Source organism: Lacticaseibacillus suihuaensis, assembly GCF_054785075.1.
Genome location: NZ_BAAGBJ010000012.1, coordinates 1 through 57384 on the forward strand (window position 1 = coordinate 1; position 57384 = coordinate 57384).

Annotated in this window: 51 protein-coding genes and 2 tRNA genes (1 of these 53 only partly in view); 20 read left to right on the forward strand and 33 right to left on the reverse strand. The window is 57.7% G+C overall.

What is annotated here, in order from left to right; all coding sequences use genetic code 11:
- Positions 1-221 precede the first annotated feature (221 nt).
- From rfbD to ACYVRZ_RS10325, 13 genes are all read right to left on the reverse strand, one after another.
- Positions 222-1073, reverse strand: a complete 852-nt coding sequence (rfbD, locus tag ACYVRZ_RS10265) for a dTDP-4-dehydrorhamnose reductase (RefSeq protein ID WP_461226621.1) — start codon at positions 1071-1073, stop codon at positions 222-224.
- A gap of 57 nt (positions 1074-1130) precedes the next feature.
- Positions 1131-2156, reverse strand: a complete 1026-nt coding sequence (gene rfbB, locus ACYVRZ_RS10270; RefSeq protein ID WP_461226622.1) for a dTDP-glucose 4,6-dehydratase — start codon at positions 2154-2156, stop codon at positions 1131-1133.
- Positions 2157-2159: 3 nt separating this feature from the next.
- A complete protein-coding gene (gene rfbC, locus ACYVRZ_RS10275; RefSeq protein WP_461226624.1) occupies positions 2160-2732 on the reverse strand; it encodes a dTDP-4-dehydrorhamnose 3,5-epimerase in 573 nt (190 codons plus the stop codon).
- Positions 2729-3607: a glucose-1-phosphate thymidylyltransferase RfbA gene (rfbA, locus tag ACYVRZ_RS10280; protein ID WP_461226626.1), complete on the reverse strand. Its 879-nt coding sequence runs from the start codon at positions 3605-3607 to the stop codon at positions 2729-2731. The genes rfbC and rfbA overlap by 4 nt, the downstream gene beginning before the upstream one ends.
- 45 nt (positions 3608-3652) lie before the next feature.
- Positions 3653-4567 (reverse strand): beta-1,6-N-acetylglucosaminyltransferase, encoded by a 915-nt coding sequence (locus tag ACYVRZ_RS10285; protein ID WP_461226628.1) that lies wholly within the window; start codon positions 4565-4567, stop codon positions 3653-3655.
- A 68-nt stretch (positions 4568-4635) separates the two neighbouring features.
- Complete coding sequence (locus tag ACYVRZ_RS10290; protein ID WP_461226630.1) at positions 4636-5961, reverse strand: MATE family efflux transporter; 1326 nt, start codon at positions 5959-5961, stop codon at positions 4636-4638.
- A 70-nt stretch (positions 5962-6031) separates the two neighbouring features.
- A complete protein-coding gene (locus ACYVRZ_RS10295; RefSeq protein ID WP_461226631.1) occupies positions 6032-7357 on the reverse strand; it encodes an O-antigen polymerase in 1326 nt (441 codons plus the stop codon).
- Positions 7354-8283: a glycosyltransferase gene (locus ACYVRZ_RS10300; protein WP_461226633.1), complete on the reverse strand. Its 930-nt coding sequence runs from the start codon at positions 8281-8283 to the stop codon at positions 7354-7356. Before ACYVRZ_RS10300 ends, ACYVRZ_RS10295 begins: the two co-directional genes overlap by 4 nt.
- Positions 8284-8287: 4 nt before the next feature.
- Positions 8288-9181, reverse strand: coding sequence for an alpha-1,2-fucosyltransferase (locus tag ACYVRZ_RS10305; protein WP_461226635.1), 894 nt, complete (start codon positions 9179-9181; stop codon positions 8288-8290).
- 16 nt (positions 9182-9197) lie between these two features.
- Entirely contained in the window at positions 9198-10244 is a 1047-nt protein-coding gene (locus ACYVRZ_RS10310; protein WP_461226637.1) for a glycosyltransferase family 2 protein, read from the reverse strand.
- A gap of 2 nt (positions 10245-10246) precedes the next feature.
- Positions 10247-10999, reverse strand: a complete 753-nt coding sequence (locus ACYVRZ_RS10315) for a CDP-alcohol phosphatidyltransferase family protein (RefSeq protein WP_461226639.1) — start codon at positions 10997-10999, stop codon at positions 10247-10249.
- Positions 10996-12102 carry a glycosyltransferase gene (locus ACYVRZ_RS10320; RefSeq protein WP_461226640.1) on the reverse strand — a complete coding sequence of 369 codons (1107 nt, stop codon included), beginning with the start codon at positions 12100-12102 and terminating at the stop codon, positions 10996-10998. Before ACYVRZ_RS10320 ends, ACYVRZ_RS10315 begins: the two co-directional genes overlap by 4 nt.
- A gap of 326 nt (positions 12103-12428) precedes the next feature.
- Positions 12429-13136 carry a sugar transferase gene (locus tag ACYVRZ_RS10325; RefSeq protein ID WP_461226642.1) on the reverse strand — a complete coding sequence of 236 codons (708 nt, stop codon included), beginning with the start codon at positions 13134-13136 and terminating at the stop codon, positions 12429-12431.
- 574 nt (positions 13137-13710) lie between these two features.
- On the opposite strand from ACYVRZ_RS10325, the gene ACYVRZ_RS10330 reads away from it, so the two are divergent.
- Positions 13711-14595, forward strand: coding sequence for a hypothetical protein (locus ACYVRZ_RS10330; protein ID WP_461226644.1), 885 nt, complete (start codon positions 13711-13713; stop codon positions 14593-14595).
- 93 nt (positions 14596-14688) lie between these two features.
- Here the strand turns inward: ACYVRZ_RS10330 and ACYVRZ_RS10335 are convergent, their stop codons facing one another.
- Positions 14689-15576, reverse strand: coding sequence for a hypothetical protein (locus ACYVRZ_RS10335; RefSeq protein ID WP_461226646.1), 888 nt, complete (start codon positions 15574-15576; stop codon positions 14689-14691).
- Between the two features lie 84 nt (positions 15577-15660).
- On the opposite strand from ACYVRZ_RS10335, the gene ACYVRZ_RS10340 reads away from it, so the two are divergent.
- Both ACYVRZ_RS10340 and ACYVRZ_RS10345 read left to right on the forward strand, forming a co-directional pair.
- A complete protein-coding gene (locus tag ACYVRZ_RS10340; RefSeq protein ID WP_461226648.1) occupies positions 15661-16635 on the forward strand; it encodes a helix-turn-helix transcriptional regulator in 975 nt (324 codons plus the stop codon).
- Positions 16632-16970 (forward strand): hypothetical protein, encoded by a 339-nt coding sequence (locus ACYVRZ_RS10345; RefSeq protein ID WP_461226650.1) that lies wholly within the window; start codon positions 16632-16634, stop codon positions 16968-16970. Before ACYVRZ_RS10340 ends, ACYVRZ_RS10345 begins: the two co-directional genes overlap by 4 nt.
- Before the next feature lie 994 nt (positions 16971-17964).
- Here the strand turns inward: ACYVRZ_RS10345 and ACYVRZ_RS10350 are convergent.
- A tRNA-Lys gene (locus ACYVRZ_RS10350) sits at positions 17965-18037 on the reverse strand.
- Between the two features lie 188 nt (positions 18038-18225).
- On the opposite strand from ACYVRZ_RS10350, the gene ACYVRZ_RS10355 reads away from it, so the two are divergent.
- Positions 18226-18846, forward strand: coding sequence for a DUF975 family protein (locus ACYVRZ_RS10355; protein WP_461226652.1), 621 nt, complete (start codon positions 18226-18228; stop codon positions 18844-18846).
- A gap of 76 nt (positions 18847-18922) precedes the next feature.
- Here ACYVRZ_RS10355 and ACYVRZ_RS10360 read toward each other — a convergent pair whose 3' ends face one another.
- The 3 genes from ACYVRZ_RS10360 to ACYVRZ_RS10370 form a co-directional block, all read right to left on the reverse strand.
- Positions 18923-19171 carry a CsbD family protein gene (locus tag ACYVRZ_RS10360; protein WP_461226653.1) on the reverse strand — a complete coding sequence of 83 codons (249 nt, stop codon included), beginning with the start codon at positions 19169-19171 and terminating at the stop codon, positions 18923-18925.
- Positions 19172-19387: 216 nt separating this feature from the next.
- Positions 19388-25675, reverse strand: a complete 6288-nt coding sequence (locus tag ACYVRZ_RS10365) for a MucBP domain-containing protein (protein WP_461226655.1) — start codon at positions 25673-25675, stop codon at positions 19388-19390.
- Positions 25676-26047: 372 nt separating this feature from the next.
- Positions 26048-29443 carry a glucosaminidase domain-containing protein gene (locus ACYVRZ_RS10370; protein WP_461226657.1) on the reverse strand — a complete coding sequence of 1132 codons (3396 nt, stop codon included), beginning with the start codon at positions 29441-29443 and terminating at the stop codon, positions 26048-26050.
- A gap of 155 nt (positions 29444-29598) precedes the next feature.
- Between ACYVRZ_RS10370 and ACYVRZ_RS10375 the strand changes: the two genes are divergently transcribed.
- Positions 29599-30492: a hypothetical protein gene (locus ACYVRZ_RS10375; protein WP_461226659.1), complete on the forward strand. Its 894-nt coding sequence runs from the start codon at positions 29599-29601 to the stop codon at positions 30490-30492.
- Positions 30493-30771: 279 nt separating this feature from the next.
- Here ACYVRZ_RS10375 and ACYVRZ_RS10380 read toward each other — a convergent pair.
- Positions 30772-30844 (reverse strand) — tRNA-Lys (locus ACYVRZ_RS10380).
- A 115-nt stretch (positions 30845-30959) separates the two neighbouring features.
- On the opposite strand from ACYVRZ_RS10380, the gene ACYVRZ_RS10385 reads away from it, so the two are divergent.
- Positions 30960-31712 carry a tyrosine-protein phosphatase gene (locus ACYVRZ_RS10385; protein WP_461226661.1) on the forward strand — a complete coding sequence of 251 codons (753 nt, stop codon included), beginning with the start codon at positions 30960-30962 and terminating at the stop codon, positions 31710-31712.
- A 139-nt stretch (positions 31713-31851) separates the two neighbouring features.
- Here the strand turns inward: ACYVRZ_RS10385 and ACYVRZ_RS10390 are convergent, their stop codons facing one another.
- Both ACYVRZ_RS10390 and ACYVRZ_RS10395 read right to left on the reverse strand, forming a co-directional pair.
- Positions 31852-32778: a ribose-phosphate diphosphokinase gene (locus ACYVRZ_RS10390; protein WP_461226663.1), complete on the reverse strand. Its 927-nt coding sequence runs from the start codon at positions 32776-32778 to the stop codon at positions 31852-31854.
- A gap of 505 nt (positions 32779-33283) precedes the next feature.
- Positions 33284-33397 carry a putative holin-like toxin gene (locus tag ACYVRZ_RS10395; RefSeq protein ID WP_461226665.1) on the reverse strand — a complete coding sequence of 38 codons (114 nt, stop codon included), beginning with the start codon at positions 33395-33397 and terminating at the stop codon, positions 33284-33286.
- Between the two features lie 244 nt (positions 33398-33641).
- Here ACYVRZ_RS10395 and ACYVRZ_RS10400 point away from each other — a divergent pair, with 244 nt between their 5' ends.
- Both ACYVRZ_RS10400 and nagB read left to right on the forward strand, forming a co-directional pair.
- The gene (locus ACYVRZ_RS10400) at positions 33642-34436 is read left to right on the forward strand and encodes a tyrosine-protein phosphatase (RefSeq protein ID WP_461226666.1); all 795 of its coding nucleotides are present in this window, start codon (positions 33642-33644) and stop codon (positions 34434-34436) included.
- 72 nt (positions 34437-34508) lie between these two features.
- On the forward strand, positions 34509-35216 hold the full coding sequence (nagB, locus tag ACYVRZ_RS10405; RefSeq protein ID WP_461226732.1) for a glucosamine-6-phosphate deaminase: 708 nt from the start codon (positions 34509-34511) through the stop codon (positions 35214-35216).
- A gap of 130 nt (positions 35217-35346) precedes the next feature.
- Here the strand turns inward: nagB and ACYVRZ_RS10410 are convergent, their stop codons facing one another.
- Positions 35347-36420 carry a hypothetical protein gene (locus ACYVRZ_RS10410; protein WP_461226668.1) on the reverse strand — a complete coding sequence of 358 codons (1074 nt, stop codon included), beginning with the start codon at positions 36418-36420 and terminating at the stop codon, positions 35347-35349.
- On the reverse strand, positions 36362-37186 hold the full coding sequence (locus ACYVRZ_RS10415; RefSeq protein WP_461226670.1) for a helix-turn-helix domain-containing protein: 825 nt from the start codon (positions 37184-37186) through the stop codon (positions 36362-36364). Before ACYVRZ_RS10415 ends, ACYVRZ_RS10410 begins: the two co-directional genes overlap by 59 nt.
- A 269-nt stretch (positions 37187-37455) precedes the next feature.
- Between ACYVRZ_RS10415 and ACYVRZ_RS10420 the strand changes: the two genes are divergently transcribed.
- The gene (locus ACYVRZ_RS10420) at positions 37456-37620 is read left to right on the forward strand and encodes a PspC domain-containing protein (protein ID WP_461226672.1); all 165 of its coding nucleotides are present in this window, start codon (positions 37456-37458) and stop codon (positions 37618-37620) included.
- A 189-nt stretch (positions 37621-37809) separates the two neighbouring features.
- Here the strand turns inward: ACYVRZ_RS10420 and ACYVRZ_RS10425 are convergent, their stop codons facing one another.
- On the reverse strand, positions 37810-38730 hold the full coding sequence (locus tag ACYVRZ_RS10425) for a DMT family transporter (protein WP_461226674.1): 921 nt from the start codon (positions 38728-38730) through the stop codon (positions 37810-37812).
- A gap of 356 nt (positions 38731-39086) precedes the next feature.
- Complete coding sequence (locus ACYVRZ_RS10430; protein WP_461226676.1) at positions 39087-40265, reverse strand: MFS transporter; 1179 nt, start codon at positions 40263-40265, stop codon at positions 39087-39089.
- A gap of 123 nt (positions 40266-40388) precedes the next feature.
- On the opposite strand from ACYVRZ_RS10430, the gene ACYVRZ_RS10435 reads away from it, so the two are divergent.
- From ACYVRZ_RS10435 to ACYVRZ_RS10455, 5 genes are all read left to right on the forward strand, one after another.
- Positions 40389-41252, forward strand: coding sequence for an Rgg/GadR/MutR family transcriptional regulator (locus ACYVRZ_RS10435; RefSeq protein WP_461226678.1), 864 nt, complete (start codon positions 40389-40391; stop codon positions 41250-41252).
- A gap of 112 nt (positions 41253-41364) precedes the next feature.
- Complete coding sequence (locus tag ACYVRZ_RS10440) at positions 41365-42282, forward strand: ATP-binding cassette domain-containing protein (protein ID WP_461226680.1); 918 nt, start codon at positions 41365-41367, stop codon at positions 42280-42282.
- A complete protein-coding gene (locus ACYVRZ_RS10445) occupies positions 42279-43046 on the forward strand; it encodes an ABC transporter permease (RefSeq protein ID WP_461226682.1) in 768 nt (255 codons plus the stop codon). Before ACYVRZ_RS10440 ends, ACYVRZ_RS10445 begins: the two co-directional genes overlap by 4 nt.
- Before the next feature lie 178 nt (positions 43047-43224).
- Positions 43225-43872, forward strand: coding sequence for a response regulator transcription factor (locus ACYVRZ_RS10450; protein WP_461226684.1), 648 nt, complete (start codon positions 43225-43227; stop codon positions 43870-43872).
- 37 nt (positions 43873-43909) lie between these two features.
- Complete coding sequence (locus ACYVRZ_RS10455; RefSeq protein WP_461226686.1) at positions 43910-44788, forward strand: sensor histidine kinase; 879 nt, start codon at positions 43910-43912, stop codon at positions 44786-44788.
- Positions 44789-44890: 102 nt separating this feature from the next.
- On the opposite strand, the gene ACYVRZ_RS10460 is transcribed toward ACYVRZ_RS10455, so the two are convergent.
- A complete protein-coding gene (locus tag ACYVRZ_RS10460) occupies positions 44891-45268 on the reverse strand; it encodes a YxeA family protein (protein ID WP_461226688.1) in 378 nt (125 codons plus the stop codon).
- 313 nt (positions 45269-45581) lie between these two features.
- Between ACYVRZ_RS10460 and ACYVRZ_RS10465 the strand changes: the two genes are divergently transcribed.
- The 5 genes from ACYVRZ_RS10465 (at position 45582) to ACYVRZ_RS10485 (ending at position 48205) form a co-directional block, all read left to right on the forward strand.
- Positions 45582-45950 carry a hypothetical protein gene (locus tag ACYVRZ_RS10465; protein ID WP_461226690.1) on the forward strand — a complete coding sequence of 123 codons (369 nt, stop codon included), beginning with the start codon at positions 45582-45584 and terminating at the stop codon, positions 45948-45950.
- Between the two features lie 356 nt (positions 45951-46306).
- Positions 46307-46984: a lysostaphin resistance A-like protein gene (locus tag ACYVRZ_RS10470; protein ID WP_461226692.1), complete on the forward strand. Its 678-nt coding sequence runs from the start codon at positions 46307-46309 to the stop codon at positions 46982-46984.
- Positions 46985-47295: 311 nt separating this feature from the next.
- Positions 47296-47556 carry a hypothetical protein gene (locus tag ACYVRZ_RS10475; protein WP_262316570.1) on the forward strand — a complete coding sequence of 87 codons (261 nt, stop codon included), beginning with the start codon at positions 47296-47298 and terminating at the stop codon, positions 47554-47556.
- A gap of 19 nt (positions 47557-47575) precedes the next feature.
- Positions 47576-47749 carry a hypothetical protein gene (locus ACYVRZ_RS10480; protein WP_461226694.1) on the forward strand — a complete coding sequence of 58 codons (174 nt, stop codon included), beginning with the start codon at positions 47576-47578 and terminating at the stop codon, positions 47747-47749.
- Positions 47750-47842: 93 nt separating this feature from the next.
- Positions 47843-48205: a hypothetical protein gene (locus ACYVRZ_RS10485; protein ID WP_461226696.1), complete on the forward strand. Its 363-nt coding sequence runs from the start codon at positions 47843-47845 to the stop codon at positions 48203-48205.
- A gap of 69 nt (positions 48206-48274) precedes the next feature.
- On the opposite strand, the gene mnmG is transcribed toward ACYVRZ_RS10485, so the two are convergent.
- The 7 genes from mnmG to rpmH all read right to left on the reverse strand — a co-directional run bounded on the left by mnmG (position 48275) and on the right by rpmH (position 55800).
- Positions 48275-50176 (reverse strand): tRNA uridine-5-carboxymethylaminomethyl(34) synthesis enzyme MnmG, encoded by a 1902-nt coding sequence (gene mnmG, locus ACYVRZ_RS10490; protein WP_461226698.1) that lies wholly within the window; start codon positions 50174-50176, stop codon positions 48275-48277.
- A gap of 67 nt (positions 50177-50243) precedes the next feature.
- On the reverse strand, positions 50244-51755 hold the full coding sequence (gene mnmE, locus ACYVRZ_RS10495) for a tRNA uridine-5-carboxymethylaminomethyl(34) synthesis GTPase MnmE (RefSeq protein ID WP_461226700.1): 1512 nt from the start codon (positions 51753-51755) through the stop codon (positions 50244-50246).
- A gap of 697 nt (positions 51756-52452) precedes the next feature.
- Positions 52453-52614 carry an LPXTG cell wall anchor domain-containing protein gene (locus tag ACYVRZ_RS10500; protein ID WP_262316861.1) on the reverse strand — a complete coding sequence of 54 codons (162 nt, stop codon included), beginning with the start codon at positions 52612-52614 and terminating at the stop codon, positions 52453-52455.
- 453 nt (positions 52615-53067) lie between these two features.
- Positions 53068-53832: an RNA-binding cell elongation regulator Jag/EloR gene (gene jag, locus ACYVRZ_RS10505; RefSeq protein WP_461226702.1), complete on the reverse strand. Its 765-nt coding sequence runs from the start codon at positions 53830-53832 to the stop codon at positions 53068-53070.
- Between the two features lie 46 nt (positions 53833-53878).
- The gene (locus ACYVRZ_RS10510) at positions 53879-54727 is read right to left on the reverse strand and encodes a membrane protein insertase YidC (RefSeq protein ID WP_461226704.1); all 849 of its coding nucleotides are present in this window, start codon (positions 54725-54727) and stop codon (positions 53879-53881) included.
- 52 nt (positions 54728-54779) lie between these two features.
- Entirely contained in the window at positions 54780-55136 is a 357-nt protein-coding gene (gene rnpA / locus ACYVRZ_RS10515) for a ribonuclease P protein component (protein ID WP_262316859.1), read from the reverse strand.
- A gap of 523 nt (positions 55137-55659) precedes the next feature.
- Positions 55660-55800 (reverse strand): 50S ribosomal protein L34, encoded by a 141-nt coding sequence (gene rpmH / locus ACYVRZ_RS10520; RefSeq protein WP_003568442.1) that lies wholly within the window; start codon positions 55798-55800, stop codon positions 55660-55662.
- Positions 55801-56365: 565 nt separating this feature from the next.
- Between rpmH and dnaA the strand changes: the two genes are divergently transcribed.
- A protein-coding gene (gene dnaA / locus ACYVRZ_RS10525) for a chromosomal replication initiator protein DnaA (RefSeq protein ID WP_461226707.1) crosses the window boundary here: on the forward strand, positions 56366-57384 show its 5' portion. 325 nt of this gene lie beyond the right edge of the window; 1019 of the gene's 1344 nt are visible here — the first part of the coding sequence; the start codon lies at positions 56366-56368; its stop codon lies off the right edge, out of view.

Below are 57384 nucleotides of genomic sequence, written 5' to 3' on the forward strand. Positions count from 1 at the left end.
TTTTACAATCTGCGGCGAGTGAAAGGCAGACTAAAGGGCAAGTCTCCAGTTGAATGCCGAAAACTTGCCCTTCAAAACGCTGCATGAGCGAATTATTTAATTGTCCAACTCCATGGGTTCACATCACTATTTAGGCATATTTTCATCGCTTTATAGTTAGAATTTGGAAGCCGTTTTTCATGAATAACGTAAAGTAGAAATGACATAGAGTTTTAAAATCACTATTTGGTGAGATCAGCCTCGTTCATAAACTGGTGCAACGCCTCTCGCCACGTCGGGATTTCAAATCCAGTCTTTTCCGTCTCACGCAAATCCAGGACAGAATGCCGAGGCCGATATGCCTTTTGTGGATATTCACTAGATGATACCGGCACTACATCAACATCATCATTGTTCTTAAGAATTTCTCGTGCGAATTCGTACCAGGTACAGCTACCCTCGTTAGATAGATGGTAAGTCCCAAACTCAAGATTCTGGTCAATCGCATATGTCATAAACTCAGCTAGAGTTTTGGTCCAAGTAGGGCGACCAAACTGATCATTCACGACTGTCAGCCGGTTATGCGTCTTAGCAAGATTAAGCATCGTGTATACAAAATTGTGACCGAATCTGCCGAATACCCAACTTGTACGAATAATATAATACTTTGTCGCAAATTGGCGGATTTCTTGTTCGCCTTCGTACTTTGCACGACCGTACTCATTCTTCGGCGCTGGTTTGTCATTCACCGAATACACGTCTTTTCTCTCACCGTCAAAAACGTAATCCGTACTAATGTATACAATCGTCGCACCTACCGCCTCAGCGGCTTTCGCCAGATTTCGTGTTCCGTCAACATTAACGCGTTGATTATCAGATTTCCCCTCACCCTCGGCCTCATCAACCGATGTATAAGCTGCACAGTGGTAGATAACATCTGGCCTGAAATTCGCAACATATGTTTCTACAGCTTGCGCATCCGTAATGTCTAGCTCATTTGAAGCCGTTCCGCGATAAGCAAGGCCACGATTATCTAATAGTCGACATAGTTCGCTCCCAAGCTGCCCATTGGCACCAGTAATCAAAACTTTCATTTCGAGACCTCCATTGTCATTAAAAAGCGAAGCTAAATCAGCTTCGCATCAATAATTCTATTGACCCTGTCGAGCATACTTCGCCTCTACGGCCGACTTCTCCGCTCGCCACCAAGACTCATGATCCCGATACCAATCGATTGTATGCTGCAATCCAGTCTCAAAGTCTGTGTACTTCGGGCTCCAACCCAGTTCGTCACGTAACTTGGTCGAATCAATTGCGTAGCGCAAATCGTGTCCCGGCCGATCTTTGACCTGTTCAAAGTCTGAAGCGCTCTTACCCATTAAGCGGAGTATTTCTTCAAGAACTGTCCTGTTGTCCTTCTCGCCATCTGCACCGATTAGATACGTCTCCCCGATTGTCCCTCTAGTTAATATTGTCCAGACGGCAGCTGAATGATCGCGGGTATGAATCCAGTCCCGGACATTCTTACCGGTTCCATAGAGCTTTGGTTGAATGCCCGCAAGGATGTTAGTAATTTGTCTTGGAATAAACTTCTCAATGTGCTGATAAGGACCGTAGTTGTTTGAACAATTCGAGATGGTTGCTCTCACTTTGAACGAACGCATCCACCCATGGACCAACATATCACTTGCAGCCTTCGTTGCACTATATGGGCTAGACGGGTTGTAGCGGCTTGTGGTTGTGAACTTCTCGCCGGCTCCTTCACCATGACCTGGCAAATTTTCACGCAATGGTAAATCACCGTAGACCTCATCAGTTGAAACGTGATGAAAACGGAGGTCATACTTACGAGCTGCCTCCAAAAGTGTATAGGTTCCAATCACGTTGCTGTGAAGAAACGGAGTCGGATCGAGAAGTGAGTTGTCATTATGACTCTCGGCCGCATAATGAACAATCGCATCAACCTGACTAGCCAACTTGTCGACAAGCCCTGCGTCACAAATATCCCCGACCACCAATCTAACGCGTTCGCCAAGAATATCTGCGATATTTGCCCTATTACCAGCATATGTAAGCTTGTCGAGGACAGTAATGTCAACGTCGGGTTGCGTCTCATGAACATAGTGAACAAAGTTCGAGCCGATAAAACCTGCACCACCTGTTACAAGAAGTCTCATGTGTTAAATCTCCCCGTAAACAAAATTGTTATCAGCATCCTTTAACCGCGGGTGCTTCTTGTCTTTGTCAGACATAATTAAGTGGTCTGCTGACATTGGCCAGATGATGCCGATATCCGGATCATCAAAAGCAATGCCCCGATCTGCGTCTGGTGCATAGTATCCCTCAACCTTATAGCAGAAGTTTACATTAGGCGTCAACGTAATAAATCCATGCGCAAAGCCTTTGGGAACGAGCAACTGTCGGTGATTAGCCTCGCTCAGGATATAGCCTTCCCATTGACCGAAAGTCGGCGAACCTTTCCGAATATCAACAAGCACATCCTCAACGACTCCTGTGACTACGCGAACCAACTTCGCTTGAGCATGCTTACCGTACTGATAATGCATACCACGAAGAACTCCGGCCTCGGCCGACAGGGATTGATTATCCTGGTTGAAATCATTGGTAATACCCGCCGCCAGGAATTTATCTCGTGTGTAGGTTTCAGTAAAGAATCCACGATTGTCACCAAACACGTCAGTCTCAATCAACTTAACGTCTTTCAACTTTGTTGGAATAACTTTCAAACTCATTTTGCTGTCTCCTGTTCCACTAGCTGTAGCAAATACTGACCGTATTCAGTTTTCCGAAGCGGTTGCGCCAACTGATTCACTTGGCTGATATTAATATAACCCATTCTGTAGGCAACCTCTTCCAGACACGCAATCTGTAAATTTTGGCGTCTTTGAATCGAAGCAATGAAGCTCGCTGCCTCAAGCAGAGACTGATGCGTCCCTGTATCTAGCCAAGCAAATCCACGTCCCATGAGTTCGACGTCTAATTTTCCTGCCTTTAGGTATGCTTGGTTAATGTCTGTAATTTCGAGTTCTCCACGTTCGGAAGGTTTAATCGTCTTTGCAATTCTAACCACATCATTGTCGTAGAAATAAAGACCAGTAACCGCGTAATTGCTGGCAGGATGCTGGGGCTTCTCAGTAATTGACTTTGCATGCATATTCTCATCAAAATCAACAACACCAAAACGTTCCGGATCGCTGACGTGATACCCAAAGATTGTTGCGCCTTCTAATTTAAGTGCAGCACGCTGAAGTATATCTGAGAGACCACCGCCATAGAAAACATTATCACCAAGAACCAAACAAACTGAATCATCGCCAATAAAATTCGCGCCAATAATGAAAGCCTCAGCAAGTCCATTAGGCTGTGACTGTGCGAGATAAGTCAAGTTAAGTCCGAGATTATGTCCATCTTCAAAAAGGCTCTCAAATCTCGGCAGATCATATGGCGTTGAAATAATCAGGATATCTCGAATTCCAGCCAGCATTAAAGTGGACAAGGGATAATAAATCATTGGTTTATCATATATAGGTATTAATTGTTTTGAAACAACTCGTGTACTAGGATAAAGTCGGGTGCCCGAACCTCCTGCAAGAATAATCCCTTTCATAATTACTACCTCCGATAACAATTAAAAAGTAAGAACTAGTTTCTGTTAGATTGTTAAATCGTGATCGGCCATCACACGTGCGTAAAAAGCATCAATAAGTTTGCTACTTCTGATCTCATCTACTTTTCTGGCAAAAAAACACCCGCTAGCGCACAAGTCGTCAAAATCAGCTTCCGTGAAAACATATGGGTTGCCTCTTTCCCAATCTATAAATCGTTTAGCATCAAGATAGGTTCGTTCAACATGTTTAAGACTGGGCCCCGTATAGTGATAACGGATAAATCCATTTGATCTCAGAAATAAAGTCTGAACAAATAATTCGTCCGCGCAATAAGTTTTTGAGAAAGTCTTACGTATCAAATCCTCATGAGAAATTATATACTCAGCAAACGCATCTGTAATGTCGAAATAAGTCGACCCAATTCCAAACGGCTCAGTGAAATCAATTCTAGACACGTGTAACATTTTTTGTGGTGCGACGCTTAAGTGACGCAAAATCTTTGCCAGAGTGCCCGGGCGACCAAGTAACTGCTGAAAAGGGTAATAGTATGCCACTCGGTTTAAAAAATGAAGATCAGAAATCGGTTCTATCTGTCGCAGACTGATAAACTCTTCACCTTGATGTTGATCAAAAAAATTGTGCATAACTCTCTGAGAAACTAATGGCAAATCAGCTCCAGTAATCAAGTGGTAGTACATATAATGACTCGTTGATCTGGCTTTCTTTAGTAAAAGCAAAATTGCTTGAACTAAACTGTAGCTTCCCCAAGATACAGAAATTCGATTCGTCAAAGTCACTTTCGAAAATTGTGCAATCTCTACAAGATCAGATTCATCAATTTTTGATTTTTTGTCAATATGAATATAGATATCGTTTCTCGGATCATCTATCATTCTGATTATTTTTTTGAGTAAACCAACCTGCTGATGTGCCATAATGAGGCATGCATGTTTGGCCAAAATGCCCATCTCCTCCAAAGAACTTCCTGTTCTGTATTTGTACTCACATCTAATTCTATTGTGGCTCGTTATTTGCGTAAAACATCTCTCCATATATTTCCAATATCGCCGCGGTGAAAAATGAGATAGGCGAAATATACAACGGCAAATAGTATCCACGAAAAAATGCCAGGCAAAGTGATCAGCGATATTAAGTATACGATTGCTAAAAACAGCTCCCAAAAAACGTCTCCGAAGCACTTATAGTCAATCATTCTTGCGAGAAGAAATTCCGAATACACATTTCTAAACATTATGGAGAAAACCATAGAGAAGATGACTACGTAGATATTCCTTACAACAAACGCCCCCAACAACGCGATTGTGGCACTAAGTGCGACGGTTTCAAGATTAATCTTAAGCAAAATTTTTTCTTTTCTCAAAACTTTCAAGTAGGTCATCGATAGTAAGTTCATTTTTCCGTCAAATATGCATAACGGTAATAGGAAGCCTAAAACCTCGAAGCTGGTACTATACTCAGGAATCCAAATATTGAGAATCAATTTTATCGGCAAAAAGCTAAGATAAATCGCCGGTAGAAGATATCCCAGTAGCTTCTGGCCTGTGCCATAAAAACTTTCAAGTTGCTTTGTTGTCGCTCTACGCAGAGCTGGAAACAATACCATGCTAACTTGACAAATAAATACCAGAAAGAAATTCTCGATTGAAAGTGCAAAAGAAAACTTACCAAAGGATTCAATTCCCCAAACAATATCGATTAGCTTTCTGCCAATTCCAATAATTAACATGCCAGCTATGTTTGCAAACATAAGATTAATCCCTACACCCATATTTCGAAGCATACGCTGAAATGTGTCGTAGAGGCTCTTTCCTGGCATCATCAGCATGGTCCTTGACATATAGGCAAAGTACAACAACGAGATAAACTTCGCCGTCACGTAAAGATACGCAAGCGGAAGATACGAACTGGTTCTCAAGAGAAGTGCAGCAATCACAAACATCAAAAAGAAAGCTTTCTCAATCATCGTTGCTATGGAGAACTTTTTAGTATCATTAACAGCTTGAAAAAAATAGCCAATATCAGCGTTCAAGTTGCTCAGTACCGCAAAGACACCCGTTAAGATAATGACCATTGATCGAGAAGAATCAGATGTATTTCTTAGTGCGAACAGACAGATGCCAATAACGAAAACTGTTTGAAGTACAGTATTTAAACGAATCTGCGGTCCAACATTGTCATCAATAGCCTCGCCAACAGATCGGCCTCCTTGTGTTAGATACAGGCCATCGTTGAAGCCAAGCGATAGAAATCCCACATAAGTAGTGTAAAAAAGAAACAACTGCCAGTATGAAAACTGTTCAACACCAAGAATTTTCGGAACAACTAATGACATGACAAAGCTTAAGACAAAGGAAATGGCTTGGGCAGAAAATGCGTATAGGAGATTAGATAGTATTTTTCGTCTACTTTGCATCCGAGATAATCATTCCCTTCGATGAAACAAACTTATATTTGAGTACAAACAACACAGAAATATATAAAACAGCAATCTGAACAAAGTACCCAATTGAAATCTTGCTAATGAAAAACTGATCCTCCATGGCCTGCATCGGAATGAGGCCAATCAAGCTCATATACAGAATGAACCAAAATCTACCCCTCGTTTTTTCTAAGTCGAGACGCGTAAGAAATGCATACAGTCCATTAAATACAAGCGACAATATCATAGGAAATATAAACACTCCGCTCATTCCAAAATCGTGATAAGCTCGTCTCAGTTCAGTATAAACATTACCCAGTGGAATTCCTGTTGACGAATTTCGGAATTCAAGCGACACCGAAATCGCAGAATGGGTCAAATGAATCTTGCTTAAAGACCCGACAAGTCCAGTCAATGATTCAATGCCAACACCTGTGTTTCCCTCATGTAAAGTTCGTAAGTATTCATCCAGTAGCGCAATAGATCCGCCGAAGTAGCGTGTCGTATATTGGAAGATTGTTTCACTGCTGACGCGACCCACAATTGACTTTGTGTAATAGAAAACTAAAATGACCAATAACAAGGCAAGTATTCCGTAAAAGATAAGTACTCGATTAATATTTATTTTATGTGTCTGCGTATTTTTTCGGAGGTAATACCATTCGAAAATTCCTCCAAGAAAAAGTACAATAATTCCACCTCGTCCGCCTTTAATTAACGTTTGAAGGACCGAAATAGCTACCGGGAACATCATGAATAACGTAGTCCGTTTGCTCTGTTTACCAGGCAAACTCAAGTTATATATGACTACAAATAAATAGATTACTCCCGTCGCTGTTGAAAATTTAAGAAGCTGCTCTAAAAATTCATTTATACTGTTTCCTTCGCCAAGTGCGCTTTTAAATGCCGTCATCATGCCGAAGCTTTTATAGTAATCATCAGCATTTAACGAGATGCTTTGAACGTCTCGGTACAACCAAATCGTTAATGCAATTCCTACCACGGACACAGTCAGAGTTTTCTTCCATCCAATTAATATCGGATTGTTTGGTAATTTTACCTTTGTTTCTATTATCGATCTTCGAAAAGGCAACTGACCAACGAGGAAACCTCCAACTCCCAAAAGGATTACAACTACGGTCTTTGATGAAAGATCCAGACCCCATCTATCTATATTCAGAATGGCAGCGAATACTGCAAGTAAGAAGCCACTAACATATAAGACGCTCGGGCTAAGCAGGTCACGATTATTTAAGACATATGCCAGAAAAAGCGTACCGATCAAGCAGATTAATAGGATAAAAATCATTTTAATTCCTCGTTACGAATTTTTCTGTATAGATAGACAATTTGCTTTATTGAAAAATTTAAATAACTGAGTGTCTTCACAAGAACTCTTTTAGGAATTCCTACTGCGAGGTAATACTTCAAATATACATCAAGCGATTTTTCAGATTCTCTAAACGCAAACAATGACACGTGTTTTGCGTTCGAGCCTATTGTCTTTCCGGACTCATGTGTAACATACATATGTGGATCAAATCTCAGCTTTTTATGCTTGTCCTCGATTTTTTTCCCTAATATAATTTCTTCGGTATACAAAAACGTCCTCTCATCAAACATTCCAATCGATTCAAAAAAAACTCTGTCGATTAAGAAGAATGCGCCCGACGGAACTGTAAAATCAATTTTTTTTTCGTACGGAATCCTGTTTTTAAAAACTTGTTGATCATATCGTCGTTTAAAGACGCGTTTCAACAAAGCATTGGACTCAATCAAAATGTCACTGTAGCGATACGTATTGCGAATACTGATTTGCTCATTTTTGGGTTCTTTTTTCCATTTTGTCCAGACAATTGGCTGAGCACCCACAATTTCTCTGCTTGAATGCTCAACTGTGTTAATCAAAGATTCAACAAGTCCAGCACTTTCCACTCGGACATCTGGATTCATCACCACAATATACTGGGCTTCACACTTTTCTATGAGATATCTAATTCCGAAGTTATTTCCATACGCGTAGCCGCGATTTTCACCGGTAGATACAACAAACGTATTTGGCAAGTTCAACTCCTTCAGCCTCTGAAACTCACCTAGCCTAGTGGATCCACCATCGACGATGCATATCTCGAATGATTTTGAAGTAGCTTTGTCAATCACTGAACTCGCGGCGCCGAGCGTATCCTCGTAACTATTGTAGTTTAGAATAACCACACCATATTGAACACCCTTCACTGTCTTACCTCTTTTCTTGGAGCCTAACCGGAATCAAAGTCCATTCAGGTAAGTATAAGGCCCTATCTTTCGAGCCCTGGTACCACTGGTCTGGTGCAACAACGTATTCTCGATGTTCAACGGCCAAATATTGGGCCCACCATGAAAAGGTGCTATTCGAAATGATGAAATTTCGACACGCCGTCATCAGTACCAGGTCTTCGACGGCACTTTTCGTGTCATCAATGATGGTTATCCCAGGCAAATTTCCAAGCTGTTGTTTTGCCCAAGCACGATCATCTGAAAAGACGTAAAAATGTGCGTTCGAAATTTTATCTTTAATAAAGCTTATGCCTTGAAGATAGTAGTCAACTGTACATACTTCATAGCCCGTCCCTACGTAATCCCCTCTTCGAACATGTATGCAGACAGATGATTCATCATCTTGAATTCTATCTAACCATCGTGCAACGTTTGTTGTGTTAGGGACCTGCAGCCTCAGCTCACGGCTCAATTCATGCCTGACGTTTATTGAATAATCGGCTGCTTGCCAGTACCCGCCAATGTATATATCTTTATCGGTGTGAATGAACGGCATCGATAGAATCTCTTTTTCATACCATACTAGTGAATTTTCGTTTTTGGCAAAAAATTGCATAAAATGTTTTGGAGAAATTCTTCGAGCAAGCTTTGCTCCAAAATTTCGTCTATGCACAAACCAGGGTAATTTTTTGCTTTCAAAAAAAACATCTGAATTTAATTGAAACTGGTCAAGTTCAATTTTTCGCTGTCTATCATACCGATCAAGTTCATACGTGTTAAGCACAATTCGTTGGCCGGTACGCCTCTGCCAGCTCCTCGCAAAAGCATATTGAAACAACTGGTTACCCAGTCCTCCAGTAATGTTTATATAAATCATTATGCCTCCAGCTTACTTACATAAGGGCGTATTGCACGTGCCTAACCAGCGCCAACAAAGATATAGGAAAGAAACAACGTCTTCTTAAAAAAACAATTACAAGTCTACGATTTATATCTAACTTCCCGTAGTCGCCAAAAATCATGGCGTGTTTGACAAGCCCAATCTCTAGAAAACTTTTAAGCTCGTTCTTTCTTTTTGAATATGGTTGTTTGTTACATGGATTAAAGATACCGGAAATGGCAGTCGTGACAATTACATATAGTATACGCGTATCAAGCATTCTAGTTAGTCGTTCTTTTCTGTCATCTTTTGAGTCATAAGATTTGATGATGTTAAGAATATATTCGAAGCAACAAATTATTAAACGATTGGTTTCTAAACTAGGAAAATGCGAAATCGATTCCGGGTTATACCTATAGTGATATGATGTTTTCGGACAATATATCACAGAATTCGCCTTTGAAAAAAGTAAAAAACTGAAGACAATCCCCTCTGCCCCTTGCTTTAGCTTATCAACGTGTCTAATGTTATTGTCTACAAGAAATGATCGTCGAATCAATTTACAAAAAACCTGTGCAATTTTTCCGTTAAAGTCCAAGACTCGTTCTGCTAAAGCAAAGCACTCTGCTCCGTTGTACTCGATTGGCTCCTCTCCAAGGCTACTTGTTTCAATCTTTCGTCTGGAACCCTCTGAATACTGATTCCACATCACGACATCAGTTTTATGCTGTCTGACCTCCTTCAGCATCATTTCACAAGTATTCCCGTCTAAGTAGTCATCACCATCTACGAAAGTTATAAATTCGCCCCGCGCTGCATCGAATGCTGAATTTCTCGCAGCTGACAGACCCGCGTTTTTTTTATGAATTACTTTAACACGACTATCAGTTTGGGCATATTCGTCACATATTTCTCCACAACGATCCGGAGAGCCGTCATCAACCAGGATGATTTCAATGTCCTGTAGGCTCTGTTCAATTAGGCTCTCTATACACTTTCGCAAGTAGTTCTCCGGGACACTATATACAGGAACCAAAATACTCACAGCTGGTGTTCTCATCGTTAAATTTCCTTCTCACGGCTTCGGGCCCGTCGAACATAAATCAAAACTGCGACTATTGCAGACCCGGCGTAGTATATAAGGCAATAGAGGATCACAAGATCTAATGCGTTAGCAATGGCACCGATCAAGATAAGTAACGGCAACACCCCACCTATTCCGAATTCAGCCTCAACTCGCACTCGAAAATCTCCAACTTGAGTATGATCCTCACGAACATCAGCCTCTAAATGCAAAACCCCCTTGCTCACCAAGTGAAGCTCAGTATTCTTATATTTTTGATAAATTAATCTCATTAACGTATCCGAGCTTGAAGCTATAGCCCCAAGAAATATAATCCAAGGTTGAGAGGGGGCAAGAAGCGCTCCTCCATTCATATAAACACTCAATCCCAGGGCCGGTCCAAGAAGGCCAACTAAAAGATAACTGCTAATTGCATCCGAAAAGTCTCCAAAGGCTAATTTTTTTTGGCTTCGAGCCATATTTCCATCAGTACAGTCTAAGAGAAGCCAAACATTCACTAGAATGCCTCCTGCTATTGCAGGCCATCTTCCGGGAATGCAAAAGGCTACGATGGCTACAATAGCCAGAACCGCCGATATATACGATACGTCATTACCTGTAAGGCTCGCTCTCACGGCCCAGCTAGATAAGTAAAACGAAATAGGTCTGTAAATAATCTTGGATAATAACGGATCCTTTCTTTTTTTCCACGTTGGCATGTCATCGCGAAAATATCTTGCTGAGTATTTCATATTACCTCACTTGATATGGTGTCTGGTTCTGCCCCACGATAAATATCTACGTATTTTTTTGACATAGACTTTATGTTGTATTGTGTAAGTATATCTCTTTTTGCATGTCTAATTTGTGTTTCAGGCTTTTCCGCTTGGATTTTTCTTATCACAGAAATATACTCACTCAGTGTTTCACAGACGTATCCGTTTTCTCCGTTGTGAATTACATCGCGGCTACCAATTACGTTGCTAACAACGCATGGTTTCCCAAGGTACATTGCCTCCAAAAGCGAAATTGGTAAGCCTTCCCAAAGTGATGGCAAAACAAATATATCAGCCAAAAGTACTTGACGAATTACTTCTCTTCTCGAAAGCCACCCCGTAATTTGAATATTTGGAGCACTCAATTCTTTTCTAAGTTCTCCGTCACCAATCCAAACAAAGTCATACTCTGGCAAGCTAAGCGCAATCTGATTAAACAGGCTTGGATTTTTCTGAGTGCAAATACGTCCTATAGTAAACACTCGTTTCTTCGACTTCTCTGCAATACTTAGTGGCTGGTAGCTCTCAACAAGCCTATCAATCTCGTTTGTGTCAATGCCATTTGACACGTAGAGCGAATGTTTGCTAAATTTCTGCGTCTCGCAAAATTCCCCTTTGCTGCAACTGATCGTGATTGTCTTACTCTTCGATGCAATTAGCTCTAACATTCTGTAAGCCACTCTTCGCAGGCTACTGACATTCTTCATGAGAAAACTATAACCATGAGGCGTATAAAAAAACTTAGCTTTATAGAACATAGAAAGAATTCTGCCTAAAAAGCCCGCCTTGGATGAGTGCAAATGTACTATATCCGGATTTATTTGGCTTATTAATCTGGATAATTCTACCATAGCCATAAAATCACGAATTGGATTAATATTTCTTCGAAAGCTGTTAACCGGTATCAACTTTACTTTGCCGGAAAATTGACTTTCTAGATTGGCAGGCGTCTGCGTTCTACGGCCATACGCTATAAAGACATCAAACTCTTCCGTTAGCTGAGATGAGAGATTCTCCAAATAGGTCAGCACACCACCACCCATGGCCTCTGTGATCATTAGTATCTTAGGTTTTGCCACGCACGTTTCCCCCATCTAACTTTCGACTTTTACCTCAAGTAGGTATAGTCACTAAACTTGATACACCAAGGAGTCTGGCCGAGCTCCCCTGCTCGGACCAGACTCCCATCCCAGAACTGACTGCTACTGCAACCGCGACTCCCCACGAGCCGCGGGTTGGTGCTTGGCGCCGCCGCACTGGCAGCGCCAGGCGTTCGGAGCGGATGCGTCGCGCCGCCGGTTGTGGCAACGCCAGGCACCGGTAGCCGGCGCGGTGACGCCGGACACGTTTTTCGGAACGTTTTAATTACAAGTAACCGCGAACCGAATCCGCTTTTCGGAACGTTTTAAATCCCGGTGGCTTTGAACACGATGCCGACCGTTTTGACCAGAATCACGATGTCCTCCCACAGGCTGCGGTGTTCGATGTACTCGAGGTCCAGCGCGACCATGCCTTGGAAGCCGACGTTGTTGCGGTCGCCGACCTGCCAGAGCCCGGTACAACCGGGGGTGACGGTGAGGCGCTGGCGGTCGTAGTCGGTGTATTCGTCAACCTCGCGCAGCAACGGCGGCCGCGGCCCGACCAGGCTCATGTCGCCGCGCAGCACGTTGTAGAGCTGCGGCAGCTCGTCGAGGCTGGTGCGGCGGATGAAGCGGCCGATGCGCGTGATGCGCGGGTCGTCTTTCATCTTGAACATGGCGCCGTCGACCTCGTTTTGGTCCAGCAGCTGCTTGAGCTTGGCCTCGGCGTCGACGCACATGGAGCGGAACTTGAACATGCGAAAATGCCGCCCGTTTTTCCCAACGCGTGGCTGACTGAAGAACACTGGGCCGTGGTCGTCCTTCTTGATCAGAAAGGCGAGGACAGCAAAAAGCGGCGACAGGACGATGAGGCCGGCCGCGCTGGCGACGATGTCAAAAACCCGCTTGACGAAGCGGTAGACATATTGGTGATCGAGGTCGACCACGTTAATAAGCGCTACGTCTTGCGCGTCCTGGTGCAACTCAGGAACAGGCGCAGACGTCACGGTGGTGATGTGCTGACTGTTTTGCATAACTGGCTCCCCAATGTCGTGTCGCGATCGTTCCCCAACGGTCGCGCGTTCCCCCGGTACTCGGTAATCGTTAACGCACGGAACTAAAATACGTCTAATCTCATCATAAAGAAACTTTAACAAAAGTCAATCAAAAATCCGAAATAAATTCTTGCTGTCGCTTTCAAAAGTTTCGAAAAATAAAAACTGGAACCGCTTCCCACTGCTCGTCGTCTTGACAGCCGCCCCTCCCCGCGACGAAATGATGGGAATCGGAAGATGAGAACATTTTAGGCGAGATATTTTCTCGTTTATTATCACTATCAGCTGGACACATACTGTCCGGATGCGACGTCAACCGCGTGTTGCCGGGCCCGGCAGCGGTTCCAGAACGGTGGCTCGCCTGCCTTTCAGGCGCGATTTCTCTGATTTTTTCGCTGGCCGAGGGCGGCGCCGCGACGGCCCGATTGTGGCCTGGCCGTGGCTGCGACCGACGCGACCGTTTTTTCTCGCCGGTTCACGACACCTGACGTCGCAATCGCCTGTTAGATTAGCGGAGTAGGCAACGCGAATGGTGAATCATAAGGAGGAGCGCATGACATTATATGTAACGAACTTACGGTTGCAGGGCGACACCCGGCTGATCGCCGGCTTCGAGTACCGGCCGCTGGAGCAGCAGGTCGGGTTGGTGCTGACGATGGCTGCGGCCCGGGCGATCACCGTGGTCACCGACCGCCCGGACCCGGCGGATCAGCGCGTCCGGCTGGTCCAGACACTGATTCGCCGGCCGCAGCCCGACTCGCCGGTCCTGCCGTTCGAGGAGGTGGTGCGGGTCGCCGAGCTGGTCACTCGCCGCTGCGAGGTGGTCAGCCGCGAGCTGCCCGAGGCGACGACCGCGGACGACGCGCGGCTGCCCAACACGACCCAGGCAGTCGGCGAGGCCTACTACGACCTCGACGCCTGGGCGGCCGATATTCAGCTGAGCCGCAACGACAACCGCTTCGTGTCGCTGATCGGCCCGGTGGCGGCCCGGACGCTGCGGGTGCTGGCCGCCCGGCTGGTGGTCGACGCCACCACCGGCACCCGCTACCCCGCAATCACGGCGGTGGCCGCCGACGCAGTCAGTGACGCCGATGCGACCGGGGACGGGGCCGCCGGGGACGCCGATGCGACCGGTGCAGTGACGCCGGAGGAACCCGGGACAGCCGCTGAGACCGGGGACAGCGAGGCGACCGGTGAAGCGGCCGCTCGGGGTGAGGCAACCGCCACGAGCGAAGACGAGCCGGCGGGTGCCGATCACCACGAGGCCGCCGCTTCGCAACCGGCCGGACCGGACCACGGCGAGCCGCTTTTCTGGTCCCTGCCGGATCAGTTCGCCGACTGGCCGGCCGCCGTCAACGCCATGAACGTGCTGCCGGCGACGTTCGTTTTCAGCCAAGCCGAGGACGGCACCGCGCTGGTGGCGCTGCAAGACGCCTGACCGTATAATAATAGAAAAAACGCAACCAGTGGCCGTGGCCACCAGTTGCGTTCTTATTCTCGCCGTCTTCGTGGTGCGAGGCTGCGGCGCGGCTCAGTCCAGCGCGTAGGCGGCGTAATCCAGCGTGACCCACGGCAGCCCCGTCGCCCAGTCCGGCAGCTCGTAGTCAAGCGTCAGACCGGCGACCTCAAGCCGGCCGGCTCGCTGCGGCGCCATGGCGTCTTCCGGCACGAAGCGGTAGGCGACGCCATTCTTGCGCAGGCAGACCAGCACGTCGAGCAGCGGCCAAACGGATTCACGCGGCACGTCGCCGTGTTCGAACGCGTCCGGCGCCAGGGCGACCAACCCTGGGCCACCGAAAATGGTGTCGCACAGCGCCTGGGCCTCGGCTTGGGCCCCCGCCTGGAACTCACGCCAGGCGGCCCGGTTCTCGGCAGTCGCCAGCTCCTCATCGGTGAGCGGCGAGTCCTCGTACCAGCCCCACGCCATCGGCTCATCGCGCAGCCACAGGCCAAAATCACGCAGCCGCTGGTCGAGTTCCGGCACCGGCGCGGTCGGGTCGCTCGGCGACCCGGTAGCGGGATCGGATAACAACCCGGCGGCGGGACGGCTCGAAGACCCGGCGACTGGGTCGAATGACGACCCGGTGGCGCGAATAACAAACGCCCCGGTGGTGGGACTGGTCGGCGTCCCGGCAGTTGGGTCAGCCCGTGATCCCGTCGCTGGGTCGCTTGGCGTCCCAGCGGTGGCAACGGGAGTCGCACCAGTGGCCGCGGCCGCACCGGCACTCGGCGCCAGCAGCGCGGCCAGGGCCAGCGCCTCGGGGCTGGGCAGCCGCTGCGGCAGCTTCCAGCCGGCGCGGTGCATGGCGGCCAGGGCCGCCCACTCGGTTTCGCTGGCCTCAAGCGGCGGCAGGCCCAGGGCGGTGTACTTTTTCAGGTAATAGTTGTGAACGGCTTGAAGCGAATCGACGTTGGACATGGCGGGACCTCCTAGGTTTTGCCTTCATTATCGCCGCCAACGGTGTCACCTGCTGTCGCAATCGCACGAATTGGAGGAATTTCCATGACCTATCACACACGCATCCTGGACGAGCTGGTCCGGCTGATGCGCAACGAAAAGCTGTCCCGCGAGGCGGAAACGGCCGGCGGCGACACCAACGTTCGCACCTTCTACCGCGACATGGCGACGATCGGCGAGATTCTCACCGATCACGGGCTGAGCCTGGCGCAAAACGGCGACACCTACGCGCTTTCCGGGACGCCGAGCGACCCGGAAGTGCTGGCGCTGGCTCACCTGGTGCTGGGCAGCGGCGCCTTCACGCCCGAGGAGGCCCAGCGGCTGGTCGGAGCCGTTTTGAGCCTGGCTCACGGTCAGGACCAGGCCCGGCTGCGCAAGCAGCTGGCCGCCGCCACCGCGGCCTACCTGCCGCGCCAGCCGCTGACGCCGCTGCTCGACTTAATCGTTCAGCTCAGCGCGGCGGCCTCAGCCCGTCAGGCGGTGACCTTCACCTACCGCTCGACCCGTAGCCTGGAGCGGGTCGACCGCGACCGCATCCACACCGGCAAACCCGCGACGGTGTTCGTCGACCACGACCATTTTTACGTCGCGCTGTTCGAACACGCGACCACGCACGGGTCCCCCGACCGCTACCGGCTGTACCGCCTCGACCGGATCCAGACGCTTGCGGCGCCGCGGGTCAATCGCAGCCTGACGCCGCCGGGCTACGACCTGGCCGCTCACCGGCGCCAGTCCTACAAGCTGTCGGCCAGCCGCCACGCGACGGTCAAGCTGACTTACCGCGGCTACCCCGAGACGCTGCTGGACGCTTTTCCCACCGCCAGGCAGCAGGGCAAGTACCCCGACCCAGACAACGGTTGGACGTTCATCGTCCCGGATGTCGCAGAGGACGGCGTGAAGCTCTGGGCGCTGGGTCAGGGGCCGCTGGTGACCATCACGGCGCCGCAGCGGCTGGCCGACGCCGTTCGCGACGCCGCCCTCGCCACCGCTGCGCTGTATTCGAAGGAGGAAAAATCATGAATTCATGGCTAGTGCTGCACGTTTTTGCCACCGATGATCAAATCACGCTGCCCGAGCTCAAGGCGCTGTTCACGAGCTGGTTCCCGCTGGATGCCGACTGGATTCACGCGACGCTCGACATCGCGCAGCCGTCGTGGGACGGTCAGCGTCCCTATCTGATCACCACGCTGACGACGCCGGAGATGCCGGACCTCGACGTCGCGCTGTACAACATGACCCAGGGGGCGCCGCTGGAATACGAGATCCTGGCGGAGTACGAGTGGATCGGCGAGGACGAGGAGGAAGAAGACGGAAGCAATAGCGAGGCCGGCGACGACAGCGGGACCGCCGACTAGAGCGACGACGAAACTGACGAGGTAACGGTAGCGGAACCGGCAAGGACTGGGCCCGACAATTAGACCGCGGCGGGACCGCCGAGGACTGCGCCGCCGCTAACCCTGCGGTGGAATCCAGGACAAGGCGGCACCGGTCGCTAAGCCAAACCAGGCAACGACAAGCGGCGACCTCGTGCCACCACCAAAAGGACGCACCAAATCCGCCGACGGGAAGTACCCCGCCAGCGGATCTGGGCGTTGTGGTCACGTGGGTGTCGACAAGGCGTTGGGTGGCCAGGCTCCTGCCTCAGCGCGACGCTGCAGCGCCGCACTGGGGTCAAAACCAAGTCCCGCACCTGTCCGGCACCGGCTGGCAGCCTGAAGCTGCTGCGCGGTGCCGCCGTCCCAGGCTGCGCTTGTGGTTCGCGGGGGCTGGGGTCGTACCCGCCTGACTCAGGACTGCGCCGTGCGGTGACATCCACACGCCTGAGCAGGCGGTCGTGCTTTGAATCTAGTACAGGTTACGCCGCCTGAGCCAGCACACCTTCCGGGCCGCCGGAATGGTTTGTCGTGCTGGCCGGTACGCGTCCCGGCCGCCTCGCCCGCCCGCAGCTACCTCCGTACTTGGAGTTGGGCGTTTGATAACACTGCAACCGGTTATCCACTACGATTAATGATTCCCGCCCACTCTAATGCGACGGGTTCCACTGATATCATCGATGACGGGGCCGGGCTGGGGCCTGGTCTGCGTGAGGTAGCGTGGCGCTTGCCACTGGATCGCCGCCGAAGAAGGGTTTGTCACGGTGGCCGGCCACCGACCCCTATCCTAGTGATCACTTGACTTTAGCTTAGCAGGTAAGCGGTTACTTGGCAAATTTTAAGCTCGGTCACAGTGCTTTTTTTGCTTGTCATCGGTGTTTGGGTTCTAAACAGGTCGAAATCGACCTGTTTAGAACCCGAACATTGCTTATTGGCCGACAAAAAAAGCGACCCGCAAGTCTGCGAGTCGCCGTTCTGGGTGGTCAGGGGATCGAACCCTGGACCCACGGATTAAGAGTCCGTTGCTCTGCCAGCTGAGCTAACCACCCATTGCTGCATTGCCATTTGACAACTTAAATATATTAGCACATTCGCCGGGTAGGGGGCAAGCCCTTTTTGCGTCAACCGGGGCAAAAATAACGCGGGTCGGTGCGTGGTTAATTCGCGAGTCCGTATTATAAATATGATATAATTACGGCGTTAAGGGTTATCATTCAATATTCTTGGAGGAGATAATATGACAAGATCAGAGTTGAAGGGGCTGGCCAAGGCGCGGCTGGCCGGAAACTGGGGCTGGGCGGTCGGCCTGTCGCTGCTGGGGGCCATCATGGCCAGCATCATCGGCGGCTTCACCGCCGGCATCCTAGAGGCCTGGGTGATGGTCGGCATCAGCTTCTCGTTCCTGCGGCTCATGGACGATGAAGACCGCGGCAACGGCGTTTTCAACAATATTTTCAGCGGCTTCACCGGGTCGCAACCCGTGGCGGTGTTCCTGAACACACTGCTCGCCGGCATTTTCATGGCGCTCTGGACGCTGCTGCTGGTGGTGCCCGGCATCGTGAAGGCCTTCTCGTACTCGCAAGTTGACTACATTCTGAGCGATATGCAACGCGCCGGCCGCCAGATCGGCGCCACCGACGCGATCACCGCCAGCCGCGAGCTGATGGTCGGCCACAAGTGGGAATACTTCGTGCTGCAGCTGAGCTTTCTCGGCTGGGCCCTGCTGTCCGTCGTCACGCTCGGCATCGGCTTCCTGTGGCTGACGCCTTACATGCAGGCGACCAACGCGGCCTTCTACCGCAACCTGGCCGGCGACCGCTTCCGCACCCCGGAAGACGACATGACCGACGCTTACTAACGACTTAGGCAAAACAAATCCCGGGTCTCACCGCATGACGTTGCGGTTGGGCCCGGGATTTTTGGTGTCGAGAGCGTTAGTCGCGCTTCGTCTTGAACTTATCCTTGATCGCGTCGGCGGCGTCTTCCACCTTGTCCTTGGCCGCCTCGCCTGCGTCTTCCAGCTTGTCCTTGGCGTCGGCCACCTTGCCCTTGAGCTTGCCGCCGAGTGACTCGGCTTTGCCTTGTGATTCACGCAGCTTATCGCCTGTGACCTTGCCTTCAACTTCCTTGGCCTTGCCGGTTACTTGGTCCTTCACGCTGTCGAGCTTGTCATCGAGACTCATGTGCATTCCTCCTGTGAGTGGGTTTGGGGTTGCGGCATTTCCTGCCTGACCTTATTGTAAGCGATTGCTTGTGTACAATGCAAATTCAGCATTTGTAAAAATAGTTCACCAATTTTGTTGTTCACAATTGAATTTTTTATGACATAAAGAAGGACATCGCGCAGGCGGTGTCCTTCTTGTCGTGCCGTTCGGTTTTCGAATGCGAAACGCCGCGTGTTACCGCTCACGGCGCCGGCGGCCGAGCATAACGCCGGTGCCGGTCAGGCCCAGGAGCAAGGCGCCCATTGCCTGCAGCAACAGGTTGCGCTGGTCGCCGGTTTGCGGCAGCGCCTTCGCCTTCGCAGCGGTTGTTGCCGCATGATTACCGGTGACCGGCAGCTGCGTCGGCGCCGTGGTGCCGGTATCAGCGTGATCACCCTTGGCGTCGCTGGTCGGCTGCGTGGTCGGCTTAGCGGTCGGGGTGGTTGGCTCGGTCGGCGTCGTTGGCTCGGTCGGGTCGGTCGGCTCGGTCGTGGTGTGGGTGCGATAAACCAGGGTGATGGTTTGACCGAACTTAGTGAACTTACCAGTCAGGGCGGCGGAATCATCACCGAGGCCTACGTAGTCGTAGTCCTTGATGCTTGGCGCCGTCACGCCGTAGCCGTTGCCGATATAGCCGGACTTCACCGTCGCCGTCTGAATCTGGTTACCCTTTTCGTCGACGTAGCGAATGGTCAGGTCGCCGGCTGCTTGCGGCTTGCCGGTTTCCACCTGCTTGTGGCGGTAAACCAGGGTGATGGTTTGGCCAGCCTTGGTGAACGTGCCGGTCAGGGCGGCGGAACCGGCACCGAGGCCGACGTAGTCGTAGTCCTTGATTGTCGGTGCCGTCACGCCGTAGCCGTTGCCAATGTAGCCGGACTTCACCGTTGACGTTTGAATTTGGTTACCCTTTTCGTCGACGTAGCGGATCGTCAGATCGCCAGCCGCTTGCGGTGTCCCGGTCTCAACCTGCTTGTGGCGGTAAAACAAGGTGATGGTTTGACCAGCCTTGGTGAACTTGCCGGTAAGAGCGGCGGAGCCATCGCCGAGGCCTACGTAGTCGTAGTCCTTGATCGTTGGTGCCGTCACGCCGTAACCGTTGCCGATGTAGCCGGACTTCACCGTTGAGGTCTGAATCTGGTTACCCTTTTCGTCGACGTAACGGATGGTCAGGTCGCCGGCCGCCTGCGGCTTGCCGGTTTCCACTGCCTTGTGGCGGTAAACCAGCGTGATGGTTTGACCGGCCTTGGTGAACGTGCCGGTCAGCGCCGCGGAACCATCACTCAAGCCTACGTAGTCGTAATCCTTGATCGTTGGTGCCGTCACGCCGTAGCCGTTGCCGACGTAACCGGATTTAACCGTCGAGGTTTGAATCTGGTTACCTTTTTCGTCGACGTAGCGGATCGTCAGGTCACCGGCCGCTTGTGGCTTGCCGGTTTCTACTGCCTTGTGGCGGTAAACCAGGGTGATGGTTTGGCCAGACTTGGTGAACTTGCCGGTCAGGGCTGCGGAACCGGCGCCGAGTCCTACGTAGTCGTAATTCCGAATGCTTGGTGCCGTCACGCCGTAGCCATTGCCGACGTAGCCGGACTTCACCGTTGACGTCTGGATCTGGTTACCTTTTTCGTCGACGTAGCGGATCGTCAGGTCGCCGGCTTCAACTGGAGTAGAAGTCTGCGTTTCCTTGTGCTTGTAAACCAGCGTGATAGTCTGAGCTGCCGCGGTGAACTGACCCTTCAGCGGTGCTGAATCAGAGCCCAGGCCTACGTAGTCGTAGTCCTTGATTGTTGGCGCCGTCACGCCGTAACCGTTGCCGACGTAGCCGGACTTCACCGTGTCGGCCTTAATCTGGTTACCCTTTTCGTCGACGTAGCGGATCGTCAGGTCGCCGGCCGCTTGCGGCGTCACCACCTGAACCGTTTTGTGCCGGAAAATCATGGTGACGGTCTGCGCAGCGCTGGTGAACTTGCCGGTCAACGCGGCGGAGCCTTCGGCGAGGCCGACGTAATCGTAATTCCGAATGGTCGGGACCGTCACGCCGTAGCCGTTGCCGACATAGCCGTTTTTCACCGTCTGGGCCTGAATCAGGTTGCCCGAGGCGTCGACGCAGCGAACGGTCAAGGCGCCGGCCGGCTGCGGGGTCCCGGTCTGGACCTCTTTGTGCTTGTAAACCAGCGTGATGGTCTGGGTGACCGTGGCGAACTTGCCGGTCAGCGCTGCCGAACCATCCCCGAGGCCTACGTAGTCGTAGTCCTTGATGCTTGGTGCCGTCACACCGTAGCCGTTGCCAACGTAACCGGACTTCACCGTGTCGGCCTGGATCTGGTTACCTTTTTCGTCGACGTAGCGAATCGTCAGGTCGCCAGCTTCAACTGGCGTCGAGGTCTGCGTTTCCTTGTGCTTGTAGACCAGCGTGATGGTCTGGGCAGCCGCGGTGAACTGACCCTTCAACGGCGCCGAAGCGGAGCCAAGCCCTACGTAGTCGTAGTTCTTAATCGCTGGGGCCACGACCTCGTAGCCGTTCCCGACGTAACCGGACTTCACCGTGTCGGCCTGGATCTGGTTACCTTTTTCGTCGACGTAGCGGATGGTCAGGTCGCCAGCTTCAACTGGCGTAGAGGTTTGCGTTTCCTTGTGCTTGTAGACCAGCGTGATGGTCTGGGCAGCCGCGGTGAACTGACCCTTCAACGGCGCCGAAGCGGAGCCAAGCCCTACGTAGTCGTAATTCTTGATCGCTGGCGCCACGACCTCGTAGCCGTTCCCGACGTAACCGGACTTCACCGTGTCGGCCTGGATCTGGTTACCTTTTTCATCGACGTAGCGAATCGTCAGGTCGCCGGCTTCAACTGGCGTAGAGGTTTGCGTTTCCTTGTGCTTGTAAACCAGCGTGATGGTCTGGCCAGCCGCGGTGAACTGACCCTTCAGCGGCGCCGAAGCGGATCCCAGCCCTACGTAGTCGTAGTTCTTGATCACAGGGGCCACGACCTCGTAGCCGTTGCCAACGTAACCGGACTTCACCGTGTCGGCCTGAATCTGGTTACCCTTTTCGTCGACGTAGCGAATCGTCAGGTCACCGGCTTCAACTGGCGTAGAGGTCTGCGTCTCCTTGTGCTTGTAGACCAGGGTGATGGTCTGAGCGGTCGCGGTGAACTGACCTTTCAGCGGCGCCGAAGCGGAGCCAAGCCCTACGTAGTCGTAGTTCTTGATCGCTGGGGCCACAACCTCGTAGCCGTTCCCGACGTAACCGGACTTCACCGTATCGGCTTGAATCTGGTTACCTTTTTCGTCGACGTAGCGAATCGTCAGCGAACCTGCCTCGACTGGGGTACTGGTCTGGCTTTCCTTGTGCTTGTAAACCAGCGTGATGGTCTGAGCGGTCGCGGTGAACTGACCCTTCAACGGTGCCGAAGCGGAACCCAACCCGACATAGTCGTAGTTCTTAATCGATGGTGCCGTCACCTCGTAGCCGTTGCCAACGTAGCCGGACTTCACCGTGTCGGCCTGAATCTGGTTACCTTTTTCATCGACGTAACGAATCGTCAGCGAACCTGCCTCGACCGGGGTACCGGTCTGGCTTTCCTTGTGCTTGTAAACCAGCGTGATGGTCTGGCCAGCCGCGGTGAACTGACCCTTCAACGGTGCCGAAGCGGAGTCAAGCCCGACATAGTCGTAGTTCTTGATCGCTGGCGCCATCACCCCGTAGCCGTTGCCAACGTAACCGGACTTCACCGTATCGGCTTGAATCTGGTTACCTTTTTCATCGACGTAACGAATCGTCAGGTCACCGGCTTCAACTGGGGTCGGGACCTTGTGTTCGTCGCGGATGTAAGTCAGCGTGACCACCTGCGGCTCCTTGGTGTAAGCGCCGGTGATCTGATTGCCTTCCTTGCCCGGGCCGGCGTAGTGGTAACCCTTGATGCCGGGGATGGTCACGGCAAAATTGCTGCCGAGGTCGCCGGTCAGCGTGGTGCTTGGCTGCAGCTCATCCCCGTTGGCGTCGACGTAACGCACGGTCAGGTCGCCGGTGGTCTGGGCCGGCTTGTAGACCAGTGTGATGGTTTGGTCGTTAGCGATGAACTGGCCGCTCAAGGCGGCGGAGCCGTCGCCCAGCCCGACATAGTCGTAGCCGGCAATCGCCGGGGCCGTCACGCCGTAACCGTTGCCGACAAAACCGTCCTTTTTGACCGTGTCGGCCTTAATGGACTGCCCGTTCTCATCGACGTAGCGGATGGTCAGGCGGCTGGCCGGCTGCGGCGTGGTTTCGCGGCCGGATTCCGCAAAGTAGACAAAAGTGATGGTCTGCGGCTGCGCCGTGAACGTGCCGGCCAGCGGTGCGGAGTCCTTGCCCACCCCGACGTAATCGTACCCCGCGATCGGCGGTGCCATCTTGCTGTAGACGGTGCCGACCGGGCGAGTGGTCACGGTTTCCTGTTGAATCTCATGGCCCAGGCCGTCGACGTAGCGAACGGTCAGCGTCGCCTGCTTGGTGTAGACCAAAGTTACCGTCTGGGCGGCCTCTGTCAGCTGGCCGGACAGCGCGGCGGAGTCATCCCCCAGCCCCGTGTAGTCGTACCCGTCAATGGTCGGGGCCGCGACGGTGTAGGTGTCGCCGACGTGGCCGCCCTGCGTGGTGCTCGGCTGCAGCGTGTTGCCGTCTTGATCCACGTAATTGACCGTGACGCCACCGGAGACGCGCGGCTTGGCCTTATAGACCAAAGTGACCGTCAGCCCGGCGGCGAACTGGCCGCTCAACGCGGCGGAGCCATCGCCCAGGCCAACGTAATCGTAGCCGTCAATGGTCGGGGCCGTGACGGTGTAATCATCGCCGATCACGCCGGTTTGAGTGGTCGGCTTCTGAATTTCATTGCCGTCCTCATCGACGTAGGTCACGGCCAGCTCGGTGGCCGGCCGGCGGAACACCAGCGTGACGCTTTGGTCGGCCGCCGTGAACGGACCGCTGACCGCGGCGGAGCCATCCCCCAGCCCCACGTAATCGTAGCCGTCAAGCGTCGGCGTTGCCGTATAGGTGTCGCCGACAAAACCGGTCAGCGTGACATCCGGCTTCAGCGTTTGACCATTGCCATCGACGTAATGCACGGTGGTGGTGGCCGGCTGGCCGTAATTCAGCACGACCTGGTTGGCATCGCCGGCCACGATATCGGCGAACTGGGTCTGGCGCAGCACGTAGCCGTCAACCGCCGGCACGGCGTAGGCGCTGGTCACGGCAAAACCGTCCGGCGTGGTCGTCGGTGCGGCGGTGCCTTCGGGGTAAAACGCGACGTGGTCGCCGGCCATCGCCTTGACGCCGGTTTGGCTCGGGCCGCTGACGCCTTCCGGCAGTCCCGTGCTGCTGATCTGAAGTGAGGCGTCGGCCTGCTGGTACTGGTAACCGTTGAAGGTCGCGGTGTAGGCGGCACGGGAGGCGGCGGTCGCCGCGCTCACGCCGAGGGTGTAACCTTGGCCAATCTGCGCATCGGTGATCGGCACGGTCCAGTTCTTCAGCACGTTCCCGCTATCGTCTGTCGTCACAACGGTCAGCGTTTTAGTCGCCGCGTCGTATCGCATGTCGTAGGTGAAGGTCAGGCTGCCGGTCCCGTTCTGATCAATGTCTATTCCCAGATCGGTTAGACCGTCGAGCGGTTTGTTGGCACCGGTGGAGCGGTAGGCATACCAATGATTTTGCGGACCGCTAGTGAGGGCCCCCATCGCGTTCGTCGATAAGTTAAAACTCATGGTGTCAGCTTGGGCAGAAGAATCATCGGTTAATCCTAAACCGCTACCGGTTTGGACATTACTGAAAGCATCGGCCTGACTGAGCGGCTCAAAAAATAGTGCAGAGCCATCGCCACCAAGGTGTCCCATGGACGGATCCCACGCCACATTCATGGTGAGGTTCAGCGCAAAGTCAGTTGTAAAGTCAACCTGCTGATTGGCTAACATCAGAATCATCCCGCTGGTGAAATAGGGTTGTCCCGGCTCAAGCGGATTCTCGTGACCAGTCGTCAGCTGCACCTTGGCCCCATCAAACACTTTGGCCTTGCCGGCAACGTCTCGCACCGTGAAGTAATCCGCGATGTTGCTGTCCGAAATCGTGGTGACGGCGCCGGTCCCGGTACGCTCCGGGTTGACGGAAACATTCCCGTTGCGGTCCTTGGTGGTCACCACCGGCGCCGCCGCGGTAGCCGTGGTCGTGCCGGTGGTCGGCTCGCCCTGCGCGGTCTGCGCCGCGGTGGTGCCGGCCTGAGCGGCGTTGCTTTGAGTGGCACCGGTCTGGGCCGCACTGCTCGACTGGACCGCAGTCGGCAGCGCCTGGCTGCTCAGCGCAATCGGCGTCGTCAGAACCGACCCGGCGGCCTTGGCCGCACCAACACTTGTAGCCGGCGCTGCCGCGACCAACGCGACACCTCCGGCTACCATAACTGTGGCGCAGGCAACCCACAGCTTGCCTGCCTTATATAATTTCACACGACGAATTCCTTGACGCATCGATTAACCCTCCGTTTACACGGCTGGCAATCGGACCCATGCTGACGCAGCCGACCGGCATTCCCCCTGCCCGGTCGACGTGCTTACACGCCTTGATTATACCAATAAATCTTCGGAAAATGAAATACACCTCATCAGACAAAAAAGCCGACCCGCGAGGCCGGGTCGGCCAATTCACTGCGTTGCCTGCTTCACAAAAGGCCTGGCTTGCGCAGCGGTTCGCGACCGTCACCGATGACACCAAGTCTCTGGTGCGACCGCAAATCCGCCGCTTGCCGCGGCAGCCCAAGCCGCCGGGCTTCACCCGGATGCACCTGCAACCCGAAGCTCCCGGCGCGAGCCGCGACGGCCGCCGCTCGCCTCACGCCAGCCCTACTTCACCGCCACCGCGTCGAGCTTGTCCAGCCCGTAGCGCGTGATGCCGGCGATCAGGTTGGGCTGGTAGGTCGGGCTGGTCGCGTAGGCGGCAAGGCCGGACACCGCCTGCTGCCAGGTCGGTGCGTTCACGCGCAGGCAGCCGGTGTAGTACGGGCTGGTCGTCAGCTTTTGCGCGTAACCGATGATCGAGTCGGCGAGGCTGTCGTACTTGCGGAAGGCGCCGATCACCTTGACGGCCTGGCCGTCGAACACCTCGCCGGTCAGCTTCAGGTAGCTGGCGCCGGGCCAGTTGACGTCGGCCTTGACGCCGAAGTACGCGTTGGCGTTGACCGCCAGCTCGCTGGTCCCCCAGCCGGACTCGGTGATCGCCTGCATCACCGCGATCGACGGGTAGAGGCCGTACTGCTTGGCGACCGGAATCGCGATGCTGACCAGCTGGCGGAGAAAAGCGCTCTGCGCAGCGGTCAGCCCGGTGGTTTTCACCCCGTACAGGTTGGCCGGCACGGCCACCGGTGTGACGCCGGTCGCGGCCGTCGTGGCCAGCGCGTTGACGATGCCCAGGTGCGAACCGCCGGTGGTGTACAGGTCGTAGTAGGTCGAGCCGTTGAAGTGGCGAAAACGTTGTCGCACCACCGCGGTCTGCCCGACCAGGCCGGTCGTGCTACCGAGGCTTGCACCGCCCCAGTCGGCTAGCCGGTTGTAGCCGGCGCGTTGGATGGTCACCTGGGCGGTCATCGCGATCGCGGCGCCGGCCGCCGACTGGCCGAGTGCGACGTAATCGGCGTCGACGTAGCCCAGCCACTTGTCGTTGTTTTGGTACAGCGAGTAGTAGGTGTGGCCGTCGGCGTGGTGGTACTGCCGCTTGGCTAGGAAGGTCTGGTCCAAGAGCTGCGAGGTCTCGCTCTTGATGCCGGCAAAATCAAACCCGTCGTAAAGCTTGGCCCCGCTTCGCACGATGGTGGCGTAGCGATTCAGCGCGATTGCCTTGCCCTGCGGCGCGGTCGTCGTCGTGACCGCCGCGGCGTTGATGTAGCCGACGAACTGGCCGGCCTGGCTTAGCGCGTCGTAGGTCGACCCGTTGAAGTGGTGGTACACGCCGGTCAGCTGGTAGATCTGACCCACCGTGGCGGTGGTGTCGGCCACCACTTTTTGATCGAAGCTCAGGTTGTTCCAGATGGTGTAGCGCGGCTTGGCCAAGGTGACGTAGCCGGAGGCCTTCGTCGCCGTGCCGCCGGCGTCTGGTGCGATCGCCACGGCGGTCTGGTTCAGGTAGCCCTGCCAGGTGCCGTTGTGGTCGTACAAGGACAGGTAGGTCGCGCCGTTTTGGTGGTTGTAACGCCGACGGGCTTGGAAGGTGCGGCCGACAAGCGCCGTGCTGTCTTGCTTTTCGACCCAGTCGAAGCTGCGCCACAGCGTGTAGTTCTTCGCGGTGACGGTGACGTAGCGGCCGTCGGTGATGGCCGGGCCCTGAGGCGAGGCCGCGACCACCGCATCCGTGTTGATGTAGCCGACGAAGCGGCCGGCGTCACTCAGGCCGACGTAAGTTGAGCCGTTGAAGTGGTGGTACAGGGCCGTTCGCTGGTAGGTCCGACCCACCGTGGCCGTGGTGTCGGCCACCACTTTTTGGGCGAAACTCAGGTTGTTCCAGATGGTGTAGCGCGGCTTGGCCAGCGTGACGTAGCCGGTCGCCGCCTGGGCGATGCCGCCGGCGTCAGGCGCCACGGTCACGCCGGTTTGGTTCAGGTAGCCCTGCCACTGGCCGTTGTGGTCGTACAAGGACAGGTAGGTCGCGCCGTTGCGATGCACGTACCGCACCCGGGCCTGGAAGGTCTGGCCGACAAGCGCCGTGCTGTCTTGCTTGGCGTTCCAGTCAAAATCGCGCCACAGCGTGTAGTTTTTGGCGGTGACGGTGACGTAGCGACCGTCTGTAATCGCCGGGCCGACCGCGGCCGCTGCGGCGACCGCCGCATCGTTGAGCAGCCCAAGGTAGGCGCCGCTTGGGCTGTAGATCGCGTCGTAGGTCTCGCCGTTGTAGTGATGGTACTGGGCGCGAACCTGGACCTGCTGGCCGACCAGCGCCGTGGTGTCGCCGAGTGCCACCTGCCACTGCAGGTCGTTCCAGCGCGTGTAGTTGGGCTTGGTGATCGTGACCGTTTTGGCCACGGTCGTCGGCAGGCCGCCGGCGTCAGGCGCCACGGTCGCGCCGGTCTGGTTCAGGTAGCCCTGCCACTTGCCGGTGTGATCGTACAAGGACAGGTAGACGGACCCGTTGAAGTGGTTGTACTTGACCTTCGACAGGAAGGTCTGGCCGACCAGATTTTGGCTCGCCTGCTTGGCGTGGCCGTCAAAATCGCGCCACAGCGTGTAGTTGGCCTTGGTCACGGTGACGTAGCGGCCGTCTTGAATCGCGGTGCCCTGCGGCCCGGCGGCGACGGCGGCGCCGGTCGCGTTCATGTAGCCGACCCACTTGCCGGCGGCGTCGTACAGCGACAGGTAGGTGTAGCCGGTCGTTGGCTTGCGGTAGTGAACCCGCGCCTGCAGCGTCTGGTTCAGGTAGCTGGCGGAATTGGCGCGAACCTGGGCGAGGTTGAGGTCTTGGTAGATGCGGTAATTGGGCGACGTGATCCGCACGTACTTGTTGTAGCTGATCGCGTTGGAGTTGGGTTGGGCGGCGACCAGCGGCTGGTAGTACCGGTTGACCAGCGTCAGGAACTCGGGCAGCGTGTAGCCCCACTTGGCGATGTAGGCGTCCGGGTCGACGTGGTCGGTGCCGCCGAGCAGCGTCGAGACGTTGTGGTGCGTCCAGATGGTGCCCTGGCTGTTGGCCGGGTTGACCAGGCTCGGCTTCAGCCCGTAGCGAACCAGCATCTGCGCCGTGTAGCTGGCGGCGTTGGCGATCGACCGGGCGAACTCGTCGGCGTTACGCGCGGTCACCAGCTCGAACTGCACGAACCGCGCGTTGGCCTTGGGCCCGGCCCCCCAGGCGCCGAGGTCGGGGTTGTGGATGTTCAAAATGGTGCGGGCATCGATGAAGTCGTGAACGAACGCCGAGGTCCAGGCGCCGCTGATCTCGTAATCGGCGCCGTCTCGCGCCGAGAAGCTGGTCGCGTTGTCGGTGTAGTGGAAAACCACCCCGTCCGGCAGCTCGGTGGCGGTGCCGTAGTTGAATTCCTCGAACGTGTGCCACTCCTTGGTGATCGGCACCGGCAGAATGTTGTGGCTGGCGATGTAGCCGTTGACGTCGGTCGTGGCGGCCGCCACGACCCGCGGCGTCGCGGCCGAGCCGCTCTGGCTGGCGATGGCGGCGCTGCCAAGCACAGCGACGCTGCCGGCGGCGACCAGAATGCCGCGCCACACCCGGCTTTTTGACAGTTGGTTAAACCCCTTCATCAATTGTCCTCCCTCGCGGCACCCCTACGCGCCGCTGTTATGTATGGGCTCCATTATACCGGATTCGCCGCCGCCTGGTTGCACCAATTTGCCCCGGCGGCGTTTTTTTTCGGCCGCAACCCGTATGTTACAATGGAAGCTTGGAGGTAGAATGGATGATAAAATTGCGTAAGCAGGGGCTGGCGGCGGCGCTGACCCTAGTGCTGATGACAATCGGGCTGAGCGGCCTGCTCGCCAGCTGCCGCGGCACCGGCGACAACGCGGCGGCCGGTGCCGCGACGACAACGCGCCAGATTGCCAAGGCGGTGCGGCAAGACGACTACGCCAGGGCCGCCGGGCTCAACCAGGCGCTGCAAAACGCCGGCGTTAAGCAGGCAATCAAGCGCCAGCCGGCCCTGACGCTGGCGGCCAAGGCCCAGGCCGCGCTGACCGCCGGCGACTACCGCACCGCCGCCAGGCAGTTCAAGGCCGCGCGGCAGGCGAGCGGCGACTGGCCGCTTTTGGCCGAACACGCCGCTGGCAAGCAGAAGCTTGCGGCGCAGTACCGCGACAACGTGGCCGTGGCCCGGGCCAACGTGCTGGCCGCCCAGAAAATCGCCGACTCAGCGCCGACCAAGGCCCTGACGACGCTGGCCCGGGTGCTGACCCCCGCCTACGACCTGCCGGCCTACCGCACAGTGGTGCTGGCGGCGCTGCGGCTCAAGGCAACGATACTGGCCGCCCAGGCGGCCGGTGCCGGCGACGCGGCTGGTGGTTCGGCGACGGCCGGCGATTCGGCGGCGGCCGGCAGCGGAACGGCGACCGACGGCCAGACCGGTGACGCCACCGCCGCCGAGGCGAGCGGGGCGGCTGCGGCAAGCGGTGCCGCCGAAACCGGCAGCAGTGCCGGCGGCGACACCGTGTCTGCCGCCCAGATTGCGGCGGCTCGGACCCAACTGCGCAAGGCCGGCACCGACCCGAGCTTTTGGAGCGACGCCGACATCACCACGGCGATTCGCCACGCCAGAAAGGCCGGCCGCAGTGTAATCACCGAGGCCGACCTGGAGTAAGTTTAGTTGGCGTGATGAGGTGAGCCGGGGGCGGCTCGCCTTTTTGAATCCGCCGCCGCGGCGTCTAAAGCCTGCATCCACTTCAACGTCAGCGCTTCGACAACGCGCCGAATAGAGGGTCACTTGCAGATTCTTTGTCTAAAAGCCACGTGCCAGCGGCCAGTTCATCGGCCGCTTCGACCGCACAGAATTCACAAACTTGCAGATTATCAAGGCCGCCCGTTTCGCGGCAGCAAAAAAACGGCGCCGCAAGCCTAAACTTGCGACGCCGGTTCGTTCTGGGTGGTCAGGGGATCGAACCCTGGACCCACGGATTAAGAGTCCGTTGCTCTGCCAGCTGAGCTAACCACCCATGTGGTCGCCTTAACGACTAAATCATATTACCACCCCGGCCTTACGCACGCAAGGATTTCCGGCGAAAAAGTTTGAAATCTGGTAAGATTGAGGCAAACCATGGGAGGTTCAACATGTCACCAGACCGTCTTCTTCCTTTGCAAAATGCCCTCAACGTGCGTGACCTCGGCGGCTACCAGACCCAAGACGGCCGCACCGTCGCGTGGCAGCGGCTGGTTCGCGCCGGCAGCCTGAGCAACCTGTCGCAGGCCGACGGCGCGGCGCTTCTTGACTACGGCGTGACCCACGACCTCGACTTGCGCAGCGACGCCGAGGTGCGACGCGCCCCCGACCAGCTGCCCGACCAGATTCGCTACCGCCAGCTGTCCGTGTACCCCTTCGCCGACCGCGCCAGCCTCTGGACCCGGGTGCGGCGCCGCCTGAGCAAGGCGCCGACCGGCATGGTGGCCACTTACGAGAAAATGCTGACGGACAGCCACGCCAACGCGGTGTTCCGAGAGGTTTTCGCCACCGTGCTGGCCGCGGCGCCGGACGAGGCCACCTTGTTTCACTGCACCGCCGGCAAGGACCGCACCGGCGTGGCCGCGATGATGCTGCTCGGCGGCCTCGGCGTCCCCGCCGCCACTATTCAGGCCGATTACATGCTGACCAACCAGATCTACGACGCCGCGGTTGGCGGGGTCGCCCCGAGCGGCAGCGCCACGGTCGACGCGATGAACGCCCATCCGGCCGAGGCCGCCAACTACCAGGCCGTGGTCGCCTTGCTGGCCAAAAACTACGGCGGCAGCTGGTCGCGCTACCTCACCCAGCAGCTGCACCTCAGCGCCGGCGACCTGGCGGATCTGCGCCGCCTGTACCTGGCGTGAGCCTGTCAGTATGACAGCGCTTTCTCGTCTCGCCACGATAGCCATCGCTTCACCTATCGGAAAACGCATTCACGAACACGGCAAAAACACGCGCCGCTGCCCCGGCCTCAACCGGTGGCAACGACGCGTGTGTTGGTGTCTACTTGAAGTCGAACAGCGGGTGAATCGACTGGTTGGTGGCAATCAACTTGATTGCCTGGCCGATCATCTGGCCGACCGAGATGGTGACCATGTTCGGTAAGCGTTTTTCCGCCGGCAGGTCGATGGTGTCGGTGACCACAATCTGGCGCAGCGGCAGGTCGGCGAGGCGCTGGCTGGCGCCGCGGGAGAAAATCGCGTGGGTCGCGACGGCGTAAATGTCCTTGGCCCCGGCCGCGGCCAGCGCGGTGTAGGCCTCGGCGGCGCGGTCGCCGGTGTCGATCAGGTCATCGATGATGATCGCGTTTTGACCGGCGACGTCGCCGATGATGCCGGCTTCGGCTTCCGGCCGCTTGTCGACGATGGCGATCGGCGCGTGCAGCAGCTCGGCGAGCTCACGCGCATGCTTGGTGCCGGAGTGATCCGGCGCCACGACCACGACGTCCGGCAGGTTCAGCTTGCGGAAGTACTCGGCAAAAAGCGGCAGGGCCCGCAGGTGATCGACCGGAATGTCGAAGAAGCCCTGGAGCTGGTCGGCGTGGAGATCCACGGCGATGAAGCGGTCGATACCGTCCATCGTCAGGAGGTTGGCCACCAGCTTGGCCGTGATCGGTTCGCGCGACCGCGCCTTGCGGTCGGCTCGCGCGTAGCCGTAGTACGGCACGACCACGTTGATCGTGTGGGCGCTGGCGCGGCGCAAGGCGTCGACCATGATCAACAGCTCCATCAGGTTCTCATTGACCGGGTCGGACACCGGCTGAATCACGTAAACATCCGCGCCGCGAACGCTGTCGTCCAGGTCGATCGCGATTTCGCCGTCAGCGAAGTGCCGCACCGAGGCCGGGGATAGCGGCAACCCGACCTCCTGTGCAATTTTTTGCGCCAGCGGCACGTTGCCGTTGAGCGCGAACAGTTTAACTCCTGCCATGTCGTCCTCCATTAAGTCGTAGTATCAGGCCCATTATACCAAAAAGTGTTGCGGTCGTCGAAGTCCAGCGGCGGTGCAGTGGCGGCGGCCCGGCGACGATATCGTCATCCCGTGACGCCGGCGTAGCCCAGGGAGGTCGCAGCGTCTCGGTGGCGCCGCTGCGGCCCGTAACGGGCGTGGCATCGCGGTTGCCCGACGCCGTCACCGCTGCGGTAAGCCGCGATCGCGCCTCGCGCCGGTTACTAAGCGGCAAAATGCACGATACCGCACAAGCCCGGACGCTTGCACGTTTCCACACAATTCCCGGCCAAACAACGTGGCACGGCAATGTGCTGACGATGAGCGGAACGTGGCAAGCTCCGCGTCTCTGTTGGCGCAGTTCGACCGCCATGATACAATGACCATAGAAAAACCCCGTGCTGGAACACGGGGCAGCAGACCGTTGATAACGGTTGGCTTCAGAGTTGGATCACAAGATCGCTAGACTAATCTGCCGAAAAGTCTACTAGCGGTCTTTTTTGCTGTCGCTGTGGTCGGCAATTTTCATCATCAGCTCGACCAGCGACAGGACAAACCCGCCGAATGTCAACGCGATGATGATTGCTTCGGCAACCGTCAACAAGGCACCCCCTTTCCTTCGGAGTCCGCGAGTTGTGCATACGCACCACCTCACATTCTGAAAGATTAGATTGGCCAACCGTCTTCAACTTTCTGTTTTCACCAGTGTATCACGTACTACTTATTCACTTCATGATAGGAACGTTACCGTTTGGCAAGCCTGACCCGCTTGGTGCCACGGCGCCGAGCGGCAAACTACCGGTTCCGCCGCTCACCCGCTATAATGGAAACCGGGAGGCGGTTTCATGACACCACAACGATTACTTCCGATTCCAAACGCGGTGAACCTGCGCGAGCTGGGCGGCTACCAGACCATAGACGGCCGGCGGGTTCAAAATCGCAAGCTGCTGCGCTCGGGCAGCCTGGCGATGCTCGATATGAACGAGGCCAAGCAGCTTTACGATTACGGGCTGCGCCACGTGGTCGATCTGCGCGGTCTGGACGAACGCGCCGGCTGGCCGGACGTGCTGGCCCCGGGCGTCGCCTACCACGTGCTGTCGGTACTGCCGTTTGCCACCACCGCCCCGCTGCCCGAGCGCGTCGCCCAGTACCTCGGCGCGATGCAGGAGCCGCGCATCGCGCCGATGGCCGAGTACTACCTGCGGATGCTCACGGACGCGCATGCGCTTGCGCAGTGGCGAGCGTTATTCGACCTTGTGGCGGCCAACACAACGCCCGACGAGGCCGTCTTGTTCCACTGCGCCGCCGGCAAGGACCGCACCGGCGTGGCCGCGATGATGCTTTTGGGGATGCTGGGCGTTCCCGAAGGCACCATTCGCCAGGACTACCTGCTGACCAACGCCGTGTTCGCCGCCCCCGCCGCCCAGGTGACGCAGGCCCTGCAGGACCCCGGCAGCACCTTCGTCGCCGACATGAACCGCAACCGCGCCGAGGTCCAGTGCCAGCTGGCGGTCGCCGCCTTCATCCGCGGCGAGTACGGCGACTGGCCGCGCTACGTCGCCCGGGAATTGGGCGTTGACGCGGCGGCCCAGACCGTTTTGCGCGACCAGCTGCTGACCGACGAAAAAAATTGTCGATAAGTCTAGACCATTGTTGACAGCAACCCCGTGGCCGGTGTATATTGGACTAGACCAAACAAGGAGGGTTTTATGATGGAAGTAAAAATCGTTAAAGATAAAGCAGAAGGCGGCCAGGTCGCTTTTGACATCATCAAGGCTGGCATCGAACAAGGCGCCAAGGTACTGGGCCTCGCCACCGGCAGCACCCCAATCACCCTGTACCAAGCCATGATTGCAAGCGACCTCGATTTCAGCAACTTGACTTCGATCAACCTCGACGAGTACGTCGGCCTGCCGGAGGACAACCCGCAGAGCTACCACCAGTTCATGAAGGACAACCTCTTCAACAAGAAGCCATTCGCCCACTCCTACGTGCCGAACGGTAACGCCGCAGACCCTGCACAGGCCGCCGCGGATTACGAAAAGATCATCGCGGACAACCCGATTGACATCCAGATCTTGGGCATCGGCCGCAACGGCCACATCGGCTTCAACGAACCGGGCTCCGACCTCGACGGTAAGACCCACAAGGTTCACCTGACCGAATCCACGATTGAGGCCAACAAGCGCTTCTTCGACCGCGAAGAAGACGTGCCGCGCTACGCCATCTCCATGGGCATCGGCTCGATCATGAAGGGCAAGAAGATCCTGCTTCTGGCTTACGGTGAGGACAAGGCCGACGCGATCAAGGCCACCATCGAAGGCCCCGTCACCAACCACGTGCCGGCTTCCGTGCTGCAGAACCACGACGATGCGATCCTCATCATCGACGAAGCGGCCGCAAGCAAGCTCAGCAAGTAATTTCACGATTAATAAAAAATCCGCCAGCAAAGTGGCGGATTTTTTGTCGTCTCGCGACGGTGTGTTTCATCCGCGGCGTGGCCCCGCGACCCGCCGCGACGGTGCAAAACCGGGCCGCGGCCGCGGGGACTCACTTCGCCGCCTCACCTTGCGCGGCCAGCCACTTGGCGGCCGCCGGCACCTCGTCGACCGCCGACACGGCGAACATGTTGCACAGAAACGACAGGTTGCTCGCCGGCTCGTCCAGGTAGCCGTGAATGGTGCGGTCGCACCGCGCGATTGTGGCCGCCGTCGCCTTCTGGTCTGCCGGCGCCAGGTACAGCCGCGCCGTCAGGTCCAGGCTGGCGAAGGCGACGCTGTAGGCGACCCAGAGCCGATCGGGCGTCAGGCTCGCGGCGGCCTCCCGCAACGCCTTGATGTTTGGCACATCCGCCGCCTCCGCCAGCGCCTGCAGCGCCGACGCGGCGATCTGGTCGCGCGGGAAAAAGTGCTCGCAGCGGTCCTCGGCAACCCCGCGGCCTTCCATCGTCAGCCGGCTACGGCCGCGAAACGCCGCGGTGGCCAGCAGCGTTCGCGGTGAGCCGCCGGCCGGCAGCTGCGCGACGGCGGCCGCGGTGGCGGCGAGAATGCCCGAGCCGTCGTCTTCGGCGGGAACCTGCGCCAGCCGCGCATCCAGGTCGGTGTAGGGCAGCGGGAACAGGTTGGCGTAGAAAATTTTGACCTGCAACAGCAGCGCGTCGGCCAAGGCACAGGCGTCGCGGAAGCCCAGCTGGGTCTTGCCAGTCTCAAAACGCGATTGCGTCGCCGGGCTCCAGGCCACCGCCACGTCGTCCAGGCTCAGGTGGTAACGCCGCCGCAGCCAGCCGATGGTCGCCCCGGTGAACGCCCAGGCGGCCGGCGGCGCAACCCGCGGCACCGCATGCACGGTCAGGCCGCGGTCGTGCCAGGCCGGCGTCCCCGCCAGCACCCACGCCTGTGCGGCTGCCAGGTAATCGGCCAGGGCCGTCGCCGTCAGCAGGCGCAGGTCTTCCAGCTGCGTCGCCAGCGCGGCCGCTTCGGCCGTCGCCGCTTCGGTGCCGGTGTCTACGGTGCCGGTGTCTACGGTGCCAGCGTCTGCGGTGCCAGCGTCTGCGGTGCCGGTGTTGTCAGCATTGTCGCCGGTGGGGCCGGTGACGTTTACCGGTGGCGGTGCCGGCGGCCTCAAGCGCCGCGGCCATGGTCTGGACCGCGGTCACAATCGGCGCCGAGTTGAGGGTACTGACGCCGATCACGCCGACCTGCCGCAGGTCGCGCCGCAGCCGGTGGTAGCGGGTCATCGCCGCCACCACCGCCTGAGCCTGCGGGTGCCGCGTCGCCAACAGCGGCAGTGCCAGCCAGGCAAAATCGCTGGCGTTCACCGCGGATTGCGCGATGTTAGTCGCGTCAAACCCCGCCGCATAATTGATGAAGCGTTCCGCCAGCGCAGCCAAAAGCTCGAAGCTGCCGAACCGCACCCCGGCCGCCAGCCCCAGTGTGTGAACGCTGTGCCAGCCGGGGCCGGGAACCAAGAACTGAGCAAGCAGCTGCTCTTGTGCGGTGGTGAGCGCCACCGACGACGCCGCCGGTGCCAGCGCCAACCGGTAAACCAGCGCGGTATAGGCCGCGGCCGGCGTGGTCGGCCGCGGATGCGCCTTGGCGAACGCCGCCTGCTGCGCGGTCAGCCCGGCCACATCGCCGGCGATGAAGGCCGCCAGCGCGTCGTGGGTCATCGCGCCGGGCCGGGCCCTGGTGTAAGCGAGAAAATCATGCGCCGTCAGCTGCAGGTTGGCCAGCAGCCGGCCAACCGTCGCTACGCTCAGGTCGTTTTGGTCGCGTTCAAAGCGCGACAAGGCCGCCGGCGAGCACCCCGCCCCGGCCGTCGCCGCCTCCAGCGTGATCCCGCGGTCCTTGCGAAACTGCCTGAAAAAGCCGCCCAACGTCTGTGCGGTCATGTGACCCCCTCCTTTTGCCTCAATTGTATCGGTCGCTCCTCAAAAAAGATACAGGTAAGTTCGCGGTGTCACACCGCCGAGTCGCTGGCAGCGAAGCGGTCGCACGGCCCGACCGAAACCGAGCGGCCTGGACGCAGGCAGCCCCGCCCCTTCACCGACCGTGGGCTTCTCCGTCCAACGTCCGAGGCCGCCTCCGCACTGCGAGCGATGCGCCGCCGCGGCCGGCCGGGTAAACTAAAGGCATCACAACCACTTGGAGGACAAATCACATGCAATTGCGCAAATCATCAACCGACCGTGTTTTCACCGGCGTCTGCGGCGGCATCGCCGAGGCGCTGGGCATCGGCAGCATCTGGGTGCGGCTGCTGTTCGTGTTCGGCGGCGGCATCCTGTTTTGGGTCTACCTGGCGCTGGTGTTTCTGATGAAAGACTGATTCAACTCGTCCCCACTGCCCCGGCGGTGCGGGGCGTTTTTTGTTTCACGTGGAACGTCCTCGGTCACGATTAAGGATGGTGTACCCATTACGCTCAAGCAGGTCTTAATGTAACTCATTAAAAAGCGCGACCTGCCTCAAGTCATCTTGAGCATGTCGCGTTTTGGCTGGACCGAGATGTGAAACACGCTACTTGTGTTTGTGCTGGAACGTGCTATTGGCCGTATAGACGCCACAGATGATAACGACAGCACCGATCAGCTGGGCCTGACTGAAGGCTTCGCCGAGTAAAAGCACACCCGCCACAATCGATACCACCGTCGAAACGCCGATGAATGATGCGGCTTTGTTGACGCCAATCTGCGCGATGGCGTAGTTCGACAGGAACAGCGCCAACACTGAGCTGCCGATACCTTGATACAAGACCGCGATGGTGAAATCGCGATTGCGAATCGGCAAACTAAGCAAGGTTTGCACATCGCCGCCGATTACGGCCTCGATAATCGCCATGAGCCCAAACACGGCGGCACCCGCGGCCAACATGATATAGGTGATTTCGATGCCGGTATACGCGGCGGCTTTCTCGACATAGACGCTGTACAGCGCATACGTGGCGACTGCCAATAGTAAAAAGAGATAGCCGATCAGCGAGAGGCTTGCGCTGGCACCGGCGGCCAAAACGGTGATGACGACGCCGGCTAACGTGAGCAGAATGCCAAGCACTTGTTGGCGGGTCGGATACTTGCGCAGAATCAACGCCGAGGCCAATAATGCAGCGACGGGGATACAGGCTAGAAACACCCCACTCTCCGAAGCCGTGGTGTGGTTGATGCCAAACGTCTCACCGATGAAGTACAAGACCGGATCGAAAATGGCGACTAGCAGTAACGGCCGAAGTTTTTTGCCAGTCAGATCAACGTGTACGACACCCGCTAGGATCAAGACGCTCATCACGATCAGTGCGACCAGAAAGCGCCAGCCTAACAATGCAAGTGGGCTGGCACTGTCAGTCGCCTGTTTGGTAAAAATGTAACTCAGGCCATACAAGGCCTCACAGCCAAGGGCGGCCAGGCTGCCCAAGAACAGGCCCCTTTTTTTAGTGTTTGCCATGCCAGTCCTCCGGGATATCGAGCAACGGCGCTAAGGAATCACGGTTGGTCGGTGTCAATATAAGGACCATTATAACGCACTGCCCAAGCCGTTGGGTTTTGCCCGCAGGAGATTTTGTGGTGCAGTGACGTCACGTCCAGGTTGCGCCATATCCCGATTTGGCCGACCGATCAACCGCTTGAGGTTAAGTTCAACGATTGCGCCTGATCAAGATAATAGATTAACCGAAAATGCCCCTTTTATTTCCGGTTCCTATAAGCAGCGCAGATTAGGATTCGACCCGTTGTTCGGGCATGGTTTTTTCACCTTACGCCCCCCTGTCAGGCACTGGGGTGTTCGGCGGTGGTTCTCACTGACTACCGATGGCCGCTGCGAATCACCGTCGCCATCACAAGGTAAACGGCAAGCTCCCCTGCTCCAACCCAGGTGAAGATCAGCCAGCTGGTGTGGCTGAACGTCGCAAAGAAGAACGTCCCAACCGGCATGAACAGAATCGCCACGGTGAAAATCACGCTGAACACACGCCCCAGGTAATCGGCCGCTACCGTGGTTTGCAGGCTTGAGAACATTTGCACGTTAAACACGGTCATGAACCCCGAAGACAGGCCGCACAACACCACTGGCACCAGCCAGTGGAAACTGACGAACGGCAGGATGACAATCGGCAGCGCAACGCCCAGCAGAAAGTGGCTGTACTGCCGCAAGCTCAAGTCCTTGCCCCACAGGCCGTTCACCGTGGCACCGGTGATGTTGCCGACCGACTCTGCAATCAGAATGTAGGCGTAAAGATGGGCGAAGTGTCCCATCTGGTTCGTGAAGGGCAGCGCAAATTCGTAGCCGGCAAAGAAAAAGTTAATCAGCGAACTCGCCACCAGCACAACCATCAGCTCCCGGTCGTGCCAGATGTAAGCGAAGCCCTGGCGCATGGCGCCGAGCGTCGAGCGCTTGAGCGCGACCCTTGGCTTGGGCGTGACGATCGGCTCGAAGCGCCACTCGATGGCCGCGGAAATCAGGAAGCTCGCCGCATTGACCAGCATCCCCGCGCGAAAGCCAAGAGCCGAGATCAGAAACATCCCGAAAAGCGGCGACACCACGCTGATGAACTCCGAAATCGTTTTGGAAAAGGAGTTGTACCGATAGACATTCGCCTTGCTCAGGAGGTCCTTCACAATCGCCTTGTACGTCGGGCTGTTGAAGGCGTATAGAATGGCCAAGACGATGTTGACCACCACCAGCAGGGCCGCGTTGCGCGGCGAGAACAGCATCCAGACGATGAACGTCGCCAAGGCGGCCAGCAGATCGGTCACCACGAGGATGCGTTTGCGGTCGCGCGTGTCTGCGAACACCCCGCCGATCAGGTCGAAGATGATGCCGACAATGGTTTCACCGGACTGATAGAGGCTCATGTAGAAACTGGCCTTGGCCCCCAGCCCGGCAATCAGCAGCTTGTTCCCGTAATCGTAGACCAAATTGCCGAATTTATTCGTCTGACCACGCGCAATCAGCCGGACAATGTTGCGTGATTCCTTGGACATAAGCGATCCTCCCACTACTCGGGGGCGCGATTCCTCGGGCCCCGGCGTTGTCACCAATGGTACAATAACCCCTAGCACCGAAAATTCGAATGTTGCGTATCTCGTCATTGATTGGAGGCACTCATGACCCACGGCGAACTTATCCGGCAGTTGCGCCAGGCGCGTGGCCTGACTCAGGCCCAGCTTGCGGCCGGTATCACCCACCGCACCACGCTGCTCAGCTTCGAAACGCACGGCACCCGGATCGATTTTGAGACGATGCAGCAGTACCTGGAGCGCCTAAATGTCACGCTCGACGAGTACACCGTCCTGTACAACCAGGCCAACCCAAGCGAAAAGGAAGCCGTGCGGCGGCTGTTCGCCGGACTCGCGCCCAAACTTCATCAGCCGGCCGCCCAGGACTGGGCCGACGCCTTTCTCACCCGGGCGGATGCCGACTACCAAGCGACCCAAGATATTTTCTACGCGGCGCTGGCCGCCACGGTTCGCCTGACCTACGCCTACCGCACGAACCAGTTTGACGCCAGCGACCCTGCGACGCAACGGGCCCGGGAGTTGATTCAACACTACCTCAGCGGCATTGCCGACTGGGGGCGCTTTGAGCTGTCACTGTTCATCAACAACTTGTTCGTCTTCGATGCCGACTTTGTGATGGCCTGCTTGAATTCCACCTTTCACTCGGTCATTCACTACGCCACCAGCCGCTTCTTCCGCCATGATCTGCCGCCGCTGTTCGGCAACCTGCTGATCTACTCGGTCAAGGCGAACAATGCGGCCATCTTCGCCTTCACGCAACAGGCGTTAGCCAAGCAGCTGCGCCACGACCGCGTCGCCGAACTGGTGGTTCTTTCGCACCTGTTCGATTTCATCACGGCTTACCGGGCCGGCCACCGCGACGCCGCCGCTCGGACCACCTTGATTGATCACCTGCAGTGGCTGGGCCAAACCGGCATGGTCCACCTACTCGAGCAATACTTTCCGGCCTGAAGCATGACCGGCCAATTGGCGCGACCATGCAATTAAGGATGAATTAAGGATTCCTTCACGCCCCGATTAAGGAACGGCAGGTATGCTTGTTCCATAGAAAGGCGGTATGACTATGGAAAATGCAGTCCTAACCATCCAAGACGTCAGCAAGCGCTTCGGCCACTACCAGGCGCTGAGTCACGTGTCGCTGACCATTCAGCGCGGCGACGTCTACGCGCTGGTCGGCGAGAACGGCGCCGGCAAAACCACGCTGATGCGTCTGATCACTGGCTTGTCCCCCATCTCACAAGGCGCCATCGTGCTGCTGGGTGAGAACGCGCGGCACTACCAGATGGCGCTTAGCCGCATCGGCGCGGTGATCGAAACCCCGGCGGCCTTCGACAAGCTGACGGTGGCCCAAAACCTCAGGCTGACGGCGATTCAGCACGGCATCACCCAAGACGCCGACATCGACGACGCCATCGGCTTCGTCGGGCTGGCCGCCAAGCGCAACGCGAAGGCCAAGACCTTGTCGCTCGGCCAACGCCAGCGCCTGGGCCTGGCCACCGCGATTTTGGCCCATCCCGATTTCCTGATTCTCGACGAACCGATTAACGGGCTGGACCCCACCGGCATCGTCGAGTTCCGCGAGCTGCTGCACCGGCTGAACGTGGAGAAGCAGACCACCATCCTGATTTCCAGCCACATCCTGTCGGAACTGTACCAGGTCGCCACGCGCTTTGGCTTCCTGCACCACGGCACCATCATCAAGGAGGTCACCCGCGCCGCCTTGGACGCGGAAAACAGCGGCGGCCTGCAGGTGACCGTGGCCGATGCCGCCAAGGCCGCACAGGTGCTGGATGCGGCCGGGATCAAGGGCTTTCACGTCACTGATGACCAGCACCTAGTCTTGCCTGGGGCGGCCGGCGATGCGGCCGATCTGAACCGCCTGCTGGTCCAGGCCGGCGTCGCGGTGGTCGGCATCCGCGTTCGCACCACGTCGCTCGAGGACTACTACACCCGACTGCTTAGCAAGGAGGACGCGCAATGATCAATCAGATTCGGGCGGATTTTTACCGTCAGTACCACACGCGCGGGGTCTGGCTCACCGCGCTGTTGACCGTCGCCTACAGCGCGGCCATCTGCTGGTTCCAGGAGCCGGGTGGCATCATGGTCAACGCCCCGCAGCACATGCTGGCTGACCTCGCGACCAAGAAATGGACGGTGTATGACGGCATTCGCAGCGCGATGATCTCGAGTTCGGTGCTGGTTTACCTGTTCATCGGCCTGTTCGTCATCGTTATCGGCTACGAGTTCAGCCAGCACACGTACAAGAACACCTTGCTGACCGGCATTTCGCGGCTGGGCTTCATCCTGGGCAAGTACGTGACGCTTTTGGTCGATCTGTTCCTGGGCATGACCCTGTACTTCGCCACGGCGCTGGTCGTCGGCCTGCTTCACGGCCTGCCCGGCGGCGATTGGACCGCGACGGCTAAGCTGGTCGGCGGGGGCGTCGTGATGAGTACCTTTTTCGTCAGCGTCGTGTTCAGCCTGGGGTTGTTGCTGTTGATTCTCACCCGCTCCACCGTGATGACCGCGGTGTTCATCGTGGTGTGGCCGCTGGCGATCTCGCTTTTGTCCATCGCTACTGAGTGGCACTGGCTGTCGTACTTCGACTTCTTCAACACCGAGTCCGGCATCGCCTTCGGGCTGATTGCGCAAGGCGATATCTGGCGGTATATTCTAGTCAGCGCCGTAGTGCTGGTCGGCAGCATCGGCGTCGGCACCGTGCTGATTCGGCGCCAGGAGCTGTAGCCGGGCCGGTACCGCGGTGATGCCACCCGCCCCGCGTGTGACGCGGCGGGTTTGCCCCGCCTGACCGACCACGGCTTGACCCGGCGAGCGGTGGGGCCACTTCTGGGACCGTTGACGTCCCGATAAGCGGTTCGGCCCCGGTGCAGCGGCGTCACCACGATTTCGTGAAGGAGTTCCCATGGCCACCATTTTGATTGTTGAAGACAACCCAGACATCCAGGCACTGCTCAAAGACGTTTTGACGCCTGAGTACGACCTGATTCAGGCCACAGACGGCAGCCAGGCGCTGCCGCTTTTGCGTAGTTCGCAGGTCGACCTGGTCATCTTGGACCTAATGCTGCCCGGCGTCAGTGGCGAAAGCATCTTGATCACCCTACGACGCAGCGCCGCCACGCCGGTTTTGGTGTTGACCGCTATTCAGGACAAGGCCCACATCGCCGCGGTGCTGGAGGCCGGCGCGAACGACTACCTGACCAAGCCCTTCGACATCGACGAGCTGATTGCCCGGGTCCATGTGCAGCTTCGCACGATTGAAACCGCGCTGACTGTCGCCGGGCTAACGCTTGACCCACAGACCTACGCGCTGACCTCCGACGGCCGGCCGGTCACCCTCCCGCGCAAGGAATTCGAGCTGCTGACCGTTTTGATGCAGCATCCCCACCAGGTGTTCCAAAAGGCTGCGTTGTACCAGCAGGTCTGGCAGGAGCCCTACCTCAACGCGGAGAACACGCTGAACGTTCACCTCAGCCACTTGCGCAACAAGCTCAGCACCCCGCAGCATCAGTACATCACCGCGGTGTGGGGCATCGGGGTGCGACTGCTGTAACGCGCCGACGTCACCCGCCCTGCCAATGGAGGCTGCCATGCTCATTTTGCTCAGTGCCTTACTGATTGCGACCCTGGCCACGCTTGCGCTGCTTTGGGCCGAGCTGCACCGCGTCACCCGCGAACTCACCTACGTCAACGACCATTCCACCAACGCGGAGCTGACCACGGCCACGCGATGGTGGCCGGTTCGCAGGCTGGTGGGGGCGATCAACACCAACCTGCGCGAGAATCGCAACCTGCGCGAGCAGCGCATCCGCCAAGACGCCGAGGTCCACCAGCTTTTGACCAACCTGACCCACGACATCAAGACGCCGCTCACCGTCGCCACCGGCTACGTCCAGCTGCTGCAGCAGCGCGACGACTCGCCGCAGCTAGTGCGAATCGCCCACAACCTCACCGCAGTGAACTACTACCTGCGCTACCTGATGGACTTCAACCTCACCCAGGAGCAGGGCCAGCCGCTGCAGCTGGCCCGAGTCGACCTCACCGCCTTGGTCGAGGGTCAGCTCTTCGATGCCTTCGACGAGCTGGCGGCGCGAGGCCTTGAGGTCACCCCGCAGCTGGCCCCAGTCACGCTGATTACCGACCCGGCGCTTGTGCGGCGCATCTGCCAGAACCTGATCGGCAACTGGCTCAAATACGCCCAAGGCGCCGCTCAGGTTCGCCTTTTTGAAAAAGACGCCAACCACGTCTGCCTGCGGTTCGCCAACCAGCTGCCGGCTGGCACCACCCTGGACGTCGACCACCTGATAACCCGCTTTGCCACCGGCGACCCGGCGCGGCGCGACAGCACCGGGCTGGGGCTGAGCATCGTGGCGGCGCTTGCGACGCGGCTGAGCGGCACCTTGAACCTGACCACTGGCGCCGGCTGGTTCACCGCCACCGTCACGCTGCGGCGTAAGACCGCGGCCTGAGCTGCCGACAAATAGGCGTTCCGCAACGATGCCGTCGCGGGACGCCTATTTTGAATTGTTTGCCTGACCGTTCGCCTGACCGTTCGCTTGACCGTTCGCCGACTACCGCGCAAGCGCCGCGCGAGCCGCGGCCGGCACCTTGGCGGCCGGCACGGCAGCGTAGGTGGTGACATACGCCCCCTTGCCTTGAATCTTCAGGTATTTGCCGGTGGTGAAGACCTTCATGCCGGTGAACCGCAGCGGCCTTGTGTGGCCCTGCGCATCCGCGGCGGTTTGCTCATAAATGGGCGTGTTGTGCTCGCCCATGGTGGTCGGGGCCTGGGTGATGACGTAGTAGGTCTGCGCCTTCACCAGCGGGTTGAGCTGATCGACCACGCCGGCCAGCTCGCTGCTGCTTTGCTGCGTCGCAAGCTTCGCGCCGGTCAGCGCCAGGCCGCAAGCCGCACCGATGCCCAGGCACCAGATCAGAAGTTTCTTCATCGTGTATTCGTCCTCCAAAATGTGATGTCCTTAGCTTACCAGCCAGCCGCCCCCACCACCATTCGGCCGGCGGCGGAAAAAGCCCTCGGTCTGGCGGCCGAACGCGGCTCGGACCAAGGCGGCCGCGCAGCCACCGCAATCCCGATTTCGTGCTTGCCTGTTGGCATGCCAGCTTTCGCTCAGTCATTTTCTATGCCGCCAGTCGCTTTGACCATCATAATTAGCCGTCGCCGCACGCTATCAAGCTGCGCAATGGCCTTTGCGTGGCTCAGTTTGATCATGTGAACACAACCTTTCGTAGGGAGGATAGGCGATGACGCGGGAGATTGTTCGGTGTTTAAGAAGCTTTTTCTTTTTGAGCATGGTTATTGTGCTGGGACTCGTTCTCTTGTTTCCCATCCTATTAATATCTCAGGATACCTCAACAAGCACGTCTGGAATGCTGACGAACGGTATTGGTAGCGTCATTATCCTAATTGCTGAACTTGTTTTTTGCCGCAGCTTTTTTAGGGGCTCGAATGCCGCCAATCCGTTTGTTTTTCTGGCCAAACTGCTGGTGGTTGCGCTACTGGCCGCAGGGACCGCGACCTTTTACCAGCACCACTCAACTTTTGAGGGCACAGTTTTTTTGCAGGTGGCAGTGAGATCCATGTCCACACATCTCGCGGGGATATGGTCGTGATGAACGTGCCGCCCTCCGAAGTACCAACTAACAAGGTCAAAATCCAGACCCGTTGGCCAGTGTTCATCTGGACTGACGAAACCGTCCTTCGTCCGGCTAGCGTGACTTATGTGAAATAATAGTCAAGAAACTGCCAAATGCAGTCGTTGCCCAAAAACGTAATGCCATACTAAGACGCGTGTGTATCACCGGCCGGCAGTTTCGCCTGTACCCAAAGCACTAACACAGCGACTTGCTTTTTTTGCAGGCGACAATCAAGCGCAGTCTCCCTCGCGTTGTTAATCACAAGCCGTATCACCCCGCACTTTCACAAGCGCCGCCAGTCGTGCTAGAATACGCCACAAGGAGGTGCCGCGATGAAACTTCTCAATTGGCTGGGCCGCACGGCGGCCTTTGCCGGCATCGTCGTGCTCATGTTCACCTACCAGCTGCCGATGGACCTGACCATTCGGCTGAACCACTGGACCGCCGCGGCAGGCGGCCACGACGCGCTTTTGGCGCTGACCATCGCCGGGCCCGGGGTGCTGATCGGCGCGATCTTGTGGTGGCTGTACCGCCGCCAGCTGCGGCGCAATAATCCCCTAGGCATCGGCCGCACCCCGCTGACCATCAAGGGCGGCCTGTTCGTGGCCGCGATGTACGGCTGCGTCTTGTTCCTGAACATTCTGGTCGCACAGTTCGGGATTCCGCAGAACCAAGAAACCGTGCTGACGATGCAAAAGGCGTGGCCGCTGACACTGTTTCTGATGGCCGCCCTAATCGCGCCGGCGCTTGAGGAGCTGACCTTCCGCGGCCTGTTCATGAGCCTGTTTTGGCGCCGAGACAACCCGGCCAACACGCTCGGCGCCGTCGTCTTCTCGGGGCTGGTGTTCGGCCTGGCGCATGAGCCGCGGCTGTCGATCTTTCTGGTGCTTTACGCCGGCATGGGCGTGATTCTCGCCTACGCCTACCGCCGCAAGCGCGATCTGCGCTACTCGCTGGCACTCCATATGATCATCAATTTCCTGCCGTCATTGGTCGGCTTTTTCAGGTGAAAAAGCGCCTTTTTAGAACAAATGTTCGGAGGTCCTTGTGAAGCCAAAACCGACCTAAATTTTCCCGCAAAAATATTTATTTTGGCTGGCAACGGCCCTTGCCACGTGCTTTCAGCCGCTTGATTCGGGTCTTTAACCAAGTTGGGGCTTGACACACTCCCGCCTACGCCAGCGCCGCCCGGTCGCTTGTGAACCGAGTTTCACAAACTTGGCGACCGGAATTCTTCCCGCAAGTCTGCTATAATTGGTTTCACACACGGACCTGGTTGCGGCCGCACGGGATCCGGCGTTTGAACATTGGAGGATTTGCGATGCAAGAGCTAAGAACTGCTAACCCCGTCGTCTGGCTGGACGACACGAAATTCATTTCACTTATTCCCGACGCGGCTTACAACCTCGAGGTGTGGGAGATCACCAAGGAAGACCGGCGGCATCGCATGGCGCGGATGGACTACAAGTACCACCGCGACACCTTCGCCGGCTTCATCTACCGCCTGATTCCCACGATCGACCTCGTGAAGATCCACGACCTGCAAAAACGGATCAATCCCTACTTCGACCTCGAAGTCTGACTCAGAAAGGATGGGCGCCATGTCTGTTGTTGTGAAACTGATTATCATGGTGGTCGCCGCGCTGATCGCGACCGGCACCTTAATTGTCGTGGAGTGGCGAGCCCACCAGGCTAGCCGCGCCAACACCGGCGCCAAGGCCGCCCTGGCCGTCGTTTTGGTCGGCCTCTTGGTCAGCCTACTGACCCATCCCTGAGTTGCTTAAAAATCTCCTACGATTGCCGAATGCCGCCGCCGATGCGCCGGCATTTTTCTTATACTGAAGGCAAAATGACTTGGGAGGGCCATCATGCTTAGGCGCTACATCACCCCGTTACTGAAAATCGCAACCGCGGTGCTGGCGGTTCTGGCCGCCACCTGGATGGCGCTGAACGTCGTCATGCCGCTGACCACGCGCCACTTCGGCGACCTGACCGCGACCTGGCGGGTGATCACCGTCGCCGGCATCGCGATGATCGTTCTGTTGATCCTCGAGGCCAGCGCCGTCACCCACCCGCCGCGGCCGCTCTGGGCCGGGGTGCTGGCGGCCTTGACGCTGCTGGCGACGTTGGTGTGCTGGCGCCTGTTCACCGTCGCCCATGCGATTTATTGGCTGGCCCTCGCCGCCTCAGGGCTTTTTTTCGCCACCGCCTGGGTGGTGCGAGAAGACTGACAATCAGACTAAAATAGCGCCACCGGATCGCAATCGCTGTCCGGTGGCACTATTTTGATTCGAGCAAGTCTATCCCTGCACCTTGGCGATGCGGCCCTGCTCGATGTACACGGACAGGATTGCGACGTCGGCCGGGTTGACGCCGGAGATGCGGCTGGCCTGGGCGATGGTTGCCGGCTGAATCTTGGTCAGCTTCTGCCGCGCCTCGGTGGCCAGGCCGTTGATTGCCTGGTAATCGATCCCGGCCGGAATCTTCTTGGCCTCCAGGCGGTGCAGCCGCGCGATCGCGGCGGTTTCCTTGTCGATGTAGCCGGCGTATTTGATCTGCACCGTGGCCTCCTCGGCGACGTAGCGGCCGACCGGGGCCGGCGCCGGGGCCAGCTGAACTAAGTCGTCGTAGCTGACCTCGGGGCGGCGCAGGAAGTCGGCGGCCAGCACCCCGTCCTTGAGCGGGGCCAGGCCCCGGGCCTCAAGCCACGGGTTGGCCTCCTTGGGCCGCAGCCGCGTGGTCTGCAGCCGCTTGATCTCGGCTTCGATTGCCTGCTTCTTGGCGATGAAGGCGGCAAAACGGGCGTCGTCGATTAACCCCAGGTCGTGGCCCTTGGCCGTCAGCCGCAGATCCGCGTTATCGTGGCGCAGAATCAGGCGATACTCGGCGCGGCTGGTCAACAGGCGGTAAGGCTCGTTGGTACCCTTGGTCACCAAGTCGTCAATCATCACGCCGATGTAAGCATCCGACCGCTGCAGCGTGAAGCCCGGCTTACCCTGGGCCCGAAGCGCGGCGTTGATGCCAGCGATCAGCCCCTGACCAGCCGCCTCCTCGTAGCCGCTGGTCCCGTTCATCTGACCGGCGGTGAAGAGGTTAGCCACGACCTTGGTCTCAAGCGTCGCGGTGAGTTGCCACGGCTCGATGATGTCGTACTCGATCGCGTAGCCCGGCCGCATCAGCTCGGCCTGCTCGAGGCCGGCGACGCTGTGGAGCATTTTGAGCTGAACCTCCTCGGGCATCGAGGTGGAGAAGTCGCCGACGTAGTACTCGTCGGTGTCTTTGCCCTCGGGCTCCAGGAACAGCTGGTGGCGCGGCTTGTCGGCGAAGCGCACGACCTTGTCCTCGATGGACGGGCAGTAGCGCGGCCCCACGCCCTTGATGACCCCGGAGAACATCGGCGCCCGGTCGAGGTTCTCGCGGATGATCGCGTGGGTCGTCGCGTTGGTGTAGGTCATCCAGCAGGATAGCTGGTCCTTCAGGAACACCGAATCCGGCGTGGTGAAGGAAAAATGGTTCGGCGTGACGTCGCCGGGCTGCTCCTCAGTTTTGGTGAAATCAATCGAGCTGCCCAACACGCGCGGCGGCGTCCCGGTCTTGAAGCGGCGCAACTTGAAGCCGTTTTGCTCCAGGTTCTCGGACAGCCGGATGCTCGGCAGGCTGTTGTTCGGGCCGCTGGAGTACATCAGCTCGCCGATGATGATCTTGCCGCGGCTGGACGTGCCGGCCGTCAGCACCACGCTCTTGGCCCGGTAACGGGCCCCGGTGGCGGCGACAACGCCGACGCAGGTGCCGTCTTCGATCAAAAGCCGCTCGACCAGGCCCTGGCGCAGATCGAGGTTGGCCTGCCGCTCGATGGTCGCCTTCATGCTGCGGTGGTAAGCCGCCTTGTCGGCCTGGGCACGTAAGGCGCGAACCGCCGGCCCCTTGCCGGTGTTCAGCATCCGCATCTGAATGTAGGTCTTGTCGATGTTCTTGCCCATCTCACCGCCCAGCGCGTCAATTTCCCGCACCACGATGCCCTTGGCGGGACCGCCGACGCTGGGGTTGCACGGCATGAACGCGAGCATCTCCAGACTGATGGTGATCAACAGCGTCTTTTGCCCCATTCGGGCCGCGGCCAGCGCCGCCTCGCAGCCGGCGTGACCGGCCCCAACAACGACGACATCGTAGGTCGCCGCCGAATACTCTTTCACTTCTGGCATAACGTCTCCTTCTGATATTTCCCGGGAAATAACCCGACGTTCAATAGCGCAGCGGCTTGCCGCCAGCCTACTTGCCCAGGCAAAACTGACTGAACAGCTGCGTGATCAGCTCGTCCGGGGCGGCGTCCCCGGTGATCTCACCGAGCTTGTCCCACGCGGCGGTCATGTCGATCTGCACCAGGTCGATCGGCATCCCCGCTTCGATGCCGGCCAGCACACTTTGCAGGCTGGCCTTGGCCTGGCGCAGCAGCCCGATCTGCCGGGCGTTGGTCACCATCACCGTGGTCTGCGAGTTCTCGATGCCGGCGTTGAACAGCCCGGCGATCTTGGTGTCCAGGGCCGCCATCCCCGCCCCGGTGGTGATGGCGGTGCGAACGATCTGGCTTTCGGGAATCAACGCGGCGGTGCCAGCAGCAGCGGCGCTCACGGCCTCGGCTGGGGTGGCGGTGCCGGCCGCAGCGGTGGTGGCGGCCTTTGCGCCGGTCGCGTTCCCGGCCTCGGCCGCAGACGCGGCGGCTTCACCCGCGGCAACGTACAGGTCCAGCCTTACCGGCAGGTCCTGCTTGTTCAGCACCACGATGCGGGGCTTTGCGGCCGTGGCGGCGATCAGCTCGCGGTCCTCCGCAGTCAGCGGCCGGCTGGCGTCCAGCACCAGCAGGACCAGGTCGGCCTGGGCCAGCGCCTTGCGCGAGCGTGCCACGCCGATTTTTTCGACCTTGTCGTCGGTATCGCGAATGCCGGCGGTGTCCAGCAAGCGCAGCGGCACCCCCCGCACGTTGACGTACTCCTCGAGCACGTCGCGGGTGGTCCCCGGCACGTCGGTCACAATCGCCTTGGCCTCGTGAAGCATGTAATTGAGCAAACTCGACTTGCCGACGTTGGGCCGGCCGACGATGGCGGTGGCCAGACCGTCGCGCAGCACCTTGCCCTGGGTGGCCGTCTGCAGCAGCTCGGAGACGCGGTCCAGCACCAGCTGGGCCTTTTCCTGCAGCAGCTGCGTGGTCATTTCGTCGGTGTCGTACTCGGGGTAGTCGATGTTGACCTCGACTTGCGCCAGCACCTCCAGGATGTCCTGGCGCAGGTTCGTGATCAGCGTGTGGAGGTTGCCGTCGAGCTGATCCACGGCGACCTGCAGCGCCCGGTCGGTTTTGGCCCGAATCAGGTCCATCACGGACTCGGCCTGGGTCAGGTCGATGCGGCCGTTCAAAAAGGCGCGTTTGGTGAACTCACCGGGCTCGGCCAGCCGGGCACCAGCGCCCAACAGCAGCTGCAGCACCCGGTTGGTCGGCACGATGCCGCCGTGGGTGTTGATCTCGACCATGTCCTCGCGCGTGTAGGTCTTCGGGGCTCGCAGGACGCTGACCATCACCTCGTCGACCACCGCCCCGCTGTCCGGGTCGATGATGTGGCCGTAGTTGATGGTGTGGCTGGCCACCTTCGTGAGGTTTTTCCCCTTGTACACGGCTTGTGCGATGGCGAGCGCATGCTCCCCGCTCAGCCGCACAATCGAAATCGCGCCTTCGCCAGGCGGCGTCGAGATTGCCGCAATCGTGTCGTACTCTGTGACTGTCTGTGCCATGTTATCCCTTTCCCAAACAAAAAAGCGCAGTATCCGCCACTACCCCCAAGGGTCGCGACGGACAAAGCACTTTGACTACTTCATCGTAAATATTGACTGTATTGTACAAAACCTGACCGCGTTTGTCAAAACCGCAACCGGACCGAAACCAACCACCACTCGCGCAACGCCCAAAACCGCCGCAACCCAAAAGCTGCGGCGGCCGCGCCGAAGCCACCGGACTCACACTGCCCGGTGGCCTTGGCCTGATTCGGTTAGGATTCTGTCTTCGTCTTACCAGCTTCGTGGTACACCAGTCATCCCCTTGACCGCACGGCTACCCCACGAGGTGGGTGGCGGTCGCGGGACTGCAACGGCTGGGTGGAAGTCCTTCCCCCTGGTTTCTCCTAGGATCAGGAGTTGCACTAAAGCTCTCGAGTTTAAAGTCGTGTGGCAATACACTGCGACTTGGCATGGGTATGGTACTGGAGGCGCTTGCGCTCCGGACCGTTCCCGCGCGGTGGCTACTACGGCGACCGTGGCTTTGAGTCGTCGCCCCGCACTAAGATAATCATCTGAAGGTAGCTTAACACCAGACCAATTTCCCGTCAAACAATTTGACTCACCACGCGTTTTTTTACCGGCAAAGGCCGCACCACCGGTATTTTCAAGGCCTCACAGCAGCAAAAAACCGGTGGGTTCCCCCACCGGTCGGCCATCAGTGAACGCGCTTGGTGGCACGCCACAGGAAGAAGAAGGAGACGAGCGTCACGGCCAGGACTGCGTAGCCGATCACCGCCACCCAAGGCGAAATCACCCCGCCTGTCGCAGGCAGCACAGCGGCGCCGGCGAGGCCGGCCTTTGAGCTATTTCCGTACATCAGAATTCCTCCTCATCGTTGCAAACGGGGCGGGGCGTGATCTGGCAGCGCGGCACAGACGGGAGGTGGTCCTCGACGTTCGGTCGGAGCTTACGCAATCGCAGTCGGCGCATCCGTTCAGTGGTTGTCGGTTGTGTGCGGCCACCCTGGCCGCCTTAATTTCAGTGTAGCAAGTTGACCACGGCGACTGCCAGCCAGAACCCCTTGCCGCCGCCAACTAAAATGCAACGGCACCCAGATGCGCGTGGTCATCCGATTCCACTGGCGGGTCGCGGCGCGGTGGCTGAAGGTTTCGCGGTGGTCGAGGCCGGATGGCCGCGTCCGACCTCGCCGCGACCGGAACCCGGCGGCCGTGCTGTCACGCGTCACCGCTACGACCGGCGCCTGGTGCGAGACCACACCAAAAATCCGGGCGGCAGCCGCCACCCGGATTGTCAAAGTCAGTGATTCATTTTACAAGCTGCGGCCCTTGGGCGTGACCACGACGTAGCGCCGCGGGTCCGTGCCTTCCGAGTGCGTGTCGACGTACGGGCTATCCGCCAGCGTGGCGTGGATCGCCTTGCGCTCAAAGGACGGCATCGGGTCCAGGTAGACGCTGGCGCCGCGAGCGACGACCTCCCTGGCGCTTTTTTCGGCCAGGCGCCGCACCGCGGCGTCGCGGCGCTGGCGGTAGTCGCCGACGTTCAGCATCACGGTCCACTTGGACTTGCCGTAGTGGTTGAACTCGGTTTGGGCCAGGTACTGGATGGCGTTGATGATCTTGCCGTGTTTGCCGATCAACAGCGCCTCTTTGTCGGTGGCCAGGTCGAACCAGACCTGATCGCCTTCGCGGGTGTTGTCGATGGTCGCCGCCAGCCCCAGCTCGCGGGTGATGTCTTCCAGGTAGCTTTGCACCAAGGCGATGGCCGTTTGGTCATCGCGGTGCAGGGTGTTGCCCTCGTGCAGGTGGTGCAGCGGCAGCTGGTGTTCCGGCTTGGCGGCAGCCGGCGCCGGTGCGGCCTGGACCGCCGGCTTTTCCGGCACGGGATCGGCGTGCAGGCTGGTCGCGGTGGCCGGCTGCACACTCAGGTTGACGATGGCCTGCTGGCGCCCCAGGCCGAACAAGCCGTGCTTGCCCTCCTGGATCACCTCGACGGCCACCTGCTCACGGGCGACGCCAAGCGTCACCAGACCGGCGTCAATCGCCTTTTGGATCGTTGCCCCTTGAAAAGTAGGCATGGGTGGTATCCTCCTTACATTGGCAAGTTGCCTTGCCCCGCGCTGGCTACTTCTTCAACGCGCGTTTGTAGGCCTTGCGCAGCGCCTTTTTGCGGTCGCGCTCGGCTTGGGCCTTCTCGTCGCGAGCCCGCTTCATCTTGAACGGGTTTTGCAACAGCAGGGTCTGCCCCAGTGAAAAGGCGTTGGTGACAACCCAGTAAATCGCAAGCGCCGATGGGAATGTGAAGCCCATTGCAAGAATCATGATTGGTGAAACGGCGACCATGACCCACTGCACGGTGGTCCGGGTTGGCTGGGCCAAGGTCGAGGTCAGGCTGGTCAAAAGCGTGAAGACCGCGGCGAGAATCGGCAGGATCCAGGTCGGGTCGGGCTGACCCAGGTTGGTCCACAGGAAGTGGCCGACCTTCAGCGCCGGCGTCCGGTAGATCGCCTGGTACAAGGCGAACAGGAACGGCATCTGAATGGCAATCGGCAGGCAGCCCATCACCGGGTTGATGCCCTCGGCGGCGTAGAGCTTTTGCGTCTCCTGCTGCAGCTTGCGCTGGGTGTCGGTGTCCTTGCTGCGGTACTTCTTTTGCAGCTCCTTGAGCTGCGGCGCGATTTCCTGCTGCTTGGACATGTTCTTAATCGAAATGTAGCTCAGCGGGAAGATCAGGATGCGGATCAGGATGGTGAAGATGATGATCCCGACCCCGGCGTTGCCGCCGGAGATTTTGGCCAGCCACAGGATGAACTGCGCGGCGTTGTAGATGACGTAGCGGTCCCAGACGTTGGTGCTGTGAGCGGTGACCGTGCTGGTGCCACAGGCCGTCAGGAACACGGTCAAGGCCAGCATCCCCAGCACAACCAAGAGCCGCTTGGTATTGCGTTTGTTCACGAATTCTCCCTCTTTCATTCGACGCGTTGCGCCGTCGTATACAAAAGCCGGGTGGCAAGGCCGCCCAGACTCAGATGATGTCGATGTGATCGTTCAGGATGCCGGCCAGGCTCAGCACATGCACGAGGTTCTTCTTGGTCCCAGCCATGTCGAGCGTCTTGGCCGACTTACGCGCGATCACGAGAAAATCCGTCTGCGGGTCGATGTCCGGTTTGAGCTCGAGCAGCGACTGACGGATGTAGCGCTTCACGCGGTTGCGAACCACGGCGCGGAGGTGAACTTTTTTGCCCACGGAAATCCCCACGCGAAAATGTGGCTGATCGGCCGGCAGGTGGTAAACCACGAAGTTGCGGTTGGCCACCGAGGCCCCCTGATCGAACACGCGCTGAAACTCATCTTCTTTTTTGATTCGGTACGATTTACGCAAGAACGCTCCCTCACAATCTGTTCTTAAGTATACAAGACTCGGTCAGTCGACGCACCTGTAACCGGCAATTTCCTATGTATGTGCAGTGCCAATCAAGCCCAGGTGGCGCCTGACGCAAAAAAGCGGCCCGGGCCTAGCGCTTCGGCGCCGCCTTGTTGCCTATATTAGTGACGGCCGCAGCGGTGCCTGGGGCCGCGCGACCCGCTCCGCTAAACCCGCGGCTTTCCACGCTCTTGCTCTAAACGCGTTCCAAGTCGCAACGCGGATGCGTCTAGCTTCGCCCCAGCAATCGGGGCCAAGTGCGGGCTCCGATCGCTGGGGCTGCGCTACCCGCTCCGCTAAACCCGCGGCTTTCCACGCTCTGCTCTAAACGGGCGCCGCCGAGCATCGCGGGCGCGTCTAGCTGCGTCGCGGTCTTCGGCGCTAAGCCCAGCGCCGCAGCCCACGACTACGCTAGCCGTCCCGCTAAGCGCTCGGCTCTGCCCTCTGCAAAAAAAAACCACTGACCGCGGTCAGTGGGTTGTTAGGCGGATAATACTTTACGTCCCTTAGCGCGACGACGAGCCAAAACTTTACGGCCGTTCTTGGTGCTCATCCGCTTCATGAAGCCGTGAACGCGTTCGCGGTGACGCTTCTTAGGTTGGAAAGTACGCTTGGTGGTCATAAGGACACCTCCTGTTTATCGATTACTATTTTCAGTAACGTATTGTCATTCAAACATCTTCCCATTATACGGACCGCACCCCGCGGCGTCAAGCCGGTTTGCAAAAAAGCCGCGGCAATCTTATCCACAGATTTTGTGAAAAAGGCGGAAAAGCTGTGGATAATTTGTGGCCGGCCGCCGCCCGTTGCTGAAACTAATCACAGGCTTTTCCCGAGTTGTCCGGAAGTTCACAGCCGGTGATTGTGATTATCCACAGGTGTGATTTTGACTGTTGATAACGTGTGAAACACGCATTGTGATGCCGCTTAGTTTCACAGCTGGCTTGTGGATAACCCCAGATGAACGAGGCCATTGCCAAGTCGTTCACACCCTTGTGGAAAACTTATCACCAGCTTTGTCGACAACCACTCGGCTATTTTTCCCCAACTGTGGATATGCGGCTTACTTGTGGAAAACTTTCTAACAAAATGCTAAACTTAGGCTTGCGATCCCTAACTGCATGGCGGCATCGAGCCGCGTGAATATTTATGCATGCCGGGAATTTTGACACGAAGGGGGCTTTGGGGTGCCATCATTAGACGAATTATGGGCGTACCTCGTAAATAAATTCCGCGACGATTTGGTCCAGGTCAGCTTCAACACCTGGATCGAGGCCGCTAAGCCGCTGAGCCTGAACGGTCACACCCTGGTGATCGGGGTACCAACGCCTTACCACAAGTCTTACTGGGAGGCCAACCTCGTCACCAAGGTCGTGGAGTGGAGCTACGGGTACAAGAACCTCGAGATTCAGCCGCTGATTAAGCTGATCGGCGACAATCCGGTGCCTGAACCCGAGGCCGCGCCGACTCAGGCGGCCAATCCGGTGCCGACCTTCAAGGCGCCGACGCACCTCAATAGTAAGTACACGTTCGAGACGTTCGTCACCGGCAAGGGCAACCAGATGGCGCATGCCGCGGCCTTAGTGGTGTCCGAGGAGCCCGGCAAGCTTTACAACCCGCTGTTTTTGTACGGTGGCGTGGGGCTGGGCAAAACCCACCTGATGCAGGCGATCGGCCACCAGCTGCTGCAGTACCACCCGGAGGCCAACGTGAAGTACGTCACCTCCGAGGCCTTCACCAACGACTTCATCAACGCGCTTCGCACCAACGGCACCGAGCAGTTTCGCCAGGAGTACCGCAATGTCGACCTGCTGTTGGTCGACGACATCCAGTTTCTCGGCAACAAGGAGCAGACGCAAGAGGAGTTCTTCCACACCTTCAACGCGCTATACGAGGACAAAAAGCAAATCGTGCTGACCTCCGACCGCCTGCCCAACGAGATTCCCAAGCTCGAGGAGCGGCTGGTGTCGCGCTTCAAGTGGGGCCTGTCCGTCGACGTCACGCCGCCGGATCTCGAGACCCGCATCGCGATTTTGCGCAACAAGGCCAACGCCGAACAGCTGGTGATTCCAGACGACACGCTGTCTTACATCGCCGGGCAGATCGACTCCAACGTTCGCGAGCTGGAAGGCGCCTTGGTGCGGGTTCAGGCCTTCGCCGCCATGAACCACGCCGACATCACCACGTCTTTGGCCGCCGACGCCTT

Coding starts and splice junctions, on each gene's coding strand:
- ACYVRZ_RS10330 (WP_461226644.1), top strand. CDS start 13,711: ATGACATTATATGTAACGAACTTACGGTTGCAGGGCGACACCCGGCTG.
- ACYVRZ_RS10450 (WP_461226684.1), top strand. CDS start 43,225: ATGGCCACCATTTTGATTGTTGAAGACAACCCAGACATCCAGGCACTG.
- jag (WP_461226702.1), bottom strand. CDS start 53,832: ATGCCTACTTTTCAAGGGGCAACGATCCAAAAGGCGATTGACGCCGGT.
- ACYVRZ_RS10290 (WP_461226630.1), bottom strand. CDS start 5,961: ATGTCATTAGTTGTTCCGAAAATTCTTGGTGTTGAACAGTTTTCATAC.
- ACYVRZ_RS10470 (WP_461226692.1), top strand. CDS start 46,307: ATGAAACTTCTCAATTGGCTGGGCCGCACGGCGGCCTTTGCCGGCATC.
- ACYVRZ_RS10465 (WP_461226690.1), top strand. CDS start 45,582: ATGACGCGGGAGATTGTTCGGTGTTTAAGAAGCTTTTTCTTTTTGAGC.
- mnmG (WP_461226698.1), bottom strand. CDS start 50,176: ATGCCAGAAGTGAAAGAGTATTCGGCGGCGACCTACGATGTCGTCGTT.
- ACYVRZ_RS10435 (WP_461226678.1), top strand. CDS start 40,389: ATGACCCACGGCGAACTTATCCGGCAGTTGCGCCAGGCGCGTGGCCTG.
- ACYVRZ_RS10360 (WP_461226653.1), bottom strand. CDS start 19,171: ATGAGTCTCGATGACAAGCTCGACAGCGTGAAGGACCAAGTAACCGGC.
- ACYVRZ_RS10400 (WP_461226666.1), top strand. CDS start 33,642: ATGACACCACAACGATTACTTCCGATTCCAAACGCGGTGAACCTGCGC.
- rfbB (WP_461226622.1), bottom strand. CDS start 2,156: ATGAGACTTCTTGTAACAGGTGGTGCAGGTTTTATCGGCTCGAACTTT.
- nagB (WP_461226732.1), top strand. CDS start 34,509: ATGGAAGTAAAAATCGTTAAAGATAAAGCAGAAGGCGGCCAGGTCGCT.
- ACYVRZ_RS10420 (WP_461226672.1), top strand. CDS start 37,456: ATGCAATTGCGCAAATCATCAACCGACCGTGTTTTCACCGGCGTCTGC.
- ACYVRZ_RS10460 (WP_461226688.1), bottom strand. CDS start 45,268: ATGAAGAAACTTCTGATCTGGTGCCTGGGCATCGGTGCGGCTTGCGGC.
- ACYVRZ_RS10430 (WP_461226676.1), bottom strand. CDS start 40,265: ATGTCCAAGGAATCACGCAACATTGTCCGGCTGATTGCGCGTGGTCAG.
- ACYVRZ_RS10425 (WP_461226674.1), bottom strand. CDS start 38,730: ATGGCAAACACTAAAAAAAGGGGCCTGTTCTTGGGCAGCCTGGCCGCC.
- ACYVRZ_RS10510 (WP_461226704.1), bottom strand. CDS start 54,727: ATGAAAGAGGGAGAATTCGTGAACAAACGCAATACCAAGCGGCTCTTG.
- ACYVRZ_RS10375 (WP_461226659.1), top strand. CDS start 29,599: ATGATAAAATTGCGTAAGCAGGGGCTGGCGGCGGCGCTGACCCTAGTG.
- rpmH (WP_003568442.1), bottom strand. CDS start 55,800: ATGACCACCAAGCGTACTTTCCAACCTAAGAAGCGTCACCGCGAACGC.
- ACYVRZ_RS10440 (WP_461226680.1), top strand. CDS start 41,365: ATGGAAAATGCAGTCCTAACCATCCAAGACGTCAGCAAGCGCTTCGGC.
- ACYVRZ_RS10295 (WP_461226631.1), bottom strand. CDS start 7,357: ATGATTTTTATCCTATTAATCTGCTTGATCGGTACGCTTTTTCTGGCA.
- ACYVRZ_RS10385 (WP_461226661.1), top strand. CDS start 30,960: ATGTCACCAGACCGTCTTCTTCCTTTGCAAAATGCCCTCAACGTGCGT.
- mnmE (WP_461226700.1), bottom strand. CDS start 51,755: ATGGCACAGACAGTCACAGAGTACGACACGATTGCGGCAATCTCGACG.
- ACYVRZ_RS10485 (WP_461226696.1), top strand. CDS start 47,843: ATGCTTAGGCGCTACATCACCCCGTTACTGAAAATCGCAACCGCGGTG.
- ACYVRZ_RS10370 (WP_461226657.1), bottom strand. CDS start 29,443: ATGAAGGGGTTTAACCAACTGTCAAAAAGCCGGGTGTGGCGCGGCATT.
- ACYVRZ_RS10315 (WP_461226639.1), bottom strand. CDS start 10,999: ATGAAATACTCAGCAAGATATTTTCGCGATGACATGCCAACGTGGAAA.
- rfbD (WP_461226621.1), bottom strand. CDS start 1,073: ATGAAAGTTTTGATTACTGGTGCCAATGGGCAGCTTGGGAGCGAACTA.
- ACYVRZ_RS10335 (WP_461226646.1), bottom strand. CDS start 15,576: ATGTCCAACGTCGATTCGCTTCAAGCCGTTCACAACTATTACCTGAAA.
- rfbA (WP_461226626.1), bottom strand. CDS start 3,607: ATGAAAGGGATTATTCTTGCAGGAGGTTCGGGCACCCGACTTTATCCT.
- ACYVRZ_RS10445 (WP_461226682.1), top strand. CDS start 42,279: ATGATCAATCAGATTCGGGCGGATTTTTACCGTCAGTACCACACGCGC.
- ACYVRZ_RS10340 (WP_461226648.1), top strand. CDS start 15,661: ATGACCTATCACACACGCATCCTGGACGAGCTGGTCCGGCTGATGCGC.
- ACYVRZ_RS10305 (WP_461226635.1), bottom strand. CDS start 9,181: ATGATTTATATAAACATTACTGGAGGACTGGGTAACCAGTTGTTTCAA.
- ACYVRZ_RS10365 (WP_461226655.1), bottom strand. CDS start 25,675: ATGCGTCAAGGAATTCGTCGTGTGAAATTATATAAGGCAGGCAAGCTG.
- ACYVRZ_RS10475 (WP_262316570.1), top strand. CDS start 47,296: ATGCAAGAGCTAAGAACTGCTAACCCCGTCGTCTGGCTGGACGACACG.
- ACYVRZ_RS10345 (WP_461226650.1), top strand. CDS start 16,632: ATGAATTCATGGCTAGTGCTGCACGTTTTTGCCACCGATGATCAAATC.
- ACYVRZ_RS10480 (WP_461226694.1), top strand. CDS start 47,576: ATGTCTGTTGTTGTGAAACTGATTATCATGGTGGTCGCCGCGCTGATC.
- ACYVRZ_RS10355 (WP_461226652.1), top strand. CDS start 18,226: ATGACAAGATCAGAGTTGAAGGGGCTGGCCAAGGCGCGGCTGGCCGGA.
- ACYVRZ_RS10390 (WP_461226663.1), bottom strand. CDS start 32,778: ATGGCAGGAGTTAAACTGTTCGCGCTCAACGGCAACGTGCCGCTGGCG.
- ACYVRZ_RS10455 (WP_461226686.1), top strand. CDS start 43,910: ATGCTCATTTTGCTCAGTGCCTTACTGATTGCGACCCTGGCCACGCTT.
- rfbC (WP_461226624.1), bottom strand. CDS start 2,732: ATGAGTTTGAAAGTTATTCCAACAAAGTTGAAAGACGTTAAGTTGATT.
- ACYVRZ_RS10415 (WP_461226670.1), bottom strand. CDS start 37,186: ATGACCGCACAGACGTTGGGCGGCTTTTTCAGGCAGTTTCGCAAGGAC.
- ACYVRZ_RS10310 (WP_461226637.1), bottom strand. CDS start 10,244: ATGAGAACACCAGCTGTGAGTATTTTGGTTCCTGTATATAGTGTCCCG.
- ACYVRZ_RS10500 (WP_262316861.1), bottom strand. CDS start 52,614: ATGTACGGAAATAGCTCAAAGGCCGGCCTCGCCGGCGCCGCTGTGCTG.
- ACYVRZ_RS10325 (WP_461226642.1), bottom strand. CDS start 13,136: ATGCAAAACAGTCAGCACATCACCACCGTGACGTCTGCGCCTGTTCCT.